A 57671-nucleotide genomic window follows, 5' to 3' on the forward strand; every position below is an offset into this window, starting at 1 on the left:
GTAGAGAGTAATCCAGCGGAATATAATTTCTATCTACGGCCTGCGTCTGAATTTTCAAAATTGGGTCCTGTGGGCTGATATGCAAAATACTGGCAATTTCTGGTGTGGGAAAGGTTGGTGAGAAGGTTTCAAAAGTGCCGATAATTTTGATCCCGCATTCGTTCTCAATATACGAAAATTTTGATTTTTGTATATGTGAAATCGTTAAATCGGGGAATCGCTCTACTGACATCCAGGTTTCTTCTAATTGCGCGGCATTGTTTTCAATAAACCGCAGTCTTTTGATGTAATAGACTGGTTGGCCCTGCGACAGACTCAACTCATTGGCAATGACGGGCGAGGCATTCTGTAATTCAAATTTCATAATCTTGCTTCCCGCTTCTTTCCCCCCCTTGTGAGCAATCTCGCTGAAGCTATTCATATGATCGATATGTGCCGTAAAATTCTTTTTGTGAATATATGTACCTGATCCATGCTTTCTTTGAATGATCCCATCGTTTTCAAGCACACTTAATGCCTTTCGTAAGGTATTACGAGAAACATTATAATGAAGTGACAACTCAGCTTCTGATGGTAACAAATCGCCGACATGCCATGTATTACCATTAATTTCAGATTTAAGTAAGCGGGCAATCTTTTGGAATATCACTTTTGCACCTTTTTATGTTCTTTAAAAACAATGGGTTAAATGTTTTTCTTTTTGACGCTTTACAGAGTTGTTTAATTATCTCCGTGAAGTTGAACAACTTTCTTGCTGTATTACTGTGATCAATGTACCGGGACGCGTGTTTAGCGCAGGATATGATATTTATGAAATTTAACCTGTTATATACCATTAAGGAAGAATATGAAAAATATTTTGTTAGTATGCGCCGGGGGGATGTCAACCAGTATGCTGGTCAAGCGTATGATTGAACATGCGAACGCTATTTCATTTGACGTTAATATTACGGCACTGGCAATTGCTGAAGCAAAAGGGAAAATAAAGAATAACGAAGTGGATATTGTATTGCTCGGGCCACAAGTCCGGTTTCAGAAAACAGAGCTTGATGCCGTTTCGCAGGGGAAAATACCGATAGCTGTTATCGACATGAAAGATTATGGCACGATGAATGGGCAGGCCGTTTTTGAATTAGCGATGAAACTGCTGCAAGAGTAACGTTGCTGCAGCATTAAAATTATTACCTGAACTTACTTTTCACACATCAGAAAATGATTACATACATTCCGAAATTCTTCGAATGTCGATATCATTTAAAATAGCAGGTATTAAAAATGGGATTAATGGCTTCATTCGAACGTGGAATGGAACGTTTTCTTGTTCCAGTCGCCATCAAGTTAAATTCACAGAAACATGTTGCAGCGGTGAGAGATGGATTCGTTTTTACGTTTCCTATTATTATGGCAAGTTCATTGATTATTTTAATCAATTTTGCAATTTTATCACCGGACGGTTTTATCGCCAGTTTGTTACACCTGAACAGCCTTTTCCCGAATCTGGAAAAAGCACAGGCTATTTTTACTCCGGTGATGAATGGCTCTGTAAACATCATGTCGATTATGATTGCTTTTTTGGTTGCCAGGAATATAGCAATCAGTTACGAGCAAGACGATTTACTCTGTGGTTTAACCGCAATTGGCGCATTTTTTATAGTCTATACCCCTTATCAGATGATAGATGGACAAGCGTTTCTGACAACCAAATATCTCGGTGCACAAGGGCTGTTTGTTGCCGTTATCGTGTCGCTGATTACCAGTGAGATATTCTGCCGATTAGCACGAAACCCTAAAATAGCCATTAACATGCCGGCGGCGGTGCCGCCTGCGGTAGCGCGATCATTTAAAGTATTATTGCCGATATTTTTTGTGATGGTGTTTTTTTCTGCACTTAATTATTATTTGACGCTGATTTCCCCCAAGGGATTGAACGACCTTATCTACACATTGATCCAGGCGCCATTAAAACACATGGGGACAAATATTTTTGCCGTGATCATTCTGGGGGCTGTAGGGAACTTTTTATGGGTATTGGGGATTCATGGGCCTAATACGACATCCGCTATTCGTGAAACGGTATTTTCGGAAGCCAATCTGGAAAACCTTTCCTTTGCTGCTCAACATGGTACAACCTGGGGAGCGCCGTATCCAATTACCTGGACTTCAATTAATGATGCTTTCGCCAACTGTGGCGGTTCAGGAATGACACTGGGATTATTACTGGCCATCTTTATTGCATCAAAGCGGGCAGAATATCGCGATTTGGCAAAAATGTCGTTTATCCCAGGTATTTTCAACATTAATGAACCGGTAATGTTCGGACTTCCGATTGTCCTTAACCCAATCATGATGGTGCCTTTTATTTTAGTCCCTATTGTAAACTGCACCATTGGTTATTTCTTTGTTTCAATGGAAATTATTCCCCCAGTAGCTTATGCCGTTCCATGGACTACGCCGGGACCATTAATCGCTTTTCTCGGTACAGGAGGTAACTGGTTAGCTCTTATGGTTGGATTCTTATGTTTAGCTGTCGCGACATTGATTTATTTACCCTTCGTCATTGCCGCTAATAAAGTCAATACCATTACCGACAACTCATAAGCCTGATTACATAATAAGGAGATTTCAATGTTTGCTGATGAAGAACTCGTTATGGAGTTATTGATTAATGCCGGACAGGCGCGCTCTGATGCGATGGAAGCGATACGATGTGCAACGGTAAAAAACTGGGAAGGCGTCACACAGTTTATGGCCAGCTCGGAATCTGCTGGTCTTAAAGCACACAAGATCCAAACGGCCTTAATTAGTCAGGATGAAGGAAGTGGTAAAATTCATGTCAATTTAATTTTGGTACATGCGCAGGATCATTTAATGAATGCCATGTTATGTCAGGATTTAGCGAAAGAAATAATCCGGTTAAGAAAAGAACTTCAGGCATGATCTTTTTCCTCCAGCGTAACGGCTGGAGGATACTATCTAATATCTCTTAAGGATAAGTTATGAATTTGAAGACGCTTAATGTTAGTCTTTTGTCTGTTTCTATTGTTGCAGCATTATTCCCAATAAATTCCCTGGCTGCTAAATTAACGATTGAACAGAGACTTGAACTTCTCGAAAATGAATTATCACAAAATAAAGCTGAACTTAAACAAACTAAAAACGAACTTGGAGAATATAAATCCCGACTTTCTACGCTACAAAAAAGCATTGCTGAAAACAAATATAAAGTTGCTACACTTTCTGAAATATCGCAGCAATCTCCAGTTGCTGACAATATTAAAAATGAAAACGGAGAGCAAAGTCAGGTTAATGGCGCTAACGCCGTGAATGGATCGCAACAAGTTGCCGTTATTGAGAGTAAAGGAGACCAGACAACCATTGAAAGTGTGACGCTGAAAGATATCAGTAAATACATTAAGGATGATATTGGCTTTAGTTATCAAGGATATTTCCGCTCAGGATGGGGAACAAGTAATCACGGTTCATCGCAAACATATGCTGCTGGTTCGTTAGGGCGTTTTGGTAACGAAATGAGTGGTTGGTTTGATCTGACGTTAAATCAACGTGTCTATAATCAAAACGGAAAAACCGCCAATGCTGTCGTAACCTATGATGGTAACGTCGGAGAACAATACAACGATGCCTGGTTTGGTGATAGCAACAATGAAAATATTATGCAGTTTAGTGATATTTATCTTACCACGCGTGGTTTTTTACCTTTTGCGCCTGAAGCAGATTTTTGGGTCGGTAAACATAAGCTCCCGCAATATGAAATCCAGATGCTAGACTGGAAGACATTAACCACTGACGTAGCCGCTGGTGTCGGGATTGAAAATTGGGCGCTTGGCGTGGGGCTTTTTGATATGTCATTAAGTCGCGATGATGTTGATGTTTACTCTCGTGATTTTACCCATACGACTCAGATGAATACTAACTCAGTCGATCTTCGTTATCGTAATATTCCGTTATGGGATGATGCAACATTATCGGTAATGGCAAAATACTCCACGCCTAATAAGACGGATGACCAAAATTCGAATGAAAGTGATGACAGCTATTTTGAGATGAAAGATAGCTGGATGTTGACTTCCATTTTACGACAAAACATGCAACGCGACACGTTTAATGAGTTTACATTGCAGGTTGCTAATAATTCATATGCCAGCAGCTTTGCCAGCTTTTCTGATGCCAGTAATACCATGGCGCATGGTCGTTATTATTATGGCGATCATACTGACGGAATCGCCTGGCGTTTAATTTCGCAAGGTGAAATGTATCTTACCGATAATATCATTATGGCAAATGCGCTGGTCTACTCTCATGGTGAAGATGTTTACAGCTATGAGAGTGGTGCTCACAGTGATTTCGACAGTATTCGTACAGTTATTCGTCCTGCCTGGATCTGGAATACCTGGAACCAGACTGGTGTTGAACTCGGTTGGTTTAAACAAAAAAACAAAACCCAACAGGGTGTAACGTTAAACGAATCTGCCTACAAAACGACGTTGTATCATGCGTTAAAAGTGGGTGAGAGTATTTTAGGTTCAAGACCAGAAATTCGTTTCTATGGTACATACATTAATATTCTTGATAACGAATTGTCGAATTTCAATTTTAATGATAACAGCAAAGACGAATTTATGGCCGGGATACAGGCAGAAGTCTGGTGGTAATTTATTTAAGTTAAGGAGTTGATATGTCTGGATTTAAACATGATTTTTTATGGGGTGGCGCCGTTGCCGCACACCAACTGGAAGGTGGCTGGAATGATGGCGGAAAAGGTATAAGTATCGCCGATGTAATGACGGCTGGAGCACATGGTGTTCCGCGAAAAGTGACAGATGGAATTATTGACGGACTCAATTATCCTAACCATGAAGCGATTGATTTTTATCACCGCTATAAGGACGATATTAAATTATTCGCTGAGATGGGCTTTAAATGCTTTCGAACTTCTATCGCCTGGACACGCATTTTTCCGCAAGGTGATGAGCAAGAAGCCAACGAAGCGGGTTTACAATTTTATGATGACCTGTTTGATGAGTGTCTGAAGTACGGGATTCAACCGGTGGTGACGCTTTCGCACTTTGAGATGCCTTATTATCTGGTTACAGAATATGGCGGCTGGAGAAATCGTAAACTTATTGATTTTTTTATCCGTTTTGCAACGACCGTTTTCATGCGTTATAAAGAGAAAGTGAAATACTGGATGACATTCAATGAAATCAATAATCAAGTGAATTTCAGTGAAAGTCTGTCTCCATTTACTAACTCTGGAGTCTTGTATTCTCCTGACGAAGAGATGTCTGCAAGGGAAGAAATCATGTATCAGGCGGTGCATTATGAGTTAGTTGCCAGTGCACTCGCTGTTGATATTGGAAAATCGATCAATCCCGAATTTAAAATTGGCTGCATGATCGCCATGTGTCCCATTTATCCACTGACGTGTGCCCCTAATGATATGATGATGGCAACGAAAGCCATGCATCGGCGCTACTGGTTTACCGATATTCATGCGCGTGGCAACTATCCACAACATGTGCTGAATTACTTTGCCAGAAAAGGTTTTACGCTGGATATTACGCCAGAAGATAATGCGATTCTTGCCAAAGGATGTGTCGACTTTATCGGCTTTAGCTATTACATGTCATTTGTGACGCAATTTTCACAAGATAACGTCATGCTTGATTATGTGGAGCCGCGGGATTTAGTCAGCAATCCTTATATTGCTACCTCTGAATGGGGATGGCAAATAGACCCGGCAGGTTTACGTTATTCTCTGAACTGGTTTTGGGAGCGCTTCCAGTTGCCGATGTTTATTGTCGAAAATGGGTTTGGCGCAGTTGACCAGCGACAAGCTGACGGCACGGTTAACGATCATTATCGCATTGATTATTTTGTCTCCCATATTCGGGAAATGAAAAAAGCGGTAACTGAGGATGGCGTTGAGTTGATTGGATATACCCCGTGGGGCTGTATTGATCTTGTATCTGCCGGAACAGGGGAAATGAAAAAACGCTACGGAATGATTTATGTCGATAAAGACAATGAAGGGAAGGGAACACTGGAACGGATACGCAAAGCCTCGTTTTACTGGTATCGGGATCTTATCGCCAGCAATGGCGAAAATATTTGATACAACGGAAAAGGTCTGAAGGAAATGTCAGGCTCTGTGATAAGAGCCTGACAATAGCTACATAGCGTGTTGATTATAATAAGGCACACCCAGCGCATCCGACTTGTCACTGCCCGTAGACATGTGGTTCAAATCGAATGGTGATTGTTCCTGTGATGGGGGAACAATCACCACATCATCACAGGGTGTAACGACCGGCTGTGTGGTTTGTTCCGCAAAGCTCTGCGTAGAAAAGACAATTAACGCAGTCAACGTTGCAGATAAGAGTGGTTTCATGATTGCCTCAGTGACGTTGTCACATTTTTATTAGCTGTTGCAATGGTTCAGCGGATGCAAATAACGCGACTCACCTTGCATGTTAGAACTTCGGAATTTATGTGGCGGAACATCAAAATAGTTTTTAAAGGTACGGGTCAGCGTTTGCTGTGACTCAAAACCATAACGTTCTGCCAGATAGAGAATCGGTTCGTTGCTCTCTTTCAGCTTTTGCGCGATTTCCGTCATCTTACGGCTGCGAATATATTGACCTAATGAATGACCGGTCTCTTTTTTAAACATCCGTTGCAGGTGCCATTTGGAGTAACCGGAACGTTCTGACACTTTTTCCAGTGACAGTGGCGATTCCAGGTTATCTTCGATCCAGTCCAAAATACTATGAATAGTCATAGCGTCAGTGTTGCGTCTGGACATCGTCATACCTCTTTTTTTTGTTTACGGCAGGATTTTCTTAAGCAAATGCTCAAGCGTTGTCACTTCGTCCGCCGTCAGGTTTTTTGTTAATTCGTGATGCAGGTCCTGGCCAACCAGTTGATGGCATTGTTCACATATTGCTGCGCCGCTGGTGGTGAGTTTCACCAATACGCCGCGCTTGTCATTTGGGTTAGGCATCCGTTCGACCCAGCCTTTACAGACGAGGCGATCCAACATGCGTGTCAGCGCGCCAAGGTCCACCGAAAGCACTTTTTTCAGTTCTACCGGGGTAATACACGCAGCACAGCGAATAGAGCAGAGCACCTTAAACTGTGCTGCAGTGATATCCAGCGGTGACAGATAATCGTTAAGCAGACGATCTTTCTTCTGATTAACCATGTGGATTAAGCGACCCAATGGGATGATTTCATTGAACAGGTCACTGGTATTTTTCACAATGGTTGCCCTGGCAAGTAATTAGTTGCGCGGGATAATATTGCCCAGGCAAATATAAGTCAAACGAATGGATTGATAGATGCCACGATTTGCTAAATCGGTTCAAGTTTTGGTCAATGGAGGGCAAGGTTAGTTAAAGAGTGCAACTTTCACCTTGATTACCCTTTATACTTTTCGCTGATTACGCAAACACACAGGATAACTACCACCAATGTTGGATTTGTTTAAAGCAATTGGCCTGGGGCTGGTGGTGTTACTGCCGTTAGCTAACCCGCTGACGACCGTAGCACTGTTTCTCGGTCTGGCTGGCAATATGAATAGCGCTGAGCGTAACCGTCAGTCATTGATGGCTTCGGTGTATGTCTTGGCCATTATGATGGTCGCTTATTACGCCGGGCAGTTGGTAATGGATACATTCGGAATTTCGATTCCCGGTCTACGTATTGCCGGCGGTTTAATTGTTGCGTTTATTGGTTTTCGCATGCTCTTTCCGCAGCATATTAAAACCTACCATTAAAAAAGGCCCGTTTGGGCCTTTAAACTATTGTGTCTGTTCTTCCAGAGTGACTGGCCAGCGGCGAAATATGATGATTGACCATATTAATGCGGCGAGAGCAGGTATCGCCCCGACATAACCAATCATCGACATTGACCCGTGCAAACTGACCTGATTACCCACCAGCGCCCCAGCGCCAATGCCAATATTAAAAATCCCTGAAAACAGCGCCATAGCCACATCGGTGGCATCCGGGGCTAGTGCCAGCACTTTCACCTGCATACCCAGCCCGATAACCATCATTGCGATGCCCCAAAAGATACTCAGAGCGCCAAGGTGTAATTCACTGCTCGCCGCAGGTAGCAGCAACAGCAAACATATCAGCAGTAGCGCAATTGCCGCGCTGACCAGTGGGGAAGCGTATTGATTACCCAGTTTGCCGAAAATCACGCTCCCAATAATGCCAGCGCCACCCAACAATAACAGTAATACTGTGGCAAAGTTGGCGCTGAATCCGGCTATGTTTTGTACGAAAGGTTCGATATAGCTATAGGCCGTGTAATGGGCGGTGACCACTACCACGGTTAACAGATAAATACTCATCAATGCCGGACGGCGGAACAATTGCGGTAAGCTTTTCAGCGATCCTGAATGTTCGCTGGGAAGTAAGGGCAGTAATTTTATGAGGCATAGCAGAGTGATAAGCGCCCCAATGCCAATCGCGAAGAAGGTTGTTCGCCAGCCGAAATACTGCCCTACGATACGTCCGATGGGTAAACCTAATACCATTGCCAGAGCTGTGCCGGTGGCGATAAGGCTTAATGCCTGCGCTCGTTTACCCGCTGGCGCCATGCGGATCGCCAGAGATGCGGTAATCGACCAAAATATTGCATGTGCGAAAGCTACGCCGATTCGGCTGATAACCAGAACGGTAAAGTTCCACGACAAGAATGACAGAACATGACTGGCGATAAAGACCACAAACAGGCAAATCAACAGATTGCGGCGTTCCATTTGACTGGTCAGAAGCATAAAAGGGAGCGACATAAGCGCCACAACCCAGGCATAGATAGTCAGCATGATACCGACCTGAGCGATTTGCATATGGAAGCTTTGCGCGATGTCAGAAAGCAGGCCAACGGGAACAAATTCAGTGGTATTGAAGATAAAGGCAGCCACAGCCAGCGTAACTACCCGTAGCCACGCCACTTTGCGGGAAACAGCGTTTGTTGTCATAACAGATTATTGGATTCGTTGCGAAAAGGTAATTGAATGATCTTAGAACGGTTAATGAGATGAGTACAATGTTTTTGTGATCTGGATCTCGTTTTGTCGTTTCTCTGACGGTGGTTATATCACTCGTCAGAGAGTTAGCCCGTTGGCAGACATCAGATTTAATGACGTTCAGAAAGAACGGGGGTTTTGGCCATTGATGGCGTGGTGGGAGATACTGGGGAACGTGGCCTTGTAATGGCGAAGTCTTCGCCAATAACTTTAGGTTGAATGTTTTTTTTAGTAATAAGTTTAAGCATTTTTTTCGCCAGGTGGCGAATAGTTCTATTTTCATTTAATGATGCAGGTATCAGCACGTCATTCAGATCATTTTCATTAGGATTCATACATTGTTGATAATTCAAAAAAATGGTTGAAAAAAATAGAAATAACTCCTGAAAATGAGGCGATTTGCTGTCTGCTAAAAGAGATAAAAAACAGATGCAAACTTCAGGTAATATATGTTTATTATGACAAAGTGAATCCATCAAACTTTGCAGTAAGTCGTGTTTTAATTCGTCATCAGTTATATTGAGAATAGTGGTGATTAAATTAGGAGGCGTATTTGCAAACCACCTGGTGATCTCGGATTTATTCCACAAGCCGGGAAATATAACAAAGTTACCGCGGGAGATAAAGTTCATGGCGAGTAAATCAAACTGGCGTAAGTAATCTGCAGCCGCATGGTGATCCGGGGCCAGTGGTTCAATATGTGGCGTATGAGCCCTTTTGATGGGGATCCCGATACTAATCATTGGAAATTGTTCAATAAAATCATTCAGAAACAAGAAGAGAACCCGCTCGATCCCAGCCTGAAATCTACAGCCTGTAATGGCTGTTTTTGTATCAGGTGGACAAAATATATTAATTTCTCCATTGTGGCGAAAACTATCTAAATGGACAGGACTTAAATTTATTACCACCAAAAATTCCATGAACTCTTTATTTTTTCCAGTCTTAATGGGGTACTTTAATCTAAACTAAACGCTTTCATTATATAAGCTATCGTTATCCTGGGATAATGCTTGTTGGGTATATGATAAATTATCCAGGTTATCAAATATATTCTTTGTGATTGAGTTGACTCTTAGTGATGTTCGCCACTCTTCATCACAAATTATTATGGAAAGTGCATCGATAAAACTCTTTAAAACATCTTTTATTTGCGGTGGGATATAATTAACGGGGAAATCGTTAGAAATAGATATGTAATTACTGACACTGACTGGTCTGATCATTTTTGCCCCATGTAATGCAAAAGTCATCGGAGCATCACTATATAGAGCAAAGGAGATACATGAACTATCAAAAATAGCTCATTGATCGTGACGTTTTGTCGACTCAGACATACCCAACAATTCAATAAACGCCTCAAGCGGGCGTGTCTTCGCCCCACGTCGCCAGACCAGCCATGTTGTTAACCAACGCCATGGTTCACCCAGAGGCCACGCATCAACCTGGTGATGCCCGGGCATACTTTCCAGCATGGAACGGGGGATAAGCGCAATTCCTGCACCGGCAATCACACAGGCCAGCATACCGTGGTATGACTCCATTTCATGGATTGTTCCCGGTGCTGCGCCGTCAGCATGAAACCAGCTCTCAAAATGACGTCGATACGAACAGTTAGCCCGAAAAGCATAAATGTTACAGCCATCGACCAGACTGGCGCGAGTAACGGGGAAATGCCCCTGTGGCGTGACAATCATCAGTTCTTCCTGATAAACCGGGATTCCGTCAATGACTGGATGACTAATTGGGCCATCAATAAATGCGGCATTCAGTTTTCCCTCCAGTACACCGTCCAGCATAGTACCGGAAGGGCCAGTGGAGAGAGAAAACTGAATTTTGGGATAGCGACGATTAAATTCCGCCAGCGTTGCCGGAATTCGTACCGCAGCAGTACTTTCCAGTGAACCGAGAGAAAACAAACCTTGCGGCTCATCGCCAGCGACGACGCTGCGCGCTTCATCTACCAGCGCCAGAATTTGTTGGCTGTAGCGTAAAAAGTTATGTCCGGCAGGAGAGAGACGTAAACGTTGATTTTCCCGAATAAACAACGCCACTCCAAGCTCCGTTTCCAGTTGGCGAATTCGGGTTGTGAGGTTCGACGGTACGCGATGCACTTTTGCCGCAGCCTGAGTAATGCTGCCAGCCTCGGCAACGGCGTTAAACATCTCTAACTGGGTCAGGTCCATGGCATTCTCGATTTGTGAATAAGTGACTTAATATTATTCATTTTTACGGAGGAGTAAATCTGCGTATCCTGGAGATATCACTTACAATGGAGATATCCCGATGTCCATCACTCCGGCGACTCATGCCATTTCGAACAATCCCGCCAATGGCGAACGACTTTCTGTGCTTCCCTGGGCTGGTACTCATGAAATTGAACATGCGCTTGAATTGGCTGCGGCGGACTTTTGCCACTGGCGCGAAACGAGTGTCGCTTACCGTGCGGAAAAACTGCGCGATATTGGCAAGGCGCTGCGCGCCCGTGGCGAAGAAATGGCGCAAATGATCACCCGTGAAATGGGTAAGCCCATCAAACAGGCGCGTGCTGAAGTGACGAAATCCGCTAACTTGTGCGAGTGGTATGCGGAGCATGGGCCGGTCATGCTGGAGACCGAACCTACGCTGGTGGAGAATCAACAGGCGGTTATTGAATATCGACCGATGGGGACGATTCTGGCGATTATGCCGTGGAACTTTCCGCTATGGCAGGTTATGCGCGGCGCTATCCCTATTATTCTGGCAGGCAACGGTTATCTACTGAAACATGCCCCGAGTGTGATGGGCTGTGCGCAATTAATTGCGCAGGTCTTTAAAGATGCAGGTATTCCGCAAGGCGTATATGGCTGGTTGAATGCTGACAACGATGGTGTCAGTCAGATGATTAAAGACCCGCGCATTGCTGCGGTGACGGTTACCGGAAGTGTACGCGCGGGAGCGGCTATTGGTGCGCAGGCAGGGGCGGCGCTGAAAAAATGCGTGCTGGAACTGGGCGGTTCCGATCCGTTTATTGTGCTTAACGATGCCGATCTGGATCTGGCTGTGAAAGCCGCGGTCGCCGGGCGTTATCAGAATACCGGACAGGTTTGCGCGGCGGCGAAACGCTTTATTATCGAAGAAAGGATTGCCCCAGTATTCACTGAACGATTTGTTGCAGCGGCTGCAGAGCTAAAAATGGGCGATCCGCTTAACGAAGAGAACGATCTCGGCCCAATGGCACGTTTTGATTTGCGTGATGAACTGCATCATCAGGTGGAAAGAACGCTGGCGCAGGGGGCACGTTTGTTGCTGGGCGGGGAAAAAGTCGCAGGGGCAGGGAATTACTATCCGGCTACAGTACTGGCAGATGTAACGCCGGAAATGACCGCGTTTCGTGAAGAGCTGTTTGGACCGGTCGCAGCGATTACGATTGCGAAAGATGCGAAACATGCACTGGAACTGGCTAATGACAGCGAGTTCGGCTTGTCGGCAACCCTTTTTACACGCAATGAAACATTAGCCAGACAGATGGCGGCTCGTCTGGAATGCGGCGGTGTGTTTATCAATGGTTTTAGCGCCAGTGATGCGCGAGTCGCCTTTGGTGGCGTGAAGAAGAGCGGTTTTGGGCGTGAACTCTCCCATTTCGGTTTACATGAGTTCTGTAATATTCAGACCGTGTGGAAAGACCGGATCTAACGCCATATATTGAGCTCTGTTATACTCGCAGGTCTTTTCAGACCTGCGGGAAAGGAGCAGAGAGTGGCAGTCGCCATGGATAATGCAATTTTAGAGACTATTTTGCGGCAAGTGTGTCCGCTGATTGGTCAGGGTAAAGTCGCGGATTATATTCCGGCGCTGGCAACGGTAGAGGGTTCCCGGCTGGGAATTGCTATCTGTACCGTTGACGGGCAACTTTTTCAAGCCGGAGACGCGCAAGAACGTTTTTCCATTCAGTCTATTTCCAAAGTGCTTAGCCTCGTTGTCGCCATGCGTCATTATTCCGAAGAGGAAATCTGGCAACGCGTCGGCAAAGATCCATCGGGATCTCCGTTCAATTCCTTAGTGCAACTGGAAATGGAGCACGGTATTCCGCGTAATCCGTTTATTAATGCTGGCGCGCTGGTGGTCTGCGATATGCTACAAGGGCGATTGAGTGCACCACGGCAACGTATGCTGGAAGTAGTACGCGGTTTGAGCGGCGTGTCAGATATTGCCTACGATACCGTCGTTGCACGTTCTGAGTTTGAACATTCAGCAAGGAATGCGGCGATCGCATGGCTGATGAAGTCCTTTGGTAATTTCCATCATGATGTGACGACCGTACTGCAAAACTATTTTCACTACTGCGCACTGAAAATGAGTTGCGTGGAGCTGGCGCGGACGTTTGTTTTTCTGGCGAATCAGGGTAAGGCATTTCATATTGATGAACCAGTGGTGACGCCGATGCAGGCGCGGCAAATTAATGCGCTGATGGCGACCAGTGGTATGTATCAGAACGCCGGTGAGTTTGCCTGGCGCGTTGGTTTGCCGGCTAAATCCGGTGTTGGCGGCGGTATTGTCGCTATTGTCCCACATGAGATGGCGATTGCGGTCTGGAGCCCGGAACTGGACAATGCGGGAAATTCTCTTGCCGGTATTGCTGTACTTGAACAGTTGACGAAACAGTTAGGGCGCTCGGTTTATTAATGCGGTCACTCGATCCACTCTTCACCCGGTTATCCCGTTCGACATTTCGCTCTCGTTTTCGTCTTGGTGTGAAAGAACGTCAGTATTGTCTGGAGAAGGGCGCACCGGTTATCGAACAACATGCGGCAGATTTTGTCGCGAAACGTCTTGCCCCGGCGTTTCCGACAAATGACGGTAAGCAAACACCCATGCGCGGACATCCAGTGTTTATCGCCCAACATGCCACTGCAACCTGTTGTCGCGGCTGCCTGGCGAAGTGGCATAACATTCCGCAGGGGGTACCGTTAAGTGAAGAGCAACAACGCTATATCGTGATGGTCATTTATCATTGGCTGGTTATTCAGATGAATCAGCCACAATAATTGCTGTATGCGATAAAATCTTATCGGATAGATCTCTTAAATTATCGCCGCTGTCAGCGAACATGCTATCCTTTATGAGAATTTACTTATTGCGTTGAGATAATTGCCGCTCGCAATTGTATGGATAGATCATTAATGCATGTACTCCCCAATACCACTTTCCGATTGTTTAAGGAAGGCCATCTGTTACGTAATAGCTTTGCTATTTTTGTACTTACCACGTTGTTTTATTTTATCGGCGCAAAGCTACGCCTGGTTCATGAACTCTCACTTTTCTGGCCGCTGAATGGTGTGATGGCAGGGGTGTTTGCCCGCTATGTCTGGCTTAATCGCCTGCATTACTATGCCATCTGTTATGTGGCAATGCTGGCTTATGACGCCATGACCACTGAATGGGGGCTGGTCTCGCTGGTTATCAATTTATCCAATATGATGTTTATTGCGACTGTTGCTCTGCTGGTGGCACGAGATAAGCGTCTTGGAAAAAATAAATATGAACCAGTAAGTGCTTTACGATTATTTAATTATTGTCTGATTGCCGCCTTATTATGTGCCATTGTTGGAGCGATTGGTTCGGTAAGTATTGATAGTCTGGATTTTTGGCCATTGCTTGCTGACTGGTTTAGTGAGCAATTTTCTACAGGGGTGCTAATCGTTCCTTGTATGCTGACACTGGCAATTCCCGGTGTTATGCCGCGCTTTAAAGCTGAGCGGCTAATGCCAGCCATGGCGCTGATTGTGTCCGTTAGCGCCTCTGTTGTGATTGGTGGAGCAGGGAGTCTGGCATTTCCACTGCCTGCGTTAATCTGGTGCGCGGTGCGTTATACGCCGCAGGTAACGTGTTTGCTGACCTTTATCACCGGGGCGGTGGAAATTGTGTTGGTGGCCAATTCAGTCATTGATATCGCCGTGGGTTCTCCGTTCTCCATTCCACAAATGTTTTCCGCGCGACTGGGGATTGCCACGATGGCCATTTGCCCGATTATGGTCTCCTTTAGTGTTGCTGCAATTAATTCGCTGATGAAACAGGTCTCGTTGCGTGCTGATTTTGATTTTCTGACGCAGGTATATTCGCGGTCTGGCCTCTATGAGGCGTTAAAAAATCCGTCATTGCAGCAGACACAGCATTTGACGGTCATGCTGCTTGATATTGATTATTTTAAAAATATTAATGACAACTATGGTCATGAATGTGGCGATAAAGTTTTAAGTGTATTTGCGCAGCATATACAAAAGATTGTCGGCGATAAGGGGCTGGTTGCGCGGATGGGCGGGGAAGAGTTTGCCGTCGCAGTGCCTTCGGTGAACCCCGTCGATGGTCTGTTGATGGCGGAGAAAATCCGTAAAGGTGTGGAACTGCAGCCATTTAACTGGCAACAAAAAACGCTCTATCTTACGGTCAGTATTGGCGTCGGGAGTGGTTGTGCTTCATTTCTTACGTTAACAGATGACTTCAATAAGCTGATGGTGGAAGCTGACGAATGTCTTTATCGCTCGAAGAAAGACGGGCGAAACCGCACCAGCACAATGCGCTATGATGAAGAAGTTGTCTGACAAGTTTGCTGTTTCAGGGGAAATGGCGACTAATTTGTTCTACCGATTTGTGGTTTGTCATTATGAAGTAAAGCTGTAGTTATGCTGTGTAACCCTTGAGGAACCTTGACCGACAGCACATTTTTCGCCAAAACCTGTTAGTTATTCGCCACGAGTTGATCAAAACAGGGGTTCAGTGTATTAAAGTTTGCTAGCCTGTCGTACCAATTAAAACAGGTTGTATGACTAATCAGAAGGGGACCCATTGTGAAAACACTAAATCGTCGCGATTTTCCCGGTGCACAGTATCCAGAACGTATTATTCAATTTGGTGAAGGTAACTTCCTGCGCGCCTTTGTTGACTGGCAAATTGATCTTCTTAATGAGCACACCGATCTGAACGCTGGCGTAGTCGTTGTTCGTCCGATTGATACGTCATTTCCGCCGTCACTTAGCACTCAGGATGGTCTGTACACCACCATCATCCGTGGTCTGAACGAGAAGGGGGAAGCAGTCAGTGATGCTCGTCTGATTCGTTCCGTTAACCGTGAAATCAGCGTTTACGGTGAATACGATGAATTCCTGAAACTGGCGCATAACCCGGAAATGCGCTTTGTCTTTTCCAATACTACCGAAGCGGGTATCAGCTACAACGCAGGTGATAAATTTGATGATGCGCCAGCTGTAAGCTATCCGGCCAAACTGACGCGCCTGTTGTTTGAACGCTTCAGCCATTTCAACGGCGCACTGGATAAAGGTTGGATCATCATTCCGTGCGAACTGATCGACTATAACGGCGACGCACTGCGTGAACTGGTGTTGCGTTACGCGCAAGAGTGGGCGTTGCCGGAAGCATTTATACAGTGGCTGGATCAGGCAAATACTTTCTGTTCTACGCTGGTGGACCGCATCGTTACAGGGTATCCGCGTGACGAAGTGACAAAACTGGAAGAAGAACTGGGTTATCACGATGGCTTCCTTGACACCGCAGAACACTTTTATCTGTTTGTTATTCAGGGACCTAAGTCATTAGCCACAGAACTGCGTCTGGACAAATATCCGCTCAACGTACTGATTGTTGACGATATTAAACCTTACAAAGAACGTAAGGTCGCAATCCTCAATGGTGCACATACTGCATTGGTACCGGTGGCGTTCCAGGCGGGTCTGGACACCGTAGGCGAGGCGATGAATGACGCAGAAATTTGCGCATTTGTTGAAAAAGCGATCTATGAAGAGATTATCCCGGTGCTGGATCTGCCGCGTGAAGAGCTGGAATCCTTCGCCAGTGCGGTGACAGGGCGTTTCCGTAATCCATACATTAAGCATCAGTTATTGTCTATTGCGCTTAACGGTATGACCAAGTTCCGTACCCGTATCCTGCCGCAGCTACTGGCAGGGCAGAAAGTGAATGGCAAACTTCCGGCCCGTCTCACTTTTGCATTAGCGGCGTTGATTGCGTTCTATCGTGGTGAACGTAATGGTGAAACGTATCCGGTGCAGGATGATGCGCACTGGTTGGAGCGTTATCAGCAACTGTGGAGCCAGCATCGTGAGCGTGTTATCGGCACTCAGGAACTGGTTGCCATTGTACTGGCAGAAAAAGGCCACTGGGAGCAGGACTTGACCAAGGTGCCGGGGCTGGTAGAGCAGGTGACAAGAGACCTGGATTCCATTCTGGAAAAAGGAATGCGCGAAGCGGTTCGTCCTCTGTGCTAATGGCTTTGTTATCTGAACCCGGTTACGACCGGGTTTTTTATGAACGCTGATTAGTTACAACATACTATGAACTTAATATTAAACAGGAGATGCATGTAACTCCTGTAGCCGCTGCTGCCTTACAGGAAATTTGTGGGTAAACGCCTTGAGAATGTGATCGTGATCACGTTTAATAGAGCGAAAGTTCCATGTTTGAAGATAACCATGATTGTTCGTCCACAACAGCATTGGCTGCGTCGTATTTTTGTCTGGCACGGTTCCGTATTATCCAAGATATTTTCACGCTTGCTACTAAACTTTCTCTTTTCTATCGCCGTTCTAATTATACTGCCCTGGTATACGCATCTGGGGATCAAATTTACTCTTGCGCCGTTCAGTATTATCGGTGTCGCCATTGCAATCTTTCTCGGTTTTCGTAACAACGCGGGGTATGCACGTTATGTCGAAGCGCGGCAACTTTGGGGACAACTGATGATTGCTTCACGGTCATTGTTGCGTGAAGTAAAAACGACATTGCCAGATACAGTAAGCGTAAGAGAGTTCACTAGATTGCAAATTGCTTTTGCTCACTGTTTACGTATGACATTACGTAAACAACCGCAGGCAGAAGTGTTGGCCAAATACCTTAAGGCTGACTCCCTTCAGCGCGTGCTTAAGTCTAACTCTCCGGCCAACCGTATTTTGTTGATAATGGGGGAATGGTTAGCCATTCAACGCCGAAACGGAGTACTTTCCGACATCCTTTTTATTAGTCTCAACGATCGGCTTAATGATATATCTTCAGTGCTGGCAGGGTGTGAACGTATTGCACACACGCCAATTCCATTCGCTTATACTCTGATTTTGCATCGCACAGTTTATCTGTTTTGCATAATGCTACCGTTCGCTTTAGTAGTGGACTTGCATTATATGACGCCTTTTATCTCTGTGTTGATTTCCTACACGTTCATTTCGTTGGATTGTCTGGCGGAGGAACTGGAAGATCCGTTCGGAATAGAAAACAATGACTTACCGCTTGATGCTATCTGTAACGCCATCGAAATAGACCTGTTACAGATGAACGATGAAACGGCGATTCCTCCAAAGATTCTCCCTGATCGCCATTATCAACTGACGTAACTTTTATTCTGTACGTCGGGCAACAACAAACAGCCGCGGAAATGCCAGCAGTATCTGCCCGTTCTCCTGCAGCGGATACTGCTCCTCCAGCATCTGATGGTAGCGTTCAAGAAAATGCTGTTGTTCGCTCTCGGTCAAATCCTGCAACCATGGACGTAAGCCAGTGGCGGTGACCCAATCAATAATCGCCTGGTGTGAGGGCATTTGGTGATAGTAGGTCGTTCGCCAGACATCAACTTCGCACCCAGCTTCGCTCAGAATATCGTAATAGGCATGAACGCCAGCCAGTGGTTCACGTCCTCGATCTGGATAGTTTTGCTCCCAGGCTATCTCACGCATTAATACATGGGTCGGCTCCAGCCAGTTATCTGGCATCTGCACAGCCAGCACGCCATGCGGAGCCAGTAACGAAACCAGACGGGGAAAGAGTTCATAATGATCGGGCAGCCATTGTAACGAAGCATTGGCGAAAATAAGTTCAGGTGAGCGTTCAGGTTGCCAGTCGCGAATATCTGTTTCTACAAACTCACATTGCGGTAAAGCTATACGAGCTTCAGCAATCATCGCCGGAGATGAATCAATGCCTGTAATCCTGGCTGCTGGCCAGCGTTGATACAACAGGGCGCTGCTATTACCGGGACCACAGCCGATATCGGCAATTTGCCAGACATTTTCCAGTGGGATTCTGGCAAGCAACTCCGTTGCTGGACGCAATCGTTCGGCGGCGAAGTGCATATATAAAGCAGGATTCCAGTCAGACATGCTTTTACTCCTGTCAGCGCGTTATCCAAAGTGTAGATAGAAACTTACTGCCATGCATTTTATCAACGGCGTAATTCATCGACCGATGACACCATAATGATGAAGAAGGATTTGTACTGGAGGAAAAGCTCTGAGGGACTAATGATAACCAGAACAAATGGCGGCACAAAGCGCTGGATTCTGCCTGACTATCTTTTGGTGCGCATAATTTATATTATGTTAAATATCACTTACTATCCATATCATTTGCCGCCCATGGTCAACCAGGCCGTTACCCGTTTGATATGTTGGCGATATCCCCTTCTTGATTAGATGAATACGTCGGCGCTGAGTGATTGGCGAAATACACTCACCTATCAGCGCAGAGGTGATGTACAATTAAAGCGTACACCTTAATGGTACAATTCAGGAGAAGACATGCAAACTTACACTTCCACACAAGCCAGAGCCAATATTGCCACTGTACTGGATACCGCGTTGAATGGTGAGCCAGTTGAAATCACCCGTCGCGACGGCAGCTCAGCCGTGCTCATTAGTAAAGCCGCATTCGAGGCGTATCAAAATGCGAAACTGGACGCGGAATTTGATGCCATCATGCAACGTCATGAACACACAATTGAAGCGTTGACTGATCGATGATTTGGGTCAGTGCACAGGAGGTCATTGCCTTCCACGATCGAATTTTGCAACGTTTTCCCGGTGTGGCGGGCCTGACTGACCCCGGCAGAGCACAGGCGTTGATTTATCGCGTGCAGAATCGTGTTCACTACGAGGGCGTTACTGACCTGTTTGAACTGGCAGCAACCTACTGGGTTGCCATCGCTCGCGGTCACATCTTTCATGATGGTAATAAACGTACCGCATTTTTCGTTACTATGACCTTTCTTTGGCGCAATGGCATCCGTATCCGTGACGTTGATAACTCGCTGGAGAACCTGACTGTCGAAGCGGCTACCGGAGAAAAAACGGTCGGTCAATTAGCGCGATGTTTACGTGAACGAGTGGATAGTTCCGGGAATTAATGGCAGAAACTCTCCCTGCTTACCAATATTTCAAATTCAAAGAGGACCTCGGACATCCCGAAGCCCTCCTGAATGAATACTACCAACTGTATTTCCCCCTAACATTCCCTGCGTATCACTGTAGCCTTTATCACCAATTTGCACGCCGACATTTCCCCACATCGCAAGATTGTTATTCAGTTTCGCCTCTACGCCGGTACGCAATTCGGCCAGATGGCGGCTTCCTTCGCGGCTAATCTTCGTGCCGTTCATTTTTACCGCATACACCTCACTGTTGTAGATAACCAGCTTCCAGTGAGGCCGTAAAACCACGTGAACGGTAGCTGTCTCCCTGACGATGATCGGACTCCACTGTATTGTTGAACCAGTTATACAGTACCCAACTATCTACATATGCCCCTACTTTGTCGGCGTCGTTCTGATACCAGGTGCCGTACATCCCCACGCTATAACCATCAATACGTCCATCCGAGTGGTAACCTACGCGTTCATTTCGGGTATTACTGTGTTCATTGGCATACCCTCCCATGATACCTAAATGCCAGCGATCCTGACTGTTGCCGTTCCACTGTGCCAGGTCCCCGCCCAGTTGTACAACATAACGGTTGCTTTGCGTTTTAAGTTGATCACTGCAGCATGGCATGGGTTAATGTAACAGTATTTGCCTTTTCAAGGATGAATGTGCTCCTGTCCATTTCTGTAATGCCGGTGAAAGCATTACCTGTAGAATCCATAAAGGTATAAATTTTATTAGTGGAAGACAGATTGACATTTAATATCCCGCTCCCGGATAGCATATTTTTAAAGCGAAAGTTATCATTCTCAGAGTTTGCTGCATCTATTTGTAACTTGCCATTCTGTGAGATGATAACCTTACTGATTCCAAGGCCATCATCGCCATTTTCAGAATGAGAAGCAATGGTCAGAATACCGCCATTTATATTAGTGTAACCGTCGTAAATGTTATTACCTGTAAAAATGGTATGGCCTGCGTCATGAATAATAGCTGTATCAGCAATTAGTTCCCTGACCAATAACAGATGAACTGGCATCACTCACTGATGCAACGATCTTTGTGCCAATATTAAGCGTGCCGCTGGCGTTTGCTCCAACGATATAACCTGCATAGCTCTTATTTTCATCGAAAGTGTACTCTCCATTAAATGTCGTAGCAGCCAATGTCGATGAAGATAATCCCAGCGTGATAATTAATGTAATCTGCTGCAGTTGAGGATAGCGATTATGTTTTTTATTTAACTCCGATCGCCCTGAAAGAGTTAAAGCAAAGGATTGAGTCATTCTTTTTGTTAATTCAGAGCAAACCTGGTATACGCCCAGCGTATGGTTCCATATAACGCGGTAGATAGTGTTCATGAGTAATACTCCTTGTCCAGTTATATTTATCTCATTCGCTTCTCGCCACTCTCATCAGATTTATCGTTTTCATACAGCTAAAGTGAGTGTTGCAATGGTTAAACAAAACGTCAACGGGTCAACAAAGCCCGACGACGATAAAGACACGTTGATATATTTTCATATAACAACATTTATCTTATTGGATGTTATTAGTTTTGAGAGCAAGCAAGCAGTCGTAGCGCCAGGAGTTCAGATAATTAGTGTTTTTATAAGATTTTTACAAAAATAAAAAATGATTTTTTATTTATTTATTTAAACGGCACAAATAGATAAAGCATAATCGTAAGGTGAAATGTACTTACCGGGTATGAAATCTGTTTTATAAATAACTCAGAAATAAAGTGATTGATTTATAACATGATAACAATCACAAAATTATTGCAACTGGATCGCCAATTGCACCATATTTTGTGATGTGCCAAAGTTACCATTACAGATGATATTAACAAGAACCAAATATTTTCAATGAGATAGTTATTTAGCAGCCAGAATTTACTCTGTATAAATCTGAGATTTGTCAACATATTCAGGCCTCTGATTCCCTCTTTTTTTGGTGTTATCTGTTGTACTTTATTGTGACTTACTTCACTTACACTTACTTATTTTTCTTCATAAAATTACCTGTAGGTTAAATACAATAAGAAGAGGAAATATTATGAAGTCTGTACTGAAGAAAAGTGTTATAAGCACGTCAGTATCTTTAATACTGGCATCTGGTATGACCGCATTTGCCGCTCATGCAGCAGATGATGTAAAGCTGAAAGCAACCAAGACCAACGTTGCTTTCTCTGATTTTACACCGACAGAATACAGCACTAAAGGTAAGCCAAATATTATCGTATTGACCATGGATGATCTGGGCTATGGGCAACTGCCATTTGATAAAAGCTCTTTTGATCCTAAAACAATGGAAAACCGGGAAGTTGTCGATACCTACAAAATAGGTATTGATAAAGCCATTGAGGCCGCAAAAAAATCGACACCGACCCTGCTTTCGCTAATGGATGAAGGTGTACGATTTACCAACGGTTATGTCGCTCATGGAGTTTCTGGTCCTTCACGCGCAGCGATTATGACAGGACGTGCGCCTGCTCGTTTTGGCGTTTACTCAAATACTGATGCTCAGGATGGTATTCCTCTGAGTGAAACTTTTCTGCCGGAATTATTCCAGAATCATGGTTATTACACTGCGGCAGTGGGTAAATGGCACTTATCAAAAATCAATAATGTCCCGGTTCCTGAAGATAAACAAACACGGGATTATCATGACAACTTCACCACATTTTCAGCAGAAGAGTGGCAACCGCAAAATCGCGGCTTCGATTATTTTATGGGGTTCCATGCCGCGGGAACCGCTTACTATAACTCCCCTTCACTGTTTAAAAACCGTGAACGAATTCCCGCTAAAGGCTATATCAGCGATCAGTTAACGGATGAGGCTATTGGTGTTGTCGATCGTGCCAAAACGCTCGACCAGCCGTTTATGCTTTATCTGGCTTATAATGCGCCGCATTTACCCAATGACAACCCTGCCCCCGATCAGTATCAGAAACAGTTTAATACCGGCAGCCAAACTGCGGATAACTACTATGCATCAGTTTATTCTGTTGATCAGGGCGTAAAACGTATTCTGGAACAGTTGAAAAAAAATGGTCAGTACGACAATACCATTATTCTCTTTACTTCCGATAACGGGGCGGTTATCGATGGCCCACTGCCGCTGAATGGCGCGCAAAAAGGCTATAAGAGTCAGACCTATCCCGGAGGAACGCATACGCCGATGTTTATGTGGTGGAAAGGCAAACTCCAGCCGGGGACTTATGACAAGTTAATTTCCGCAATGGATTTTTACCCTACTGCTCTTGATGCTGCAGATATCTCCATTCCCAAAAATCTCAAACTTGATGGGGTTTCACTACTTCCCTGGTTGCAAAATAAAAAGCAAGGTGAACCACATAAGAACTTAACCTGGGTAACCTCTTATTCTCACTGGTTCGATGAAGAAAATATTCCTTTCTGGAATAACTACCACAAATTCGTCCGCCATGAATCAGATGAATACCCACATAACCCAAACACCGAAGATTTGAGCCAGTTCTCTTATACGGTAAGAAATAATGATTACTCTCTCGTATATACCGTAGAGAATAACCAGTTAGGTTTGTACAAACTCACCGATCTCCAGCAAAAAGATAATCTTGCAGCAGCCAATCCGCAAGTTGTTAAAGAGATGCAAGGCGTGGTGAGTGAGTTTATCAACAGCAGTAAACCGCCGCTTAGTCAGGTGAACCAGGAGAAATTTAATAATATTAAGAAAGCGCTAAGTGAAGCGAAATAACTAAACCTTTACGCGGCAGAGATCGCTCTGCCGCCTTAATGAGTGAGATAGCAATGCACGTAACAGCCAAGCCTTCCAGTTTTCAATGTAATCTCAAATGCGATTACTGTTTTTATCTTGAAAAAGAAGCCCAGTTTTCACATGAAAAATGGATGGATGATCACACGCTGAAAGAATTTATTAAACAATACATCACAGCTTCAGGCGATCAGGTCTATTTCACCTGGCAAGGCGGTGAGCCCACTCTGGCTGGTCTGGATTTTTTCCAAAAAGTTATTCATTATCAGCAATGCTATGCTGGTACAAAGCGTATACATAATGCATTACAAACCAATGGAATATTATTGAATAATGACTGGTGCGCTTTTTTGAAAGCACATCAATTTTTAGTCGGTATCTCTATCGATGGCCCAGAGGAACTTCATGATCGTTACAGACGAAGTAATTCTGGCAATGGCACATTTACGAAAGTCATGGCGGCTATTGAGCGTTTAAAAAGTTATCAGGTTGAATTCAACACATTAACTGTCATCAACAATATCAACGTTCATCACCCTCTTGACGTTTATAATTTCTTGAAATCCATCGGCAGCAAGCATATGCAGTTTATCGAGTTGCTGGAAACAGGAACGCCGAATATCGATTTCAGTGGTCGTGCCGAAAATATATTTCATATCGTTGATTTTTCTGTTCCCCCCACTGCCTATGGCAAGTTTATGTCAGCTATTTTTATGGAATGGGTAAATAATGATGTTGGTAATATATTTATCCGCCAGTTTGAAAGTTTTGTTAGTCGATTCCTCGGGAATGGGCATACAAGCTGCATTTTTCAGGAGTCCTGCAAAGATAATCTGGTCGTAGAAAGCAATGGTGATATTTATGAATGCGACCATTTTGTCTATCCGCAATATAAAGTGGGTAACATTAACAACGCAGAACTCATTACGATGACCAGCACGAAGCTAACTGCGCAGAAAAAATTAATCTCGACAAGATGTCAACACTGTGTATACAAACCAATATGTAACGGTGGATGTCCAAAACATCGCATAACCAAAGTGAATAATGAGACGGTTTCATATTTTTGCGAAGGTTATAAAATTCTTTTTTCAACAATGGTGCCTTATTTGAATGCCATTGTAGAGTTAGCTAAAAACAAAGTGCCTCTTTATTATGTTATGGATGTAGCAAAGCAAATGCACGGTAATAAATAACCTTATTTAGACTTTATCGCTTGGTGATAAATATCGCCAGGCATAATGACTCAACGTTATAGCAACATATTCAAACAGTTGGCTTTTGTAATCCCCTCGCCTTGTCTCGATAATTTTTACATTTTTATTCTCAATAACAAAATAAGCTTAGGATTTTGTTATTTAATTACAAAGCCAATGCGCTTGCTTACCTTATCGATAAATCCTACTTTTTTAATGAGATCCAATCATTTTAAGGAGTTTGAAATGGATAAGAAGCAAGTAATGGATTTAAGATCAGAGCTGCTTGACTCACGTTTTGGTACGAAATCTATTTCCACTATCGCGGAGTCTAAACGTTTTCCGCTGCATGAAATGCGAGAAGATGTCGCATTCCAAATTATCAATGATGAATTATATCTGGATGGTAATGCCCGACAGAACCTCGCTACATTTTGTCAGACCTGGGACGACGAAAATGTGCATAAATTGATGGATCTGTCGATTAATAAGAACTGGATCGATAAAGAAGAATATCCACAATCTGCCGCCATTGATCTGCGTTGTGTAAACATGGTTGCCGACCTGTGGCATGCGCCTGCGCCGAAAAATGGTCAGGCCGTTGGCACCAACACCATTGGTTCTTCCGAAGCCTGTATGCTCGGCGGCATGGCGATGAAATGGCGTTGGCGCAAACGTATGGAAGCTGCGGGTAAACCAACGGATAAACCCAACCTGGTGTGCGGCCCGGTACAAATCTGCTGGCATAAATTCGCCCGCTACTGGGATGTGGAACTGCGCGAGATCCCTATGCGTCCCGGTCAGTTATTTATGGATCCGAAACGCATGATTGAAGCCTGCGACGAAAACACCATCGGCGTGGTGCCGACCTTCGGCGTGACTTACACCGGTAATTATGAATTCCCGCAACCGCTGCATGATGCGCTGGATAAATTCCAGGCCGATACCGGTATTGATATCGACATGCATATCGACGCCGCCAGCGGAGGCTTCCTTGCGCCGTTTGTCGCCCCGGATATCGTCTGGGACTTCCGTCTGCCGCGTGTGAAATCCATCAGCGCTTCGGGCCATAAATTCGGCCTTGCCCCACTGGGCTGCGGCTGGGTTATCTGGCGTGACGAAGAGGCGCTGCCGAAAGAACTGGTGTTCAACGTTGACTATCTTGGCGGTCAGATAGGGACTTTCGCCATCAACTTCTCCCGCCCGGCGGGTCAGGTGATTGCCCAGTACTATGAATTTCTGCGCCTCGGCCGTGAAGGTTACACCAAAGTGCAGAATGCCTCTTATCAGGTTGCCACCTACCTGGCGGATGAAATAGCCAAACTGGGGCCGTATGAGTTCATCTGCACCGGTCGCCCGGATGAAGGTATTCCGGCGGTCTGCTTCAGGCTGAAAGACGGAGAAGATCCGGGGTATACCCTGTATGACCTTTCTGAACGTCTGCGCCTGCGCGGCTGGCAGGTTCCGGCCTTCGCCCTCAGCGGTGAAGCCTCTGACATCGTGGTGATGCGCATTATGTGTCGTCGTGGTTTCGAAATGGACTTTGCTGAGCTGTTGCTGGAAGACTACAAGGCTTCTCTGAAATACCTCAGCGATCACCCGAAACTGCAGGGTATTGCGCAACAGAACAGCTTTAAACATACCTGATAACGTTTAAACAGTAACGGCGCCCCGGGCCGACATCTTGTCCCGGGGCAAACTCCAAAGTCTGTTCACTGGCATTAGCAATGAAAAATATTGCGCTGAATACGCTTCAGAACAAGACAGGTGCGGTTCCGACAGGAGTTCCGTTTTAAGGGGATAATATGGCTACATCAGTACAGACAGGTAAAGCAAAGCAGCTAACATTACTCGGCTTCTTCGCCATTACGGCATCGATGGTCATGGCTGTTTATGAATACCCAACTTTCGCAACATCCGGCTTTTCACTGGTCTTCTTTCTGTTGTTAGGCGGGATTTTGTGGTTTATTCCGGTCGGCCTTTGCGCGGCGGAAATGGCCACCGTGGAAGGCTGGGAAGAAGGCGGCGTATTCGCATGGGTATCAAATACTCTGGGGTTAAAATGGGGCTTTGCGGCCATTTCATTTGGCTACCTACAAATCGCCATCGGCTTCATTCCAATGCTCTATTTTGTGTTAGGGGCGCTCTCCTATATCCTGAAATGGCCAGCGCTAAATGACGATCCCATCACCAAAACTATTGCGGCACTCATTATTTTGTGGGCGCTGGCATTCACGCAGTTTGGTGGTACGAAATATACCGCGCGAATCGCCAAAGTTGGCTTCTTCTCCGGGATCCTGCTACCAGCATTTATTTTGATTGCATTAGCGGCGATTTATCTGCACTCCGGTGCGTCGGTTGCTATCGAAATGGATGCGAAAACCTTCTTCCCTGATTTCTCTAAAGTTGGCACGTTAGTGGTGTTCGTTGCCTTTATTCTCAGTTACATGGGGGTCGAAGCATCCGCGACACACGTCAATGAAATGAGTAACCCTGGGCGCGATTACCCGTTAGCGATGCTGCTATTGATGGTGGCGGCAATCTGCTTAAGTTCAGTAGGCGGTTTGTCCATTGCGATGGTCATTCCTGGAAATGAAATCAACCTCTCCGCCGGGGTAATGCAAACCTTCACAGTTCTGATATCTCATGTAGCACCAGGAGTTGAGTGGACGGTTCGCGTCATATCAGCACTACTGCTGTTGGGCGTTCTGGCGGAAATCGCTTCCTGGATTGTTGGCCCTTCTCGCGGTATGTACGTCACCGCACAGAAAAACCTGCTGCCAGCCAACTTCGCCAAAATGAACAAAAATGGCGTGCCGGTAACACTGGTTATTTCTCAACTGGTGATTACCTCTATTGCGTTGATTATCCTCACCAATACCGGTGGTGGTAATAACATGTCCTTCCTGATTGCGCTGGCGCTTACCGTCGTGATTTATCTGTGCGCTTATTTCATGCTGTTTATTGGCTACATTGTGTTAGTCATTAAACATCCTGATTTAAAACGCACATTTAATATCCCGGGCGGTAAAGGCGTCAAACTGGTGGTAGCCATTGCTGGTCTGTTGACCTCAATTATGGCGTTTATCGTCTCGTTCCTGCCGCCGGATAATATCCAGGGTGACTCGACTGATATGTATGTCGAATTACTGGTGGTGAGTTTCCTGGTGGTACTTTCCCTGCCGTTTATTCTCTATGCCATCCACGATCGTAGAGGTAAAGCGAATACCGGTGTGACACTGGAGCCAATTAACAGCCAGAATGCGCCAAAAGGACATTTCTTTCTGCATCCCCGCGCACGTTCGCCCCACTATATTGTGATGGACGATAAGAAACACTAATCATGTCTGAGCAGTAATAAGATAAGGGAGCGATAATTAATCGCTCCCTTTTTCGTACCTGTTGTCGTATTGACTTGCCCCAGATAAGTACGAGAATGAGCAACACATCTGTTTACCGGAAACCAGCATATATGGATATCTGCTCCCGAAATGTGAAATTAGCGCTTAAAAAACCATCTGCACTCGTTGCACTGGCGCTTTTACTGTCTAGTTGTAAGAGCACTCCACCAACTTCAATGGTTACGCCACCCGCAACATCAAAGCCACCAGCGACAGCACAACAATCGTCGCAACCCATGCGCGGCATCTGGCTGGCGACGGTGTCCCGTCTCGACTGGCCTCCGGTTTCTTCTGTTAATATCAGTAACTCCACCAGCCGCATCCGTGTACAACAACAAGCGATGATCGATAAACTCGACCACTTGCAACGTCTCGGTATTAATACGGTTTTTTTCCAGGTAAAACCTGATGGCACTGCCCTTTGGCCATCAAAAATATTGCCGTGGTCCGATTTTATGACCGGAAAGATTGGAGAGGATCCGGGGTACGATCCGCTGCAATTTATGCTCGACGAAGCCCACAAGCGCGGGATGAAAGTACATGCCTGGTTTAACCCCTACCGTGTATCGGTCAATACTAAACCAGGTACGATCAGAGAATTAAATAGTACTCTGACGCAACAACCAGCCAGCGTCTATGTGCAACATCGTGACTGGATCAGAACTGCTGGCGACCGTTTTGTCCTCGACCCGGGTATCCCTGAAGTTCAGGACTGGATCACCAATATTGTTGCGGAAGTCGTTTCTCGTTACCCGATAGATGGCGTGCAATTCGACGACTATTTCTACACAGAATCACCGGGTTCGCTGCTTAACGATAACGAGACATACCGTAAATACGGAAGAGCCTTCGCCTCGAAGGCAGACTGGAGGCGCAACAATACCCAGCAATTAATCGCCAAAGTATCGCGCACCATTAAAAGCCTGAAACCGGAAGTCGAATTTGGCGTAAGCCCGGCGGGCGTTTGGCGTAATCGTTCACACGATCCGCGCGGTTCCGATACCCGAGGTGCAGCAGCCTATGATGAGTCCTATGCGGATACCCGCCGTTGGGTCGAACAGGGATTGCTGGATTATATTGCGCCGCAAATTTACTGGCCTTTCTCGCGGAGCGCCGCGCGTTATGACGTACTGGCAAAATGGTGGGCAGATGTGGTCAAACCGACCAAAACCAGGCTCTATATTGGTATCGCCTTCTATAAAGTTGGAGAACCTTCAAAAATGGAACCTGACTGGATGGTTAACGGCGGCGTGCCCGAACTGAAAAAGCAGCTCGATCTTAACGACGCGGTGCCAGAAATTAGCGGCACAATCTTGTTCCGCGAAGACTATCTGAATAAACCACAAACCCAGCAAGCCGTTAGTTACCTGCAAAGCCGCTGGGGAAGTTAACTCCGCCTTTTATCCTTTGAGCCATCGCCGGTGACTTAATCACCGGCTTCTCACCCAGCGAAAATTTTCCACTGATAATTCCCCCTCCTGTAAACATCAAACGACCATAACCCCTGATAAAAACGCATTAATATGAAAAACAAGGCGATATTTGCTACCACCAAAAAATAATTATGATGGGCTATACTCTTCAGAACAACAGTAGCGTAGATTAAAACCGTCTAACTCGTTTATTTCTTTTCATTATCGCTTCATATTCAGGAGAATATGATGTAGTAAGCCTGTCCATGTGTTGCGTTTCGTTTTTCGATTCCGTCTACTTTTCCAGTCGTATAAGGGGCTGAATTATGGAGATGTACTTTAAAAGAATGAAGGATGAGTGGACCGGGCTTGTCGAACAAGCGGATCCTCTCATTCGCGCCAAAGCCGCTGAAATTGCCGTTACGCACGCGCATTACTTAAGCATTGAGTTTTATCGTATTGTCCGTATTGACCCCCATGCAGAAGAGTTTCTGAGCAACGAACAGGTTGAAAAGCAACTTAAGAATGCAATGGAACACAGGATCATTAATGTGCTTTCTACTCAAGTTGATGATGTTGAACGACTTATACAAATCCAGCACACCGTCGCTGAAGTACATGCTCGTATTGGCATTCCGGTCGAAATTGTCGAAATGGGCTTTCGGGTATTAAAAAAAATTCTCTACCCGGTGATCTTCTCCTCTGATTATTCACCTGCAGAAAAACTTCAGGTCTACCATTTTTCGATCAACAGTATTGATATAGCCATGGAAGTGATGACTCGTGCATTTACCTTTAGCGACAGTAGTGCAGCAAAAGAAGATGAGAATTATCGCATCTTCTCATTACTGGAAAACGCCGAAGAAGAAAAAGAACGACAAATGGCCTCACTACTTTCATGGGAAATAGAAATTATCTACAAAGTTCTGCTGAATTCTGATTTAGGCGGTAGTTTACCGTTAAGTCAGGCCGATTTCGGTTTATGGTTTAACCACAAGGGCCGCCATTATTTTAGCGGTATTGCTGAAGTGGGTCATATCTCTCGTCTGGTGCAAGACTTTGATGGTATTTTTCAGCAAACCATGCGTAACAGTAAAAACCTTAGCAACAAAAGCTTGCGGGTAAAGTTTCTATTACAGATAAGAAATTCTGTTTCGCAAATTATCACCTTACTGCGCGAACTGTTCGAAGAGGTATCGCGCCACGAAGTTGGTATGGATGTGTTAACAAAATTGCTTAACCGTAGATTCCTGCCGACAATCTTCAAACGGGAAATCGCCCATGCCAACCGGAGCGGTACACCTTTGTCCGTGCTAATCATTGACGTCGATAAATTCAAAGAGATTAATGACACATGGGGACATAACACTGGCGATGATATTAAGCCTGGAGAGTGAAGTCAGCAACATTACGCTGATCGCCGATGAATTACGTAACATCATCAATAAACCCATTGTGATTGACGATAAGCTTTTTCCACTGACGTTAAGCATTGGCATCAGTTACGACATCGGTAAAAACCGCGACTACCTGCTTTCGACTGCCCATAATGCGATGGATTTTATTCGTAAAAGCGGTGGTAACGGCTGGCAATTCTTTAGCCCTGCGATGAATGAAATGGTGAAAGAACGGCTAATTCTGGGCGCGGCGCTGAAAGAAGCGATTAGCAACAACCAATTGAAACTGGTATATCAGCCGCAGATCTTTGCGGAGACCGGCGAACTGTACGGAATTGAAGCCCTCGCTCGCTGGTATGACCCGCAGCATGGTCATGTTCCCCCTTAACGGTTTATTCCTCTGGCAGAAGAAATTGGTGAAATCGAAAACATTGGCAACTGGGTCATCACTGAAGCTTGCCGCCAGCTGGCAGAGTGGCGTAGCCAGAATATCCATATTCCGGCGCTATCTGTAAATCTGTCAGCGCTGCATTTTCGCGATAATCAGCTACCCAATCAGGTCTCAGATGCGATGAAAGCCTGGGCGATTGATGGCCACCAGCTCACGGTGGAAATCACAGAAAGCATGATGATGGAACATGATACGGAGATCTTCAGACGTATTCAGATCCTGCGCGATATGGGAGTGGGTTTATCTGTCGATGATTTTGGTACCGGGTTTTCCGGCCTGTCTCGCTTAGTCAGTCTGCCAGTGACCGAAATCAAAATCGATAAAAGCTTTGTCGATCGCTGTCTGACGGAAAAACGCATTCGCGCGTTGCTGGAGGCCATTACAAGCATAGGGCAAAGTCTGAACTTAACGGCGGTAGCGGAAGGCGTGGAAACGAAAGAACAATTTGAGATGCTACGCAAGATTAACTGCCGCGTTATTCAGGGTTACTTCTTCTCACGCCCTTTACCTGCTGAAGAAATCCCAGCCTGGATTAGTCGCGCCTTGCCACTAAAAATTTGAATAATGCCGTCAAAAGTAGCGGCATCAATGCCCGGCACCGCAACGTCACTCTTCAATGCGATTTTGGTTATCGCAAAACCAGCATCAACCTTATCCAGCGAAACATCGGCAGTGGTATCAATTGACGTTGGTGTAAACCCGGCCTCTCCCAACATCAACGAAAGCGCCATTGAGAAACATGCCGCGTGGGCCGCACCAATCAGCTCTTCCGGGTTAGTTCCTTTTGCGCCTTCAAAACGAGTATTAAAACCATAGGGCTGTTGGTTCAGCACGCCACTTTCGGTGGAGACAGTCCCTTTACCGTGTTTGATGTCACCTTCCCAATGTGCCTGACCTTTCTTATGGATTGTCATTATTGCTCTCCTGTCGGCTTAAAAAGGAAATTATAGACCATCAGAGATACAGCAAGTGGATAAGCGGGATATTCCGAATAAAGTACAAAACCAGCGCTTTCAGTAACGACATCCTCAGTGATATCGGCCAGAAATATATGGTTAGCTGCCGGCAGCCTTCTCTTTAAACTGCTATGCTTGATAGGCAACCTGATTGAGGGGTTTAGCTCGTGTTGTCGCTACGGCGATATTGTCCTTAAAACTAGCAACAGGATTGAGGAGTAAAAATGAAATCTAACCGTCAGGCACGTCATATTCTTGGACAGGATCATAAAATTTCTAACCAGCGCAAAATAGTCACTGAAGGTGACAAAACCAGCGTGATAAATATCCCAACTGGCAGAAAACGCCACGCTGAAAAATAATGCTTAACAACCAGTCCTCAATGACGATTAAACACCATTGCCCGTGCAATGGTGTTTTTGTTTTTATCTGCTTTATACTTGTGGTCGATCCCCTGGCGGTAAAGCAAAGACGATAAAAGCGCGCCAGGGACGGATATTCAAAAAAGAGTGAGTGACATGGAACCAAAAACCAAAAAACAGCGTTCGCTTTATATTCCTTACGCTGGCCCTGTACTACTGGAATTTCCATTGTTGAACAAAGGTAGCGCCTTTAGTATGGAAGAACGCCGTAACTTCAACCTGCTGGGGTTACTGCCGGAAGTGGTCGAAACCATCGAAGAACAAGCAGAACGTGCGTGGATCCAGTATCAGGGATTCAAAACCGAAATCGACAAACACATTTACCTGCGTAATATTCAGGACACTAACGAAACCCTCTTCTACCGCCTGGTGAATAATCATCTTGATGAGATGATGCCCGTAATCTATACACCAACTGTCGGCGCGGCCTGTGAACGTTTTTCGGAGATCTACCGTCGTTCACGCGGTGTGTTTATCTCTTACCAGAACCGCCACCACATGGACGATATTCTGCAAAACGTGCCAAACCACAATATCAAAGTGATTGTAGTAACCGACGGTGAACGTATTCTGGGGCTTGGTGACCAGGGTATCGGCGGAATGGGCATTCCAATCGGTAAATTGTCGCTCTATACCGCCTGTGGCGGCATCAGCCCGGCGTATACGCTTCCGGTGGTACTGGACGTCGGTACTAACAACCAGCAACTGCTGAACGATCCGTTATATATGGGATGGCGTAATCCGCGTATCACCGACGACGAATACTATGAATTTGTTGATGAGTTTATCCAGGCAGTGAAACAACGCTGGCCGGACGTTCTGCTGCAATTTGAAGACTTTGCGCAAAAAAACGCGATGCCGCTGTTGAACCGCTATCGTAATGAAATTTGCTCCTTTAATGATGACATTCAGGGCACCGCAGCAGTAACAGTCGGTACGTTGATTGCTGCCAGCCGCGCGGCGGGTGGACAGTTAAGCGAGAAAAAAATTGTTTTCCTCGGCGCAGGTTCTGCTGGATGCGGCATTGCCGAAATGATCATCGCCCAGACCCAGCGCGAAGGATTAAGCGAAGAAGCAGCACGTCAGAAAGTCTTTATGGTGGATCGCTTTGGTCTGCTTACTGACAAAATGCCAAATCTGCTGCCTTTCCAGACCAAACTGGTGCAAAAGCGTGACAATCTCAGCACCTGGGATACCGAAAGCGATGTGCTGTCGTTGCTGGATGTCGTGCGTAATGTGAAACCGGATATTTTGATTGGTGTCTCCGGGCAGGCAGGACTGTTCACGGAAGAGATCATTCGCGAGATGCACAAGCATTGCCCGCGCCCGATCGTCATGCCGCTCTCTAACCCGACATCACGTGTTGAAGCTACGCCGCAGGACATTATTGCCTGGACTGAAGGCAACGCGCTGGTGGCTACAGGCAGCCCGTTCAATCCCGTCGTGTGGAAAGATAAAGTCTACCCTATCGCTCAGTGTAACAATGCTTTTATCTTCCCAGGCATTGGGCTTGGCGTTATAGCCTCCGGCGCATCGCGCATTACCGACGAGATGCTGATGTCAGCCAGCGAAACCCTGGCGCAGTATTCGCCGCTGGTACTGAACGGCGAAGGTCTGGTACTGCCGGAACTGAAAAACATTCAGAAAGTCTCTCGCGCAATTGCCTTTGCCGTTGGCAAAATGGCGCAACAACAAGGCGTGGCCGTGAAGACTTCCGCCGAAGCCTTACAACAAGCCATTGATGATAATTTCTGGACTGCTGAGTACCGCGATTACCGCCGCACCTCCATCTAAGTCTCCGCCCGGTGGTAAATGCTGCCGGGCAATTTTCCTCTCTCTTTTTCAGATCTCATCCATACTGGGTAGTGGCAAATAAATCTCATTTGCCTCATCTGTTATGCAGAACATCATCTCAAAAGGAGAAAACTATGAAGGCAGCGGTTGTTACGAAGGATCATCATGTTGACGTTACGGATAAAACGCTACGCTCGCTGAAACATGGCGAAGCTCTGTTGAAAATGGAATGCTGCGGCGTGTGTCACACCGACCTCCATGTCAAGAATGGCGATTTTGGTGATAAAACCGGCGTGATTCTGGGGCATGAAGGCATTGGTATTGTGACAGAGATCGGCCCGGGCGTGACCTCATTAAAGCCGGGCGATCGCGCAAGCGTAGCATGGTTCTACGAAGGATGTGGTCATTGCGAATACTGTAACAGCGGCAACGAAACGCTTTGCCGTTCGGTCAAAAATGCCGGATACAGCGTTGATGGCGGGATGGCTGAAGAGTGCATTGTGGTAGCCGATTACGCGGTAAAAGTGCCGGACGGCCTGGATTCCGCGGCAGCCAGCAGCATTACCTGCGCGGGCGTCACCACCTATAAAGCCGTAAAACTGTCAAAGATTCGTCCTGGGCAGTGGATTGCTATCTATGGGCTTGGCGGCCTGGGAAACCTCGCCCTGCAATACGCGAAAAATGTATTTAATGCCAAAGTGATCGCTATTGACGTTAATGATGAGCAACTGAAACTGGCAACAGAGATGGGCGCAGATCTGGCTATTAACTCACGTACCGAAGACGCCGCAAAAATTGTACAGGAGAAAGTCGGCGGCGCACACGCGGCGGTAGTAACGGCGGTGGCTAAAGCTGCATTTAACTCAGCGGTTGATGCTGTCCGTGCAGGCGGACGTGTTGTGGCAGTCGGTCTGCCGCCGGAATCCATGAGCCTGGATATTCCACGTCTGGTACTGGATGGCATTGAAGTGGTCGGTTCACTGGTTGGTACGCGTCAGGATTTAACCGAAGCCTTCCAATTTGCCGCCGAAGGTAAGGTTGTACCAAAAGTTGCCCTGCGTCCGTTAGCGGACATCAACACCATCTTTACCGAGATGGAAGAAGGCAAAATTCGCGGTCGTATGGTGATTGATTTCCGTCGCTAAACAACCTTTGCTGCGACTGTCCGGTTTGAGTCGCAGCCTGTTTTGCGAGACGCTTTCCGCAATTTAACTCATCTTCTTTTCCTCACTATCCTTTCCCCTCACAATTCGCGAAAACGTAGCGAAATTTGTTGCGCTGCACGGAACAATAGTGATAGTGTTCCTCTCGAAGGAACAAGGATGAAGAGATGATAATGAATTTCAGACACAAGGGATTGCGTGACTTGTTTCTTCTCGGCAAAACCTCCGGCGTTATACCGACGCAAGTCAAACGATTACGCCACCGACTCGCTGTGATTGATGCAGCAAGCTGTCTTGCTGATATCGATATGCCCGGTTACCGACTACACCCATTAAGCGGCGATCGCGATGGCATCTGGGCAATATCTGTATCAGGCAACTGGCGAATCACGTTTGAGTTCGTCAATGGCGATGCATACATACTGGATTACGAGGACTATCACTGATGAAAATGGCCAATCATCCCCGCCCGGGGGACATTATTCAGGAATCACTGGACGAACTGAACGTCAGCCTGCGCGAGTTTGCCAGAGCAATGGAAATTGCGCCCTCAACGGCAAGCCGACTGTTGACCGGAAAAGCGGCTTTGACGCCAGAAATGGCGATTAAACTTTCCGTGGTGATCGGCAGTTCGCCGCAAATGTGGCTGAATCTGCAAAATGCCTGGAGTCTGGCAGAGGCTGAGAAAACGGTGGATGTGTCGCGGTTGCGCCGTCTGGTTACGCAATAAAAAATGGCACCTTATAAAGCGCCATTTGAAACTGATGACAAACGCAACATTGCCTGATGCGCGACGCTTATCAGGCCTACACGTTTACTGCAATCTATTAGATTTGAACGGTTTGTAGGTCAGATAAGGCGTTCATGCCGCATCCGCCCACGATGTCTACAATCTGAAAATGGCGCCTCTTACAGCGCCATTTTCCGCCTAAAAGTTCAAAAGAGATTATATCCCTTCTTCACTCTCTTTTTTCGCTTCTGCCTTCTCGATTTCACGATACCAGCGCGGATGGTGTTTCTTCGCCCAGCGACGGCTCACCTTCCCTTCGATCATCCCTTTAATCGACCCTTTCACCCAGAATGCCATATACATATGGATCAGGATGGCGTGGATCAGGATGATACCCGCTGCTGCATGAATCAGCAGGCTGTAGCGAACCACCTGAATCGGGAAGTACTGCGCAAAGTACGGACGCCAGATAATTACCCCGGTCACCAGCAGCACGAAAATCATGCTCATGATCGACCAGAACATCATCTTCTGCCCGGCATTGTACTTGCCGACATCCGCCACTTTGTGCTCATTGCCTTTTAATACTTCGACAATGTTCAACAGCCACGGAATATCTTTCTTATCCGGGATGTTGTGATGCACAAAACGGAAGAACATAAACATCAGCGCGACAAAAATCGCAATGCCGAAAAACGGGTGCAGAATGCGTCCCATCTGCGGCGTACCGAAGGTTTGCGTCAGCCATTGCAGCGTCGGGAAGAAGAACGAAATCCCGGACAGCGCCACCAGGAAGAAGCAAATCACCACGGTCCAGTGACAGGCGCGATCAATAAACTTAGTGCGCACAATCATTTTCGACTTACTCATGATGCTCCTCCTCGTCATCGTCCACTTCCTTATTCGGGCCAATGCCGATGTAGTGGAAAATCAACCCGGCAAAGGTGGCAATAAAGCCAGCTGCTGCCAGCGGTTTCAACGCGCCTTTCCACAAGCTCACCGAGGTATCGATCTTCGGATCTTTCGGCAGACCGTGATACAGCTCCGGCTGATCGGCGTGATGCAGCACGTACATGACGTGCGTACCACCGACCCCTTCCGGGTTGTAGACGCCAGCATGTTCGTAACCACGCGCTTTCAGTTTCGCCACGCGTTGTTCAGCCAGCTCCAGCATCTCTTTCTTGGTGCCGAAGTGGATAGCTCCGGTCGGACAGGTTTTCACACAAGCAGGTTCCTGACCGACGCTGACGCGATCAACGCAGAGCGTACATTTATATACCCGGTTGTCCTCTTTGTTGAGGCGCGGAATATTAAACGGACACCCGGCAATGCAGTAACCACAACCAATGCAGTTCTCGGACTGGAAATCGACAATGCCGTTAGCGTACTGAATGATCGCACCAGCAGACGGGCACGCCTTCAGGCAGCCCGGATCTTCACAGTGCATACAACCGTCTTTACGGATCAGCCATTCCAGCTTGCCGTTCTGTTCGGTTTCGCTAAAGCGCATCACCGTCCAGGACTTGGCGCTCAGATCGGCGGGGTTATCATAAACCCCGACGCAGTGCCCTACTTCGTCACGGATGTCGTTCCACTCCGAACAGGCCACCTGGCAGGCTTTACAGCCGATACAGGTGGAAACGTCGATAAGTTTCGCGACTTCTGCTTTGTAATCACGCACCTGCGAAGGCGGCGTGATGGAGTTTGTTGCGGACCTTTTGATAATGTCCTGCGTTTCCATAGCCATGTAATCGCCCCCTTACGCCTTCTCGATGTTAACTAAAAACGCTTTATATTCCGGCGTTTGCGAGTTGGCATCACCGACATTCGGCGTCAGAGTGTTAGCGAGATAGCCTTTACGCGCGACACCCTCAAAGCCCCAGTGGATAGGAATACCCACCGTTTCCACCTGCTGGCCGTTGACGTTCAGCGGCTTCAGACGGCGCGTAACGACTGCCACCGCGCGGATAAAACCACGCTTGCTGGAGACAGTGACACGATCGCCATTGGCAATACCTTTCGCCGCTGCCAGTGTTTCGCTGATTTCCACAAACTGTTCCGGCTGAGCAATGGCATTCAGCAACGCGTGCTTGGTCCAGGTGTGGAAGTGCTCGGTCAGACGATAGGTCGTACCCACATACGGGAACTGCTCTTTTTTACCCATCCGCAGTGCGTCTTGTTCATACAGACGAACAACCGGGTTAGAAACCACGTTCGGATGCAGCGGGTTAGTCCCCAGCGGCGTTTCAATCGGCTCGTAGTGTTCCGGGAACGGACCTTCCGCCATTTTATTAATGGCAAACAGGCGTCCCATCCCTTCCGGCTGCATGATAAACGGCCCGGTTGGCGTACCCGGCGCGGCATTACCGAAGTCTGGAATATCGTTACCCGTCCACTTGCTGCCGTTCCACTGGATCAGCATCCGTTTCGGATCCCACGGTTTGCCGTTGATATCCGCTGAAGCACGGTTATACAGCACACGACGGTTCAGTGGCCATGCCCAGGCCCATCCCAGCGTATTCCCCAGACCGGACGGGTCGGAGTTATCGCGGTTGGCCATCTGGTTACCCTGCTCGGTCCAGCTACCGGTATAGATCCAGCAAGAAGACGCTGTCGTGCCATCATCACGCAGATGTGCGAAGCTGCTCAGCAACTGACCTTTCTTCGCGATCAGTACGCCATTAGCGTCATAGAGATCGGCCAGCGCATAGCCGTTGTTCTCTTTTGCCACTTCGTCAGACTGCGGCTCATGCGGCTGCTTGTAGTTCCAGCTCATTTTCAGCAGAGGTTCTGCGCCTTTACCACCCTCGGCTTTGTACAGCTCGCGCAGATGATGGTAGATACCCGCCAGAATTTCGCCGTCGTTACGTGCTTCGCCCGGTGCGTTCTGACCTTTCCAGTGCCACTGCAACCAACGACCGGAGTTAGCGATAGAGCCATCTTCTTCGGCAAAGCAGGTGGACGGCAGACGGAATACCTCGGTCTGGATAGACGCCGGATCGACATCATTCGACTCGCCGTGATTCTGCCAGAAGGTGGAAGTCTCCGTCACCAGCGGATCGATAACCACCATGTACTTCAGCTTACTCAGGCAGCTCACCACTTTGTTTTTGTCCGGGAAGGACGCAACCGGGTTAAAGCCCTGGCAGAAATAACCGGTGACTTTGCCTTCATCCATCATGTTGAAATACTTGATGACGTCGTAGGCTTGATCCCACTTCGGCAGCCAGTCGTAGCCCCAGTCGTTCTCTTTCTGTGCGGCATCACCATAGAAAGACTTCATCAGACTGACGAAGAACTTCGGATAATTGCTCCAGTAGTTCACCTGTTCAGCGAGCGTCGCTTTCGGCGTATTCGCTGCAAGATAGGATTGCAGATCGACCTGTTTTTCCGACGGCAAAGTCAGATAACCCGGCAGACTGGTTGAGAGCAAACCTAAGTCGGTCAGGCCCTGAATGTTGGAGTGACCGCGCAGTGCGTTCACGCCGCCGCCGGCCATACCCATGTTGCCGAGCAGCAACTGGATCATCGCCATCGTGCGGATGTTCTGCGCACCTACAGTGTGCTGTGTCCAGCCCAGCGCGTACAGGAAGGTCGTTGTGCGATCGGGTACGCTGGTGGAGGCCAGCACTTCGCACACTTTCAGGAAGTCAGCTTTCGGCGTACCGCAGATGTTTTCCACAACCTCCGGCGTATAACGGGAAACGTGCTGTTTAAGCAGATTCCACACACAGCGCGGATGAGTCAGAGTGTCATCGCGTTTCGCATAGCCGTTTTCATCGAATTGATAGTTCCAGGACGACTTATCGTACTGGCGTTTTTCAGCATCATAGCCGCTGAATAAACCATCTTCGAAAGCATAATCATCACGCACCAGCAGACTGGCGTTGGTGTAATGCTTAACGTATTCGGCGTTGATTTTGTTGTTTTCGATCAGGTAGCGCAAAACGCCGGAAAGGAACGTAATGTCCGTACCAGAACGAATCGGTGCGTAAATATCCGCTACAGAAGCAGTACGCGTAAAACGAGGATCGACAACGATCAGGGTTGCATCGTTGTTGTTTTTTGCTTCCATCGCCCAGCGGAAACCGACGGGATGCGCTTCAGCAGCGTTACCGCCCATCACCATCACGACGTTAGCGTTTTTGATATCCACCCAGTGGTTGGTCATCGCACCGCGACCAAATGTTGGAGCAAGACTTGCTACCGTTGGTCCGTGTCAGACGCGTGCCTGGTTGTCTACCGCCAGCATCCCGAGGGAGCGGGCAAATTTTTGGGTTAGCATCCCGGTTTCGTTGCTGGCGCCGGAAGCGCACAGCATACCGGTAGAAAGCCAACGGTTTACCGTTACGCCCTGCTCATTCTTCTCTATAAAATTGGCGTCGCGGTCAGCTTTCATCAGCTTCGCAATACGGGAAAATGCTTCATCCCAACTGATGCGCTGCCATTTGTCAGAACCTGGCGCACGATACTCCGGGTAACGCAGACGGTTTTCGCTGTTGACGTAATCCAGCAAACCGGCCCCTTTCGGGCACAGCGCACCGCGGCTTACCGGATGATCCGGGTCGCCTTCAATGTGATAAATCGCTTCTCGGGCGTTTTTAGCGCCATCACCCAGGCTATACATCAATAGCCCGCAACCTACGGAACAGTATGTGCAGGTGTTACGGATCTCTTTCGCGCGTAATAATTTATAGTTTCGCGCCTGAGCCAGTGCTTGCTTCGGGGCAAAGCCCAATGCTGCAACTGTTGTTCCAGCCATACCGCCCGCGCAGATTTTAAAAAATTGTCTGCGACTGACGTCCATTGCTTTCCTCTTTTTTACAGGTGTAACTGCGCGAGGAAACTAACAGTAAAATTCCTAATCTTTTTGCGCCAAATCAAAAAGAGTGCCTGTTTGCCACAAAATAGTTCGTCTTTGCAAATTGACTTACCTCAATGGCGGTAGAAATATGCACCACTGCCTGACAGGCCGGTTAAAAAAATGCTATAAATTCCTGCTTAATTTTTAACGGCAAGAGAGATTAAACGGCGAGCATGACAAAACAAAAAGCAACGCTCATTGGTCTGATTGCGATCGTCCTGTGGAGCACGATGGTCGGCTTAATCCGTGGCGTTAGTGAAGGGCTCGGTCCGGTAGGCGGTGCGGCGGCGATCTATTCATTAAGCGGGCTACTATTAATATTCACCGTTGGATTTCCGCGCATCCGGCAGATCCCCAAAGGGTATTTACTTGCTGGCAGCATATTGTTTGTCAGCTATGAAATCTGCCTCGCGCTTTCTTTGGGGTACGCTGCCAGCCGCCATCAGGCTATTGAAGTCGGCATGGTGAACTATTTATGGCCCAGCCTGACGATACTTTTCGCCATTTTGTTTAATAACCAGAAAACGAACTGGTTGATTATTCCAGGATTATTATTGGCCCTTGCAGGTGTTTGTTGGGTATTAGGCGGTGAAAATGGTCTGAAATATGATGAAATCATCAATAATATCACCACCAGCCCATTAAGTTATTTCCTGGCGTTTATTGGCGCCTTTATCTGGGCAGCTTATTGCACGGTAACGAATAAATATGCCTGCGGATTTAACGGCATTACTATTTTTGTTCTGCTGACGGGAATAAGTCTGTGGATTTACTATTTTGTAACGCCACAACCGGAGATGTTATTTAGTACGCTGGTCATTATTAAACTCATCTCTGCGGCATTAACCTTAGGATTTGCTTACGCGGCGTGGAATATCGGTATATTGCATGGTAACGTCACCATAATGGCGGTTGGTTCATATTTTACCCCCGTATTATCATCAGCGCTTGCCGCCATCCTGCTCAACGCACCGCTATCATTTTCATTCTGGCAAGGCGCACTGATGGTCTGTGGCGGCTCCCTGCTCTGCTGGCTGGCGACCCGCCACAAGTAGGAATAATTGCCGGACTAAACAACAGCCCGGCAATTATCCTGTTATTTTAGACATAATATTTCGATATATAAGTATTTAACCTGATACACTCTTTCGACCCCGATCACATATCAACAATTAATATTGTTTCATCTATTTTTCCGATTGTCTTTAATCACCATTCTATTTTAAAACGACATGTCATTTGCAAATGGCATTGTTTACCATTCGTTTAAAAACGATGTTCAAGGATAATTAAAAGGATTCCATTAAATGAAAATAAATATAGTTGCAGTGGTTGTGACTGGTTTGTTAGCAGGAAGCACCGCTCATGCCGCAGAAGTTTATAATAAAGATGGTAATAAACTGGACCTTTATGGAAAAGTTACCGCTCTCCGTTATTTTACTGATGATAAACGTGATGATGGTGATAAAACGTATGCCCGCCTCGGCTTTAAAGGTGAAACCCAGATCAACAACCAGATGACCGGTTTTGGTCACTGGGAATATGATTTTAAAGGTTACAATGATGAGGCCAACGGCTCGCGCGGGAATAAAACGCGCCTGGCCTATGCAGGCTTAAATATTGAACAGTTTGGTTCGCTGGACTATGGCCGTAACTATGGCGTGGGCTACGACATTGGCGCATGGACTGATGTGTTACCGGAGTTCGGCGGCGACACATGGAGCCAGAAAGATGCCTTTATGACCTACCGCACGACTGGTGTAGCGACTTATCGCAACTACGACTTCTTTGGCTTGATTGAAGGGCTGAATTTTGCCGCACAATATCAAGGTAAAAATGAGCGTACTGACGGCGGACATCTCTACGGTGCGGACTACACCAGAGCCAACGGCGACGGTTTTGGTATTTCCTCAACCTATGTTTATGATGGATTTGGAATTGGGGCTGTTTATACCAAATCCGATCGTACTGACGCGCAAGAAAGGGCTGCTGTCAACCCGCTCAATGCTTCGGGTAAAAATGCTGAATTGTGGGCAACCGGCTTAAAATATGATGCCAACAACCTCTATTTAGCAGCCAACTATGCCGAAACGTTGAATATGACTACCTACGGTGATAGCTATATTTCCAATAAAGCGCAAAGTTTTGAAATTGTGGCTCAATATCAGTTCGATTTTGGTCTGCGCCCGTCCCTCGCTTATCTGAAATCGAAAGGGAAAGAACTTGGCCATTACGGCGATCAGGATCTGATTGAGTACATTGATGTCGGTGCGACATATTACTTCAACAAAAATATGTCAACCTACGTTGATTACAAAATCAACCTGATTGATGAAAGCGATTTTACCCGCGCAGTCGATATTCACACTGATAATATTGTTGCCACCGGCATTACTTATCAATTCTGATTTTTATCAGGAGACCTCAATCAGTTTGTATAAAATTGGTTGAGGTCGCAATAACGCATTTCATTACAATAGACATAACAAAACCGCAGTATATAGCCCTTAATTCGTCCTTTTTGTTACATCTGGTAACACATCTCCATTCAGATAATTCGCTTTCTCGCCGCACGGTTGCGCTTTCTTATCTATTCTTTCAATCAGCACTTCATTCTATTCATCCTTAATTCTAATAACGGGTCATTGTGCCCAACATCCTGTCTTACTTTGTCTTTTTTTCATTAACAATGTGTACATGTGAGGAACAATATGGCACTGCAAAATGAGAAAAATAATCGTTATCTCTTGCGCGACTGGAAGCCAGAAACCCCGGCTTTCTGGGAAAATAAAGGAAAGCACATAGCACGAAGAAATCTCTGGATATCAGTCAGTTGCTTACTTCTTGCCTTCTGTGTCTGGATGCTATTTAGCGCAGTTACCGTTAATCTCAACAAAATAGGTTTTAATTTCACGACCGATCAGCTTTTTTTATTAACGGCATTACCCTCCGTTTCTGGCGCATTATTACGTGTTCCCTACTCTTTTATGGTCCCGATATTTGGCGGGCGTCGCTGGACAGTTTTCAGTACCGCTATACTGATTATTCCCTGTGTCTGGCTGGGTTTCGCTGTACAAAATACCAATACGCCTTTTGGCGTATTTATTGTTATTGCCTTACTGTGTGGTTTTGCCGGAGCGAACTTTGCTTCAAGCATGGGGAATATCAGTTTTTTCTTCCCGAAAGCCAAACAAGGCAGTGCATTAGGGATTAATGGCGGGCTGGGAAATTTAGGCGTCAGCGTGATGCAACTGGTTGCACCGCTGGTGATTTTTGTTCCGGTATTTGCTTTTCTTGGCGTCAATGGCGTACCGCAGGCCGATGGTTCCGTAATGTCGCTGGCGAACGCGGCATGGATTTGGGTGCCGCTGCTGGCAATTGCCACATTCGCTGCCTGGTTAGGGATGAATGATATCGCCAGTTCACGTGCGTCAATTACCGACCAGTTACCCGTTTTACAGCGTCTCCATTTGTGGTTGCTTAGTCTGCTCTACCTCGCCACTTTCGGTTCATTTATCGGTTTTTCTGCCGGGTTTGCCATGCTGGCAAAAACCCAGTTTCCAGATGTAAACATTCTGCAACTGGCGTTCTTTGGCCCATTGCTCGGCGCTCTGGCACGCTCGGTCGGCGGAATGATCTCCGATAAGTTTGGTGGCGTTCGTGTCACGCTCATCAACTTTATTTTTATGGCTGTTTTCAGCGCCCTGCTGTTCCTGACGCTACCGGGTACTGGCTCAGGAAATTTCATCGCGTTTTACGCCGTGTTTATGGGACTGTTCCTGACGGCGGGTCTGGGTAGTGGCTCCACCTTCCAGATGATTGCCGTCATCTTTCGCCAGATAACAATCTATCGGGTGAAGATGAAAGGCGGTAGCGATGAGCAAGCCCAGCGGGAAGCGGTCACTGAAACGGCGGCTGCACTGGGGTTTATCTCAGCGATTGGCGCGGTTGGCGGTTTCTTTATTCCACAGGCATTCGGTATGTCGCTGAATATGACCGGCTCGCCGGTAGGCGCGATGAAAGTATTTTTAATCTTTTACATCATTTGTGTGCTGCTGACCTGGCTGGTTTATGGTCGGCGGAAGTTTAGCCAAAAATAAGAGATCGATGCCTGATGCGACTTATCAAACCAACAACGGTGTCGCCTCCGTAGGTCGGATAAGGCATTAACGCCGCATCCGACAAGGCATCAGATCCCAAATCATTCCTGGAGCAGGAGTCATGTCATGAGTAAACTTTTGGATCGCTTTCGCTACTTCAAACAAAAGGGCGAAACCTTTGCCGATGGTCACGGACAGGTGATGCATAGCAATCGCGACTGGGAAGACAGCTATCGCCAGCGCTGGCAGTTCGACAAAATTGTGCGTTCCACCCACGGCGTTAACTGTACAGGCTCCTGTAGCTGGAAGATCTACGTCAAAAACGGCCTGGTGACCTGGGAAATTCAACAAACTGATTATCCGCGTACCCGTCCTGACCTGCCCAACCATGAACCTCGCGGCTGCCCTCGCGGCGCAAGTTACTCCTGGTATCTCTACAGCGCCAACCGCCTGAAATACCCACTAATTCGTAAGCGTCTAATCGAACTATGGCGTGAAGCGCTCAAACAGCACAGCGATCCGGTGCTGGCGTGGGAATCGATCATGAATGACCCGCAAAAGTGTTTAAGCTATAAGCAGGTACGAGGGCGCGGTGGGTTTATCCGCTCCAACTGGCAGGAACTGAATCAACTGATTGCCGCCGCCAACGTCTGGACCATAAAAACCTATGGCCCGGATCGCGTTGCCGGATTCTCGCCAATTCCGGCAATGTCGATGGTTTCTTACGCCGCCGGAACTCGTTATTTGTCACTGCTTGGCGGCACCTGTTTAAGTTTCTACGACTGGTATTGTGACCTGCCGCCCGCCTCACCGATGACCTGGGGCGAGCAAACCGACGTCCCGGAATCCGCCGACTGGTATAACTCCAGCTACATCATTGCCTGGGGTTCTAACGTACCGCAAACGCGCACGCCGGACGCCCACTTCTTCACTGAAGTGCGCTACAAAGGCACCAAAACTATCGCTATTACCCCTGACTACTCCGAAGTGGCGAAACTGTGTGATCAGTGGCTGGCGCTGAAACAAGGCACCGATAGCGCGCTGGCGATGGCAATGGGGCATGTAATCTTAAAAGAGTTTCATCTCGATAATCCCTGTGATTACTTCCTCAACTACTGCCGCCGCTACAGTGATATGCCGATGCTGGTAATGCTGGAGGCGCGTGAAGATGGCAGCTATGTTCCGGGACGGATGATGCGTGCCTCCGACCTGATTGATAGTCTGGGCGAAAGCAACAATCCGCAGTGGAAAACCGTGGCAGTTAATACCGCAGGTGAACTGGTGGCGCCTAACGGTTCGATTGGTTTCCGCTGGGGCGAAAAAGGCAAATGGAATCTGGAATCTGTCGCTGCTGGAGCAGAAACCGAATTGTCTTTAACCCTCCTGAATCAACACGATACTGTTGTTGGCGTGGCTTTTCCCTATTTTGGCGGCATTGAAAATCCACACTTTCGCAGCGTAAAACACAATCCGATACTGGTGCGCCAGCTTCCGGTGAAAAACCTGACGTTAGCGGATGGACGCATCTGTCCGGTGGTCAGCGTTTACGATTTGGTACTGGCGAATTATGGCCTCGATCGCGGGCTGGAAGATGAAAACAGCGCGAAAGATTACGCTGAAATCAAAGCCTACACCCCCGCCTGGGGCGAGCAAATTACCGGCGTGCCGCGGCAGTATATTGAAACTATCGCCCGTGAATTTGCCGATACCGCCCATAAAACACATGGGCGCTCGATGATTATCCTCGGTGCTGGCGTCAACCACTGGTATCACATGGATATGAACTACCGCGGGATGATCAATATGCTGATCTTCTGTGGTTGTGTCGGGCAAAGCGGCGGCGGCTGGGCGCACTATGTCGGTCAGGAAAAACTGCGCCCGCAAACCGGCTGGCTGCCGTTGGCCTTTGCGCTGGACTGGAACCGTCCGCCACGCCAGATGAACAGCACCTCGTTTTTCTACAATCATTCCAGCCAGTGGCGTTATGAAAAAGTCACCGCGAGAGAACTGCTCTCACCGCTGGCAGATGCCAGTCAATATAGCGGTCATCTGATTGATTTCAACGTCCGTGCTGAACGCATGGGCTGGCTCCCCTCCTCGCCGCAGTTGGGACGTAACCCGCTTACCCTGAAAGCCGAAGCCGACAAGGCCGGATTATCACCCACCGAATTTACCGCTCAGGCGCTGAAATCAGGTGAGCTACGCATGGCCTGCGAACAACCGGATAGCGGCAGTAACCATCCGCGCAATCTGTTTGTCTGGCGCTCAAACCTGCTTGGATCCTCCGGCAAGGGGCACGAGTATATGCAGAAATATCTGCTGGGTACCGAAAGCGGTATTCAGGGTAAAGAACTCGGCGCCAGCGACGAGATCAAACCGGAAGAGGTGGAATGGCAAACCGCAGCGATTGAAGGCAAACTCGATCTGCTGGTGACGCTCGATTTCCGCATGTCCAGCACCTGCCTGTTTTCCGATATCGTCCTGCCCACCGCCACCTGGTACGAAAAGGACGATATGAATACTTCGGATATGCATCCGTTTATTCATCCGTTATCGGCAGCGGTCGATCCGGCGTGGGAATCACGCAGTGACTGGGAAATCTATAAAGGCATTGCCAAAGCCTTCTCGCAAGTGTGCGTGGGGCATCTCGGTAAAGAAACTGACGTGGTATTGCAGCCATTGTTACATGACTCTCCGGCGGAACTTTCTCAGCCGTGCGAAGTGCTTGACTGGCGCAAAGGCGAATGCGAACTCATCCCCGGCAAAACCGCGCCAAATATTGTGACGGTGGAGCGCGACTACCCAGCTACCTATGAACGCTTCACCTCTCTGGGGCCGCTGCTGGACAAACTCGGCAACGGCGGTAAAGGAATTTCGTGGAATACCCAGGATGAAATCGATTTCCTCGGCAAACTCAATTACACCAAGCGTGATGGCCCGGCGCAGGGGCGTCCGCTAATTGACACCGCCATTGATGCATCAGAAGTCATCCTGGAGCTGGCGCCGGAAACTAACGGTCATGTTGCAGTAAAAGCGTGGCAGGCGCTGGGCGAGATCACCGGGCGCGAACATACCCATCTGGCACAGCACAAAGAGGACGAGAAGATTCGTTTTCGCGATATTCAGGCGCAGCCGCGTAAAATTATCTCCAGCCCGACCTGGTCCGGTCTGGAAAGCGATAACGTCTCCTACAATGCCGGATACACCAACGTTCACGAGTTAATTCCGTGGCGCACACTGTCCGGGCGTCAGCAGCTCTATCAGGATCATCCGTGGATGCGTGCTTTTGGTGAAAGCCTGGTGGCTTATCGCCCACCTATCGACACTCGCAGCGTCAGCGAAATGCGTCAAATCCCGCCAAACGGCTTCCCGGAAAAAGCGCTTAACTTCCTGACGCCACACCAGAAATGGGGTATTCACTCCACCTACAGCGAAAACCAGTTAATGCTGACGCTGTCACGCGGTGGGCCGATTGTCTGGATCAGCGAAACTGACGCCCGTGAACTGTCCATTGTTGATAACGACTGGGTGGAAGTGTTTAACGCTAATGGCGCACTGACGGCCCGTGCGGTGGTCAGCCAACGTGTACCGCCAGGCATGACCATGATGTATCACGCCCAGGAACGCATTATGAATATCCCCGGTTCCGAAGTGACCGGAATGCGCGGCGGCATTCATAACTCCGTCACCCGCGTTTGCCCGAAACCGACGCATATGATCGGTGGTTATGCGCAACTGGCCTGGGGCTTTAACTACTACGGCACCGTCGGCTCGAACCGCGACGAATTCATTATGATCCGCAAGATGAAGAATATTAACTGGCTGGATGATGAAGGTCGCGATCAGGTACAGGAGGCGAAAAAATGAAAATACGTTCGCAAGTCGGCATGGTGCTTAACCTCGATAAATGTATCGGCTGTCATACCTGTTCGGTGACCTGTAAAAACGTCTGGACCGGGCGTGAAGGTATGGAGTATGCGTGGTTTAACAACGTTGAAACCAAACCAGGCATTGGTTATCCGAAAAACTGGGAAGATCAGGAAGAGTGGCAAGGCGGCTGGGTCCGCGATGTCAACGGCAAGATCCGTCCGCGTCTGGGCAGCAAAATGGGGGTCATAACCAAAATTTTCGCCAACCCGGTAGTGCCGCAGATTGACGATTACTACGAACCTTTCACCTTTGACTACGAACATTTGCATAGTGCGCCAGAAGGAAAACATATTCCTACCGCCCGCCCACGTTCACTGATTGACGGCAAACGGATGGACAAAGTGATCTGGGGGCCAAACTGGGAAGAACTGCTGGGCGGCGAGTTCGAAAAACGCGCTCGCGACCGTAACTTTGACGCCATGCAAAAGGAGATGTACGGTCAATTTGAAAACACCTTCATGATGTACCTGCCACGCCTGTGCGAACACTGTCTCAACCCAAGCTGTGTGGCAACCTGCCCCAGCGGCGCTATCTATAAACGTGAAGAAGATGGCATTGTGCTGATCGACCAGGACAAATGCCGAGGCTGGCGTTTGTGCATTAGCGGTTGCCCATACAAAAAAATCTACTTCAACTGGAAAAGTGGTAAGTCAGAGAAATGTATCTTCTGTTACCCGCGCATTGAGTCGGGTCAGCCGACTGTTTGTTCGGAAACCTGCGTCGGTCGCATCCGCTATCTTGGCGTGCTGCTCTACGACGCCGACCGCATTGAAGAAGCGGCAAGTACCGAGCACGAAGTTGATCTCTATGAGCGCCAGTGCGACGTGTTTCTCGATCCGCACGATCCCTCGGTGATCGAAGAGGCCCTGAAACAAGGTATCCCGCAAAACGTGATAGAAGCGGCCCAGCGTTCGCCAGTCTACAAAATGGCGATGGACTGGAAACTGGCGCTGCCGTTGCACCCTGAATATCGCACTCTGCCGATGGTCTGGTACGTACCGCCGCTGTCGCCGATTCAGTCTTACGCCGATGCGGGCGGTTTGCCGAAAAGCGAAGGCGTGTTACCTGCCATCGAAAGCCTGCGTATTCCGGTGCAATATCTCGCCAATATGTTGAGTGCAGGTGATACCGGTCCGGTACTGCGGGCGCTGAAGCGAATGATGGCGATGCGCCACTACATGCGTTCACAAACTGTGGAAGGTGTCACAGATACCCGCGCCATCGACGAAGTGGGCCTGAGCGTCGCCCAGGTCGAAGAGATGTATCGCTATCTCGCTATCGCCAACTACGAAGACCGTTTCGTTATTCCAACCAGTCATCGTGAAATGGCAGGCGATGCGTTTGCAGAACGCAACGGCTGCGGCTTTACCTTTGGCGATGGTTGTCACGGCTCCGATACCAAATTCAACCTGTTCAATAGTAGCCGCATTGATGCCATCGACATCACCGAAGTACGCAATAAAGCGGAGGGCGAATAATGCAGATCCTCAAAGTGATCGGCCTGTTGATGGAATACCCGGACGAGCTGTTGTGGGAGTGCAAGGACGACGCGCTGGCGTTGATTCGCCGGGATGCGCCAATGCTCACCGATTTCACCTGCGACCTGCTTAATGCGCCGCTGCTGGATAAACAGGCCGAATGGTGTGAAGTATTCGACCGTGGGCGCACCACGTCACTGCTCCTGTTCGAACACGTTCACGCCGAGTCCCGCGATCGCGGTCAGGCGATGGTGGATCTGCTGGCAGAGTATGAAAAAGTCGGTCTGCAACTGGATTGTCGGGAGCTACCTGATTATCTGCCGCTGTATCTGGAGTATTTAAGCGTACTGCCGGACGATCAGGCGAAAGACGGATTACTCAACGTTGCGCCGATCCTCGCCCTGCTCGGCGGACGCTTAAAACAGCGAGGTGCTGCGTGGTACGCGTTATTTGACGCCCTGTTGCAACTGGCAGGAAGCCCCCTTTCAAGTGACAGTGTCACAAAACAGATTCGCAGTGAAGAGCGCGACGACACCCGACAGGCGCTGGATGCGGTGTGGGAAGAAGAACAGGTGAAGTTCATTGAAGATAATGCCACGGCGTGTGACAGCTCGCCGCTTAATCAATATCAGCGACGTTTTAGCCAGGATGTCGCGCCGCAGTACGTCGACATCAGTGCGGGAGGTGGGAAATGATTCAGTATCTGAACGTCTTTTTTTACAATATCTACCCGTACCTGTGTGGCACGGTTTTTATCCTCGGTAGCTGGCTGCGCTACGACTACGGGCAGTACACCTGGCGCGCCGCCTCCAGCCAGATGCTGGATAAACGCGGGATGGTACTGTGGTCGAATCTGTTTCATATCGGTATTCTGGGGATCTTCTTTGGTCATCTGTTCGGTATGTTAACTCCGCACTGGATGTACGCGTGGTTTCTGCCCGTGGCTGTAAAACAGCAGATGGCGATGATCCTCGGCGGAATTTGCGGTGTATTAACGCTGGCTGGAGGCGCGGGGTTGCTGGTGCGCCGTTTAACGAATCCGCGTATCAGAGCCACCTCTTCCAGTGCCGATATTTTAATCCTCATCATCTTGTTAATTCAGTGCATTCTGGGGTTAACCACTATTCCCTTTTCAGCACAGCATCCTGACGGCAGTGAAATGATGAAGCTGGTGGGCTGGGCGCAAAGCGTCGTCACGTTCCAGGGCGGCGCATCCACGCATCTTGATGGTGTCGCCTTTATCTTCCGTGTTCATCTGGTGCTGGGGATGACTATTTTCTTGCTCTTCCCGTTCACCCGCCTGGTGCATGTGTGGAGTGCGCCGTTTGAATATTTCACCCGCAGGTATCAGATTGTGCGCTCACGGCGGTAATTCCTCCCCTGGCCGGATTGCCCTTCGCTCTCCGGCCACTTGCAAGCTATGATGGTTCTCCAGCCACAGGAGAACGTTAATGAAACCACAGGTTTACCACGTCGATGCTTTCACCTCCCAACCGTTTCGCGGCAATTCTGCCGGTGTTGTTTTCCCCGCCGATAATCTTAGCGAAGCGCAAATGCAGCTTATCGCTCGCGAGTTAGGCCATTCCGAAACGGCTTTTCTGCTACACAGCGACGACAGTGATGTTCGCATTCGCTACTTTACGCCAACCGTCGAAGTACCGATTTGCGGTCACGCGACGGTGGCAGCGCACTATGTACGTTCACAAGTATTAGGTTTGGGAAATTGTACGGTCTGGCAAACGTCGCTGGCAGGAAAACACCGTGTGATTGTCGAAAAGCAAAACGATGATTATCGCATTTCACTGGAGCAAGGCACGCCGGGTTTTGAACCGCCGCTGGAAGGTGAAACACGCGCAGCGATTATTAACGCGTTGCATCTTACCGAAGACGATATTTTGCCCGGTTTGCCGATCCAGGTAGCCACGACCGGGCATTCAAAAGTGTTGATCCCGCTGAAATCGAAAGTGGATATCGATGCCCTGTCGCCTGACCTTGCTGCGCTGACCGCCATCAGCAAACAGATTGGCTGCAATGGCTTCTTCCCCTTCCAGCTCCGCCCGGGTAAAAATGAAACCGATGGTCGTATGTTCTCGCCTGCCATTGGCATAGTGGAAGATCCGGTGACAGGTAATGCTAATGGCCCAATGGGCGCCTGGCTGGTACATCACAACGTATTGCCCCACGATGGAAACGTATTACGCGTTAAGGGGCATCAGGGGCGCGCATTGGGACGTGATGGCGTGATTGATGTGACGGTGACGATTCGGGATAACCAGCCGGAGAAAGTAACCATTTCCGGCACAGCGGTGATTTTATTTCATGCCGAATGGGCCATTGATTTTTGATACTGTTGCCTGATGCGTTTCGCTTATCAGGCCTACAACCGGGCTACTGTAGGCCGGATAAGGCGTTTACGCCGCATCCGGCACTCTGGCAAAAACTATTTCCCCGCTTCAGGATGTGTATCAAACGCTGCCATCACCCGCGCCAGTTCATCTTCGGTAAATCCATGCTTTGCATCATCCACGCCCAGGCCAAACTCCTCCTGCATAACGGTATATAACGACGCCACATCCGGCAGGTTCCGTTGCTCTATCGCGTATCCATTTTCATAATGGGTAAAATGGAAATTGGTCAAAGTCAGTTTTCCCCCCTCCGGTAAATGACGGCACATCAGCAGATGATGGCGAAAATGCGATTGCGGCCAGTGCGCCGACCAGAAATTACTCATCACATAATCACTCTGCTGCTGTACGCAGAGGTCAAAACGATACATCGACTGCCAGTGCTGATGATGATTAAACTGCAAAACCCAGTCGCTGCCCTCTTGCAACAGACGGTATTCTCCGTGCGGTGTAGTTTGCGCGATATCCGGCACTAAACGGATCGGCGCAGTCAGCGTCTGACCACCAAACCCCACATCAGCAATCCAGTGTTCACCTTCCAGTTCCACCAACAGCAAGCGATGCGTACGCGGAGGGAGCGTTGCGGGGTTCGATAACACTACACGACCTAAAAGACTGCGAACATTGAATCCCAACTCGCGCAAAACACGTTCAAAAACGCCATTCTGCTCAAAACAGTAACCGCCGCGCCGGGCAGTCACCAGTTTCTCTTCCAGTGATTGATCATCAAGATGCATTTCTCTTGGCAGCAAAACGTCGAGGTTTTCAAATGGAATGGCGCAATTATGTTTAAGGTGTAATGCACGCAGCGTGTCGATATTGGCCGCTGCTGCTCCCGACCAGTTTATGCGGGCAAAATAGTGATTCAGAATAGACGTCATAAGGCGTTCCTGTCAGTTGTGTTCTCAACTTATAACCTGGATTAATTCCGGCACTGGCCATTTTGTGCGTTCGCGGACATCCATCACATTCACAAATCGCCAGTCCCGTTAATTTCGTCGCTTATTGCGTTACGAGCTACGCTTTTAAAACTCCCCTTCATCGTGAGGTCATACCGTGAACCGATTTATCCCCGTTGAGTTGCATCATGCCAGTCGTCTGTTAAACCACGGCCCTACTGTTTTGATCACTAGTTTTGATGATCAATCCCAACGACGCAACATTATGGCAGCAGCCTGGTCGATGCCTGTGGAATTCGAACCACCACGCGTGGCGATCGTGGTAGATAAATCGACCTGGACCAGAGAGTTGATTGAGCACAGCGGTAAGTTTGGCATCGTGATCCCTGGCGTTGCGGCAACTAACTGGACGTGGGCGGTGGGCAGCATTTCAGGGCGTGAGGAAGATAAATTCAACTGCTACGGCATTCCAGTGGTGAAAGGTCCGGTACTAAGTTTGCCGCTGGTTGAAGAGAAATGTCTGGCGTGGATGGAGTGTCGTCTGCTTCCTGCGACTTCCGCAGCAGAGCGGTACGACACGTTATTTGGTGAAGTAGTGTCTGCGGCCGCAGATGCAAGAGTATTTGTCGAAGGCCGCTGGCAGTTTGATGACGATAAATGTAATACCCTGCACCATTTAGGCGCAGGCACGTTTGCCACCAGCGGCAAACGCGTCACGGCGGGTTAACGCGTTACATGCTGTAGCCAGGTTTCTTAATTAATGTTTCCATTCTGGGAACAATTTCTGCATCCCAGACAGACTTCCACAATTCCGGGGGGGATTTGCTGTAGTGCAATGCTGATGGAACTCTCTTTACTGTTCAGATGACGAATAATGACGTCAGTGATTTCTGCTGCTAATTCGGCTTTTTGTTGATCATTCAGTTCACGCGGGAAACATTTGATATCAATATGCGGCATGGTTGTGCTCCTTTTGAAAGATATCAGAAAAATTAACACACATTACAGACATCATGCGTCAGCTAATGCGATTTTTTTCAATAATAGTGTATAACTTGTTTTTTTGCTTTTTTGTACTACGGGTTGAAAATAGAGATTCAATTATACTTTTAGCTGACAGAATATGTTTTGTTCGCAAAGTATCCTTAAGAAAAATCTCCAGTAACTCGCTTGCTGATTTGTTAACGCCCGTTATAGTTATTCTTGCCCTCACTAATATTTCTCACTCGTCATAATCTACCTGATAAAATCCATTCTGGAGACGCTTAAGATGCAGCTTAATCATATCGTTAAAAGTCTGCTAGTCACGGGATTATTTACTGCCAGTTCTTTGCCTCTCATTGCAGCGGAGTTTCCCAAAGAGGCCACTGCAGCCACACAATGGTCGCCACGGGCAATAATCAGCCCCTCATCGGCATAATATTGCTGTATACCCGGCACAGGCGTATCGAAACGCAGTTCCCGTCCCCCCACGTCATGAAAACAACAGAGCTCATTTTCAGTGGTGACAAAGGTTTCAAACTCCGTGCGCCAGCCATGACCAAACATGCCTTCATGCGGGTTACGGCTGTTGTAGATCCGCTGCCAGACCAGTGGAAAACGGGCTGGAAGGGTAAAATCTATGTCCTCTTCGCCGGAAAGCACCTTCGCGCCTGTGGCGGCATGAACCGGAAAAAACGTCGCCCTGGATGCTTCGCCCATGCGGCTGGCTATCATCCCTCCCCCAGCCATCGCCAGCATACAGGGCAGGGCTTTCAGCATTTTTTGCGATTTCCCCATTAACAGGGAAGCGGCCATATACATGATTTCCAGTCCGGGGAGTTTGCCGCTTTTTATCGGACGCACCACAACTGACTCACCGCCAATCACCACATTGGGGGAAACGTCTGTACTGACCGTGGCTCCGCAGGTGGTACGATCCTGCGCCCTGACTGCCGGTAAGTCATTGACCGACACGCTGGAAGAACCTTCCGCCAGGTACTGCACTGGATCATGTTTTTTACAGTCAACTTTATCCACCCCGGAAGGTTTTACCTGCCCGGAAGGCCCGTCCACGGTGGGATCCCATAGCTGGGAAAAAAAGGTCGTACCGCTGTTCAGCAGCATGGACGCATAATCACGAAAAGAGTGTTCTTCCTCCTCTGGCTTCTCCGTCAGGCCAGCCTTTCCGGTATCGGCCACTAACTGACCGGCTGCCCGAGCAGCCGGAATGTCATTGGTCAGGACGTTCGTTGAGCCGGTACTGATAGTGCCTGCCGGAGACGGGGGAAACAGCGCATTCGCCAGCTCGCTGCACCCCTTACTGATATCATCCGCCAGCCCCAGTGCACCGGTCATAAAACCGGCTATCATGCCGCTAAAAAAACAACTTTCTCCCACGGCGACCGCAGCAGCCGCAGCGCCTGTTGCCCCTGCGGCGGTCAGTAGTGGGGCAGCCATTATCGCCGTTCCCGCCACAATCGCGCCTGTCGCAGCAAAAAACACTCCCTCAAAAACAAGAGTGGCCACATCCCCCAGTACACTGGTATGGATAATGTCATCGCCCTGCCGGGCCGCAAAGTTATCGCCCATATTCCGTTATCTCTGTTATCAGCGTGATAATCTGATGCCCTGTTTCAGGGTTTCGCGGTAGCGTAAATCCTCCTCCTGCGGCTCATTCAGCGTGGTCTGCGTCGCGACCAGCAGTGACTGGCTGTCCGGTAACAACAGCGCCAGTTGCCACTGGTGATATGTCACTCCGGCTCGGGTAAAAGAGCAGCAGGTTTCACGCGCCGCAACGTCCGGGCATCCTGGTAGCGAAACAGGTTTACGTGGCCCCATATCAAACTGCTCTGTCATGGACAGTAGCTGCTGCCACTGCGCATCCAGCTCGTCATCCAGGCTCCGGTTCTGCGCGCATTTTCCACGGGTCACAATAACGGAAGCCTGCGTGACGGAGTGGCGGAAAACATTCATGCTGTTATCCAGCCAGCCCTCTCCGGGAAACGGCAGGGAGGCTTCGGGCAAAGGGTAGGTTTTCATGATGATTTATCCTTTTCGGGAAACAGTTGACTCACCAGC

The 57671-nt window shown here is 47.8% G+C and carries 47 protein-coding genes and 8 pseudogenes (1 of these 55 running past the window's edge); 35 read left to right on the top strand and 20 right to left on the bottom strand.

Going from position 1 to position 57671, the window contains the following annotated elements:
* Window positions 1–649 (bottom strand): GntR family transcriptional regulator (locus tag EA14781_RS04610; RefSeq protein ID WP_042335418.1); only part of this gene is annotated, 649 nt, incomplete at its 3' end.
* Window positions 650–847: 198 nt separating this feature from the next.
* Here EA14781_RS04610 and EA14781_RS04615 point away from each other — a divergent pair.
* From EA14781_RS04615 to EA14781_RS04635, 5 genes are all read left to right on the top strand, one after another.
* Window positions 848–1159, top strand: a complete 312-nt coding sequence (locus tag EA14781_RS04615) for a PTS sugar transporter subunit IIB (RefSeq protein WP_000789850.1) — start codon at window positions 848–850, stop codon at window positions 1157–1159.
* Window positions 1160–1275: 116 nt separating this feature from the next.
* Window positions 1276–2598 (top strand): PTS sugar transporter subunit IIC, encoded by a 1323-nt coding sequence (locus EA14781_RS04620; protein ID WP_000523808.1) that lies wholly within the window; start codon window positions 1276–1278, stop codon window positions 2596–2598.
* Between the two features lie 27 nt (window positions 2599–2625).
* A complete protein-coding gene (locus EA14781_RS04625; protein WP_000457096.1) occupies window positions 2626–2937 on the top strand; it encodes a PTS lactose/cellobiose transporter subunit IIA in 312 nt (103 codons plus the stop codon).
* A gap of 59 nt (window positions 2938–2996) precedes the next feature.
* Window positions 2997–4670: a carbohydrate porin gene (locus EA14781_RS04630; protein ID WP_001050222.1), complete on the top strand. Its 1674-nt coding sequence runs from the start codon at window positions 2997–2999 to the stop codon at window positions 4668–4670.
* A gap of 23 nt (window positions 4671–4693) precedes the next feature.
* Window positions 4694–6133 (top strand): 6-phospho-beta-glucosidase, encoded by a 1440-nt coding sequence (locus EA14781_RS04635; RefSeq protein WP_000012594.1) that lies wholly within the window; start codon window positions 4694–4696, stop codon window positions 6131–6133.
* 57 nt (window positions 6134–6190) lie between these two features.
* Here EA14781_RS04635 and marB read toward each other — a convergent pair whose 3' ends face one another.
* From marB to marR, 3 genes are read right to left on the bottom strand one after another with little or no spacing between them, the layout of a single operon-like run.
* The gene (gene marB, locus EA14781_RS04640) at window positions 6191–6409 is read right to left on the bottom strand and encodes a multiple antibiotic resistance protein MarB (protein ID WP_000803543.1); all 219 of its coding nucleotides are present in this window, start codon (window positions 6407–6409) and stop codon (window positions 6191–6193) included.
* 30 nt (window positions 6410–6439) lie between these two features.
* A complete protein-coding gene (marA, locus tag EA14781_RS04645) occupies window positions 6440–6823 on the bottom strand; it encodes an MDR efflux pump AcrAB transcriptional activator MarA (RefSeq protein ID WP_000091205.1) in 384 nt (127 codons plus the stop codon).
* 21 nt (window positions 6824–6844) lie between these two features.
* Entirely contained in the window at window positions 6845–7279 is a 435-nt protein-coding gene (gene marR, locus EA14781_RS04650) for a multiple antibiotic resistance transcriptional regulator MarR (RefSeq protein ID WP_000799374.1), read from the bottom strand.
* A 211-nt stretch (window positions 7280–7490) separates the two neighbouring features.
* Between marR and marC the strand changes: the two are divergent.
* Window positions 7491–7775: pseudogene (gene marC, locus EA14781_RS04655) on the top strand (NAAT family transporter MarC); the annotation flags it as partial.
* A gap of 45 nt (window positions 7776–7820) precedes the next feature.
* On the opposite strand, the gene ydeA reads toward marC, so the two are convergent.
* From ydeA to ptrR, 3 genes and pseudogenes are all read right to left on the bottom strand, one after another.
* Window positions 7821–9011 carry an L-arabinose MFS transporter gene (ydeA, locus tag EA14781_RS04660; RefSeq protein WP_000210431.1) on the bottom strand — a complete coding sequence of 397 codons (1191 nt, stop codon included), beginning with the start codon at window positions 9009–9011 and terminating at the stop codon, window positions 7821–7823.
* A gap of 158 nt (window positions 9012–9169) precedes the next feature.
* Window positions 9170–10285: pseudogene (gene yneK / locus EA14781_RS24630) on the bottom strand (putative protein YneK).
* A 78-nt stretch (window positions 10286–10363) separates the two neighbouring features.
* Window positions 10364–11245: a putrescine utilization regulator PtrR gene (gene ptrR / locus EA14781_RS04675; RefSeq protein WP_000366482.1), complete on the bottom strand. Its 882-nt coding sequence runs from the start codon at window positions 11243–11245 to the stop codon at window positions 10364–10366.
* A 100-nt stretch (window positions 11246–11345) separates the two neighbouring features.
* Between ptrR and sad the strand changes: the two genes are divergently transcribed.
* The 6 genes from sad (at window position 11346) to EA14781_RS04710 (ending at window position 18457) form a co-directional block, all read left to right on the top strand.
* Window positions 11346–12734, top strand: a complete 1389-nt coding sequence (gene sad, locus EA14781_RS04680) for a succinate-semialdehyde dehydrogenase (RefSeq protein ID WP_000028985.1) — start codon at window positions 11346–11348, stop codon at window positions 12732–12734.
* A gap of 63 nt (window positions 12735–12797) precedes the next feature.
* Window positions 12798–13724 carry a glutaminase B gene (gene glsB / locus EA14781_RS04685; protein WP_000257425.1) on the top strand — a complete coding sequence of 309 codons (927 nt, stop codon included), beginning with the start codon at window positions 12798–12800 and terminating at the stop codon, window positions 13722–13724.
* Window positions 13724–14086 carry a DUF4186 domain-containing protein gene (locus EA14781_RS04690; RefSeq protein WP_001257078.1) on the top strand — a complete coding sequence of 121 codons (363 nt, stop codon included), beginning with the start codon at window positions 13724–13726 and terminating at the stop codon, window positions 14084–14086. The genes glsB and EA14781_RS04690 overlap by 1 nt, the downstream gene beginning before the upstream one ends.
* Before the next feature lie 135 nt (window positions 14087–14221).
* On the top strand, window positions 14222–15640 hold the full coding sequence (locus tag EA14781_RS04695; protein ID WP_000558269.1) for a sensor domain-containing diguanylate cyclase: 1419 nt from the start codon (window positions 14222–14224) through the stop codon (window positions 15638–15640).
* A 246-nt stretch (window positions 15641–15886) separates the two neighbouring features.
* On the top strand, window positions 15887–17338 hold the full coding sequence (gene uxaB / locus EA14781_RS04700; protein WP_000854603.1) for a tagaturonate reductase: 1452 nt from the start codon (window positions 15887–15889) through the stop codon (window positions 17336–17338).
* Between the two features lie 204 nt (window positions 17339–17542).
* Window positions 17543–18457: a bestrophin family protein gene (locus EA14781_RS04710; protein WP_024164792.1), complete on the top strand. Its 915-nt coding sequence runs from the start codon at window positions 17543–17545 to the stop codon at window positions 18455–18457.
* Between the two features lie 3 nt (window positions 18458–18460).
* On the opposite strand, the gene tam is transcribed toward EA14781_RS04710, so the two are convergent.
* Window positions 18461–19219 (bottom strand): trans-aconitate 2-methyltransferase, encoded by a 759-nt coding sequence (gene tam, locus EA14781_RS04715; protein WP_001286532.1) that lies wholly within the window; start codon window positions 19217–19219, stop codon window positions 18461–18463.
* Window positions 19220–19636: 417 nt separating this feature from the next.
* On the opposite strand from tam, the gene EA14781_RS04720 reads away from it, so the two are divergent.
* On the top strand, window positions 19637–19858 hold the full coding sequence (locus EA14781_RS04720; protein WP_001195490.1) for a type II toxin-antitoxin system Phd/YefM family antitoxin: 222 nt from the start codon (window positions 19637–19639) through the stop codon (window positions 19856–19858).
* The gene (locus EA14781_RS04725) at window positions 19855–20241 is read left to right on the top strand and encodes a type II toxin-antitoxin system death-on-curing family toxin (RefSeq protein ID WP_000638401.1); all 387 of its coding nucleotides are present in this window, start codon (window positions 19855–19857) and stop codon (window positions 20239–20241) included. The genes EA14781_RS04720 and EA14781_RS04725 overlap by 4 nt, the downstream gene beginning before the upstream one ends.
* Before the next feature lie 79 nt (window positions 20242–20320).
* Here the strand turns inward: EA14781_RS04725 and EA14781_RS24135 are convergent.
* The 3 genes and pseudogenes from EA14781_RS24135 to EA14781_RS22705 all read right to left on the bottom strand — a co-directional run.
* Window positions 20321–20866: pseudogene (locus EA14781_RS24135) on the bottom strand (autotransporter outer membrane beta-barrel domain-containing protein); the annotation flags it as partial.
* A gap of 1 nt (window position 20867) precedes the next feature.
* Entirely contained in the window at window positions 20868–21293 is a 426-nt protein-coding gene (locus EA14781_RS04735; RefSeq protein WP_024164793.1) for a hypothetical protein, read from the bottom strand.
* Window positions 21253–21615 carry an ESPR-type extended signal peptide-containing protein gene (locus EA14781_RS22705; RefSeq protein WP_071586018.1) on the bottom strand — a complete coding sequence of 121 codons (363 nt, stop codon included), beginning with the start codon at window positions 21613–21615 and terminating at the stop codon, window positions 21253–21255. The genes EA14781_RS04735 and EA14781_RS22705 overlap by 41 nt, the downstream gene beginning before the upstream one ends.
* Before the next feature lie 697 nt (window positions 21616–22312).
* Between EA14781_RS22705 and EA14781_RS04740 the strand changes: the two genes are divergently transcribed.
* From EA14781_RS04740 to EA14781_RS25615, 7 genes and pseudogenes are all read left to right on the top strand, one after another.
* Window positions 22313–23995 carry a sulfatase-like hydrolase/transferase gene (locus EA14781_RS04740; protein ID WP_024164794.1) on the top strand — a complete coding sequence of 561 codons (1683 nt, stop codon included), beginning with the start codon at window positions 22313–22315 and terminating at the stop codon, window positions 23993–23995.
* Between the two features lie 53 nt (window positions 23996–24048).
* Window positions 24049–25209, top strand: coding sequence for an anaerobic sulfatase maturase (locus EA14781_RS04745; protein WP_000558513.1), 1161 nt, complete (start codon window positions 24049–24051; stop codon window positions 25207–25209).
* A gap of 246 nt (window positions 25210–25455) precedes the next feature.
* Window positions 25456–26856 carry a glutamate decarboxylase gene (gene gad / locus EA14781_RS04755; RefSeq protein ID WP_000358831.1) on the top strand — a complete coding sequence of 467 codons (1401 nt, stop codon included), beginning with the start codon at window positions 25456–25458 and terminating at the stop codon, window positions 26854–26856.
* A gap of 158 nt (window positions 26857–27014) precedes the next feature.
* Window positions 27015–28550 (top strand): acid resistance gamma-aminobutyrate antiporter GadC, encoded by a 1536-nt coding sequence (gene gadC / locus EA14781_RS04760; RefSeq protein WP_000246030.1) that lies wholly within the window; start codon window positions 27015–27017, stop codon window positions 28548–28550.
* Between the two features lie 131 nt (window positions 28551–28681).
* Window positions 28682–30001, top strand: a complete 1320-nt coding sequence (locus tag EA14781_RS04770; RefSeq protein ID WP_000350413.1) for a glycoside hydrolase family 10-like protein — start codon at window positions 28682–28684, stop codon at window positions 29999–30001.
* 347 nt (window positions 30002–30348) lie between these two features.
* Window positions 30349–31404, top strand: a pseudogene (locus EA14781_RS25610) (diguanylate cyclase domain-containing protein); the annotation flags it as partial.
* Window positions 31403–32431, top strand: a pseudogene (locus tag EA14781_RS25615) (EAL domain-containing protein); the annotation flags it as partial. The pseudogenes EA14781_RS25610 and EA14781_RS25615, both read left to right, overlap by 2 nt.
* On the opposite strand, the pseudogene osmC reads toward EA14781_RS25615, so the two are convergent.
* A pseudogene (gene osmC, locus EA14781_RS04790) lies at window positions 32428–32784 on the bottom strand (peroxiredoxin OsmC); the annotation flags it as partial. The pseudogenes EA14781_RS25615 and osmC sit on opposite strands and share 4 nt — an antisense overlap.
* Window positions 32785–33050: 266 nt before the next feature.
* On the opposite strand from osmC, the gene sra reads away from it, so the two are divergent.
* The 5 genes from sra to EA14781_RS04815 all read left to right on the top strand — a co-directional run bounded on the left by sra (window position 33051) and on the right by EA14781_RS04815 (window position 36935).
* Entirely contained in the window at window positions 33051–33188 is a 138-nt protein-coding gene (gene sra, locus EA14781_RS04795) for a stationary-phase-induced ribosome-associated protein (protein WP_000841562.1), read from the top strand.
* 156 nt (window positions 33189–33344) lie between these two features.
* The gene (gene maeA / locus EA14781_RS04800; protein ID WP_000433443.1) at window positions 33345–35042 is read left to right on the top strand and encodes a malate dehydrogenase; all 1698 of its coding nucleotides are present in this window, start codon (window positions 33345–33347) and stop codon (window positions 35040–35042) included.
* A gap of 134 nt (window positions 35043–35176) precedes the next feature.
* Complete coding sequence (gene adhP, locus EA14781_RS04805) at window positions 35177–36187, top strand: alcohol dehydrogenase AdhP (RefSeq protein ID WP_000642386.1); 1011 nt, start codon at window positions 35177–35179, stop codon at window positions 36185–36187.
* Between the two features lie 185 nt (window positions 36188–36372).
* A complete protein-coding gene (locus EA14781_RS04810) occupies window positions 36373–36651 on the top strand; it encodes a type II toxin-antitoxin system RelE/ParE family toxin (protein WP_000605676.1) in 279 nt (92 codons plus the stop codon).
* Window positions 36651–36935, top strand: a complete 285-nt coding sequence (locus EA14781_RS04815) for a HigA family addiction module antitoxin (protein ID WP_000781370.1) — start codon at window positions 36651–36653, stop codon at window positions 36933–36935. The genes EA14781_RS04810 and EA14781_RS04815 overlap by 1 nt, the downstream gene beginning before the upstream one ends.
* Window positions 36936–37151: 216 nt before the next feature.
* Here the strand turns inward: EA14781_RS04815 and fdnI are convergent, their stop codons facing one another.
* From fdnI to fdnG, 3 genes are read right to left on the bottom strand one after another with little or no spacing between them, the layout of a single operon-like run.
* Window positions 37152–37805: a formate dehydrogenase-N subunit gamma gene (gene fdnI, locus EA14781_RS04820; protein ID WP_000045636.1), complete on the bottom strand. Its 654-nt coding sequence runs from the start codon at window positions 37803–37805 to the stop codon at window positions 37152–37154.
* A complete protein-coding gene (gene fdnH, locus EA14781_RS04825) occupies window positions 37798–38682 on the bottom strand; it encodes a formate dehydrogenase N subunit beta (protein WP_001240583.1) in 885 nt (294 codons plus the stop codon). Before fdnH ends, fdnI begins: the two co-directional genes overlap by 8 nt.
* Before the next feature lie 12 nt (window positions 38683–38694).
* Entirely contained in the window at window positions 38695–41742 is a 3048-nt protein-coding gene (fdnG, locus tag EA14781_RS04830) for a formate dehydrogenase-N subunit alpha (RefSeq protein WP_077776584.1), read from the bottom strand.
* Between the two features lie 230 nt (window positions 41743–41972).
* Between fdnG and yddG the strand changes: the two genes are divergently transcribed.
* The 8 genes from yddG (at window position 41973) to EA14781_RS04875 (ending at window position 53652) form a co-directional block, all read left to right on the top strand.
* Window positions 41973–42854 (top strand): aromatic amino acid efflux DMT transporter YddG, encoded by an 882-nt coding sequence (yddG, locus tag EA14781_RS04840; protein ID WP_000166097.1) that lies wholly within the window; start codon window positions 41973–41975, stop codon window positions 42852–42854.
* Between the two features lie 252 nt (window positions 42855–43106).
* Complete coding sequence (ompC, locus tag EA14781_RS04845; protein ID WP_000700185.1) at window positions 43107–44207, top strand: porin OmpC; 1101 nt, start codon at window positions 43107–43109, stop codon at window positions 44205–44207.
* A 303-nt stretch (window positions 44208–44510) separates the two neighbouring features.
* The gene (gene narU, locus EA14781_RS04850; protein WP_001207884.1) at window positions 44511–45899 is read left to right on the top strand and encodes a nitrate/nitrite transporter NarU; all 1389 of its coding nucleotides are present in this window, start codon (window positions 44511–44513) and stop codon (window positions 45897–45899) included.
* A 126-nt stretch (window positions 45900–46025) separates the two neighbouring features.
* The gene (narZ, locus tag EA14781_RS04855; RefSeq protein ID WP_000040483.1) at window positions 46026–49766 is read left to right on the top strand and encodes a nitrate reductase Z subunit alpha; all 3741 of its coding nucleotides are present in this window, start codon (window positions 46026–46028) and stop codon (window positions 49764–49766) included.
* Window positions 49763–51307 carry a nitrate reductase subunit beta gene (gene narH / locus EA14781_RS04860; RefSeq protein ID WP_000702544.1) on the top strand — a complete coding sequence of 515 codons (1545 nt, stop codon included), beginning with the start codon at window positions 49763–49765 and terminating at the stop codon, window positions 51305–51307. Before narZ ends, narH begins: the two co-directional genes overlap by 4 nt.
* The gene (gene narW / locus EA14781_RS04865; protein ID WP_001166336.1) at window positions 51307–52002 is read left to right on the top strand and encodes a nitrate reductase molybdenum cofactor assembly chaperone; all 696 of its coding nucleotides are present in this window, start codon (window positions 51307–51309) and stop codon (window positions 52000–52002) included. Before narH ends, narW begins: the two co-directional genes overlap by 1 nt.
* The gene (gene narI, locus EA14781_RS04870; protein WP_000617144.1) at window positions 51999–52679 is read left to right on the top strand and encodes a respiratory nitrate reductase subunit gamma; all 681 of its coding nucleotides are present in this window, start codon (window positions 51999–52001) and stop codon (window positions 52677–52679) included. Before narW ends, narI begins: the two co-directional genes overlap by 4 nt.
* 79 nt (window positions 52680–52758) lie before the next feature.
* Window positions 52759–53652: a PhzF family isomerase gene (locus tag EA14781_RS04875; RefSeq protein ID WP_000804433.1), complete on the top strand. Its 894-nt coding sequence runs from the start codon at window positions 52759–52761 to the stop codon at window positions 53650–53652.
* A gap of 95 nt (window positions 53653–53747) precedes the next feature.
* Here EA14781_RS04875 and nhoA read toward each other — a convergent pair whose 3' ends face one another.
* Window positions 53748–54593: an N-hydroxyarylamine O-acetyltransferase gene (nhoA, locus tag EA14781_RS04880; protein WP_000200749.1), complete on the bottom strand. Its 846-nt coding sequence runs from the start codon at window positions 54591–54593 to the stop codon at window positions 53748–53750.
* Between the two features lie 175 nt (window positions 54594–54768).
* Here nhoA and EA14781_RS04885 point away from each other — a divergent pair, with 175 nt between their 5' ends.
* Window positions 54769–55338 carry a flavin reductase family protein gene (locus EA14781_RS04885; RefSeq protein ID WP_002462159.1) on the top strand — a complete coding sequence of 190 codons (570 nt, stop codon included), beginning with the start codon at window positions 54769–54771 and terminating at the stop codon, window positions 55336–55338.
* Window positions 55339–55342: 4 nt separating this feature from the next.
* Here the strand turns inward: EA14781_RS04885 and pptA are convergent.
* The 4 genes and pseudogenes from pptA to tssI all read right to left on the bottom strand — a co-directional run.
* Window positions 55343–55571: pseudogene (pptA, locus tag EA14781_RS04890) on the bottom strand (tautomerase PptA).
* A gap of 321 nt (window positions 55572–55892) precedes the next feature.
* Window positions 55893–57182, bottom strand: a complete 1290-nt coding sequence (locus tag EA14781_RS24640; protein ID WP_000502708.1) for a DUF6531 domain-containing protein — start codon at window positions 57180–57182, stop codon at window positions 55893–55895.
* Between the two features lie 18 nt (window positions 57183–57200).
* On the bottom strand, window positions 57201–57632 hold the full coding sequence (locus EA14781_RS04900; protein ID WP_000860985.1) for a DcrB-related protein: 432 nt from the start codon (window positions 57630–57632) through the stop codon (window positions 57201–57203).
* Window positions 57629–57671: pseudogene (gene tssI / locus EA14781_RS25620) on the bottom strand (type VI secretion system tip protein TssI/VgrG) (its annotated part continues 980 nt past the right edge of the window); the annotation flags it as partial. The gene EA14781_RS04900 and the pseudogene tssI, both read right to left, overlap by 4 nt.

The organism is Escherichia albertii NBRC 107761 = DSM 17582, from assembly GCF_000759775.1.
GTDB classification, from domain to species: Bacteria; Pseudomonadota; Gammaproteobacteria; order Enterobacterales; family Enterobacteriaceae; genus Escherichia; species Escherichia albertii.

Coding starts and splice junctions, on each gene's coding strand:
- EA14781_RS04735 (WP_024164793.1), bottom strand. CDS start 21,293: ATGCCAGTTCATCTGTTATTGGTCAGGGAACTAATTGCTGATACAGCT.
- EA14781_RS04745 (WP_000558513.1), top strand. CDS start 24,049: ATGCACGTAACAGCCAAGCCTTCCAGTTTTCAATGTAATCTCAAATGC.
- ydeA (WP_000210431.1), bottom strand. CDS start 9,011: ATGACAACAAACGCTGTTTCCCGCAAAGTGGCGTGGCTACGGGTAGTT.
- EA14781_RS04695 (WP_000558269.1), top strand. CDS start 14,222: ATGCATGTACTCCCCAATACCACTTTCCGATTGTTTAAGGAAGGCCAT.
- nhoA (WP_000200749.1), bottom strand. CDS start 54,593: ATGACGTCTATTCTGAATCACTATTTTGCCCGCATAAACTGGTCGGGA.
- EA14781_RS04690 (WP_001257078.1), top strand. CDS start 13,724: ATGCGGTCACTCGATCCACTCTTCACCCGGTTATCCCGTTCGACATTT.
- EA14781_RS04615 (WP_000789850.1), top strand. CDS start 848: ATGAAAAATATTTTGTTAGTATGCGCCGGGGGGATGTCAACCAGTATG.
- EA14781_RS04720 (WP_001195490.1), top strand. CDS start 19,637: ATGCAAACTTACACTTCCACACAAGCCAGAGCCAATATTGCCACTGTA.
- narI (WP_000617144.1), top strand. CDS start 51,999: ATGATTCAGTATCTGAACGTCTTTTTTTACAATATCTACCCGTACCTG.
- gad (WP_000358831.1), top strand. CDS start 25,456: ATGGATAAGAAGCAAGTAATGGATTTAAGATCAGAGCTGCTTGACTCA.
- EA14781_RS04810 (WP_000605676.1), top strand. CDS start 36,373: ATGATAATGAATTTCAGACACAAGGGATTGCGTGACTTGTTTCTTCTC.
- fdnI (WP_000045636.1), bottom strand. CDS start 37,805: ATGAGTAAGTCGAAAATGATTGTGCGCACTAAGTTTATTGATCGCGCC.
- narW (WP_001166336.1), top strand. CDS start 51,307: ATGCAGATCCTCAAAGTGATCGGCCTGTTGATGGAATACCCGGACGAG.
- EA14781_RS22705 (WP_071586018.1), bottom strand. CDS start 21,615: ATGAACACTATCTACCGCGTTATATGGAACCATACGCTGGGCGTATAC.
- maeA (WP_000433443.1), top strand. CDS start 33,345: ATGGAACCAAAAACCAAAAAACAGCGTTCGCTTTATATTCCTTACGCT.
- EA14781_RS04770 (WP_000350413.1), top strand. CDS start 28,682: ATGGATATCTGCTCCCGAAATGTGAAATTAGCGCTTAAAAAACCATCT.
- marB (WP_000803543.1), bottom strand. CDS start 6,409: ATGAAACCACTCTTATCTGCAACGTTGACTGCGTTAATTGTCTTTTCT.
- EA14781_RS04815 (WP_000781370.1), top strand. CDS start 36,651: ATGAAAATGGCCAATCATCCCCGCCCGGGGGACATTATTCAGGAATCA.
- narZ (WP_000040483.1), top strand. CDS start 46,026: ATGAGTAAACTTTTGGATCGCTTTCGCTACTTCAAACAAAAGGGCGAA.
- EA14781_RS04900 (WP_000860985.1), bottom strand. CDS start 57,632: ATGAAAACCTACCCTTTGCCCGAAGCCTCCCTGCCGTTTCCCGGAGAG.
- EA14781_RS04725 (WP_000638401.1), top strand. CDS start 19,855: ATGATTTGGGTCAGTGCACAGGAGGTCATTGCCTTCCACGATCGAATT.
- tam (WP_001286532.1), bottom strand. CDS start 19,219: ATGTCTGACTGGAATCCTGCTTTATATATGCACTTCGCCGCCGAACGA.
- gadC (WP_000246030.1), top strand. CDS start 27,015: ATGGCTACATCAGTACAGACAGGTAAAGCAAAGCAGCTAACATTACTC.
- adhP (WP_000642386.1), top strand. CDS start 35,177: ATGAAGGCAGCGGTTGTTACGAAGGATCATCATGTTGACGTTACGGAT.
- EA14781_RS04625 (WP_000457096.1), top strand. CDS start 2,626: ATGTTTGCTGATGAAGAACTCGTTATGGAGTTATTGATTAATGCCGGA.
- EA14781_RS04620 (WP_000523808.1), top strand. CDS start 1,276: ATGGGATTAATGGCTTCATTCGAACGTGGAATGGAACGTTTTCTTGTT.
- sra (WP_000841562.1), top strand. CDS start 33,051: ATGAAATCTAACCGTCAGGCACGTCATATTCTTGGACAGGATCATAAA.
- ptrR (WP_000366482.1), bottom strand. CDS start 11,245: ATGGACCTGACCCAGTTAGAGATGTTTAACGCCGTTGCCGAGGCTGGC.
- marA (WP_000091205.1), bottom strand. CDS start 6,823: ATGTCCAGACGCAACACTGACGCTATGACTATTCATAGTATTTTGGAC.
- narH (WP_000702544.1), top strand. CDS start 49,763: ATGAAAATACGTTCGCAAGTCGGCATGGTGCTTAACCTCGATAAATGT.
- sad (WP_000028985.1), top strand. CDS start 11,346: ATGTCCATCACTCCGGCGACTCATGCCATTTCGAACAATCCCGCCAAT.
- yddG (WP_000166097.1), top strand. CDS start 41,973: ATGACAAAACAAAAAGCAACGCTCATTGGTCTGATTGCGATCGTCCTG.
- EA14781_RS24640 (WP_000502708.1), bottom strand. CDS start 57,182: ATGGGCGATAACTTTGCGGCCCGGCAGGGCGATGACATTATCCATACC.
- EA14781_RS04875 (WP_000804433.1), top strand. CDS start 52,759: ATGAAACCACAGGTTTACCACGTCGATGCTTTCACCTCCCAACCGTTT.
- narU (WP_001207884.1), top strand. CDS start 44,511: ATGGCACTGCAAAATGAGAAAAATAATCGTTATCTCTTGCGCGACTGG.
- EA14781_RS04630 (WP_001050222.1), top strand. CDS start 2,997: ATGAATTTGAAGACGCTTAATGTTAGTCTTTTGTCTGTTTCTATTGTT.
- EA14781_RS04635 (WP_000012594.1), top strand. CDS start 4,694: ATGTCTGGATTTAAACATGATTTTTTATGGGGTGGCGCCGTTGCCGCA.
- fdnH (WP_001240583.1), bottom strand. CDS start 38,682: ATGGCTATGGAAACGCAGGACATTATCAAAAGGTCCGCAACAAACTCC.
- EA14781_RS04710 (WP_024164792.1), top strand. CDS start 17,543: ATGATTGTTCGTCCACAACAGCATTGGCTGCGTCGTATTTTTGTCTGG.
- EA14781_RS04740 (WP_024164794.1), top strand. CDS start 22,313: ATGAAGTCTGTACTGAAGAAAAGTGTTATAAGCACGTCAGTATCTTTA.
- ompC (WP_000700185.1), top strand. CDS start 43,107: ATGAAAATAAATATAGTTGCAGTGGTTGTGACTGGTTTGTTAGCAGGA.